The sequence below is a fragment of the Faunimonas sp. B44 genome (assembly GCF_052655945.1).
This window is the reverse complement of the sequence record NZ_JBQYEX010000005.1, coordinates 1-56,969: the sequence shown is the minus strand read 5'-3', so window position 1 is coordinate 56,969 and position 56,969 is coordinate 1. Positions and strand designations below refer to the sequence as shown.

Genomic DNA, 56,969 nt, shown 5'->3' with positions numbered 1-56,969 from the left:
CCTCGCCGCGGACGGGGCCGCCGAACCGGCCGAAGCCGCGCTCGCCGTTGCCCATGAAGAGCACGAAGCCGGCCGCGGCCAGGATCACGAAGGCGGCGATGCGCCAGAAGGACGCCCGGCGCCTCAGCCGACGGCGTTCGAGGATCGTGTCGCTGTCCATGCCACTCTCCCTTCCACCCGCCGGGAGTACAGCCGCCGCGCCCGGCCCGCAAGCCGCCGCCGGCCATACTTTCGTGTGCGCGACGCCCGGGCGTTTCTGGCCCTTGCCGGCCGCCGCTGCTACCGTCGGCCGGATGAACGAGAGGCCCGACCCGACCGCGACGGAGGCCGCCGGCGAAGCCGCCGCGCCCGCGCGGATCACGCCGATGATGGAGCAGTACGTCGAGATCCGGGCCGCCAATCCGGACTGCCTGCTCTTCTACCGGATGGGCGACTTCTACGAACTCTTCTTCGACGATGCGGTGACGGCGTCGCGCGCGCTCGGGATCACGCTGACCAAGCGCGGCAAGCACCTGGGCGACGACATCCCGATGTGCGGCGTGCCGATCCACGCCGCGGACGAGTACCTCCAGAAGCTGATCGCCCTCGGCCATCGCGTCGCGGTCTGCGAGCAGGTCGAGGACCCGGCGGAGGCGCGGAGGCGCGGCGCGAAGTCGGTCGTCCGGCGCGAGGTCACGCGTTTGGTCACCCCGGGCACGCTGACGGAGGACAATCTCCTCGAGTCCGGCCGCAACAACTACCTCGCCGCGCTCGTGCCCGTGCCTTCGAGCACGCCCGACCGCGAGGACCACGCGCTCGCCTGGGTGGACATCTCCACCGGCGAGTTCCGGATCGGCTGCGCCGGCCCGGGCGGGCTCGCCGCCATGCTCGCCCGCATCGAGCCGCGCGAGGTGCTGGCGCCGGACCGGCTCGCTTCGCTCGCCGCGGTCGAGGAGGCGGGCGCCGCGCTGACGCCGCTGTCCGCCTCCTTCTTCGATCCCGCCACCGCCGGGGAGCGCCTCGCCGCCGCCTTCGGGGTGGCGACGATGGAGAGCTTCGGCGCGTTCACGCGGCCGGAGCTCGCAGCCGGCGCGGCTGTCCTGTCCTATGTCGAGAAGACGCAGATCGCCCGCCGCCCGCCGATCGAGCCGCCGCGGCGGGTCGGCGATCGCGAGGCGCTGCGCATCGACGCCGCCACGCGCGCCAATCTCGAGCTGTTCCGCACGCTCTCCGGCAGCCGGGCCGGAAGCCTCCTCGCCGCGATCGATCGGACGCTCACTGCGGGCGGGTCGAGGCTTCTCGCCGACCGCCTCTCCAATCCGCTCTGCGACCCGGCCGCCATCGACCGCCGCCTCTCCGCCGTCGACCACCTGGTCCAGGACGCCGCGCTCCGCACCGATCTGCGCGCGCTCCTCTCCGGTGCGCCCGACATGCTCCGCGCGCTCTCGCGGCTCGCGCTCGACCGCGGCGGCCCGCGCGATCTCGCGGCGATCGGCGCCGGTCTGGCCGCCGCAGGCGAGGCCGCCGCGCGCCTCGGCGGCGGCGCGCTGCCCCTGCCGGACCTCCTCGGCGAGGCGTGCCGCGGGCTCCGCGATGCGCCCGCGGCGCTCGCGACGGCCATCGCCGCAGCACTCGAGGACGCGCTCCCGCTCTCGAAGCGGGACGGCGGCTTCGTGCGGCCGGGCTGGGCCGCCGAGCTCGACGAGGCGCGCGGCCTGCGCGACGAGAGCCGCCGCGTCGTCGCCGCGCTGCAGGCGCGCTACGCCGAGACGACCGGCCTCCGCACGCTGCGCATCCGGCACAACAACGTGCTCGGCTATTTCGTCGAGGTGAACGCGAGCCAGGCGCGGGCGCTGTCGGACTGCGAGGCGATCCGGTTCGTCCACCGCCAGTCGCTCGCCAGCGCGATGCGGTTCTCCACGCTCGAGCTCGGCGAGCTGGAGCAGCGCATCGCGAGCGCCGCCGAGCGGGCGCTCGGCCTCGAGCTCGCCGTGTTCGACGACCTTGCCGCCAGCGTCACCGCCGTGGAGGCGCCGATCCGCCGTGCGGCGCAGGCGCTCGCGGAACTGGACGTCGCCGCCGGCTTCGCCGAGCTCGCGGAGGCCGAGGGCTACGTGCGCCCGCGGGTCGACGACGGCCTCGCCTTCGCCATCAGGGGCGGCCGCCATCCGGTCGTCGAGCAGGTCCTGCGCCGGACGGGCGAGACCTTCGTCGGCAACGACTGCACGCTCGGCTCCGAGAGCGGGAGCGAGGGCAGCATCTGGCTCCTCACCGGCCCGAACATGGCCGGCAAGTCGACTTTCCTGCGCCAGAACGCGCTGATCGCGATCCTCGCGCAGACCGGGTCCTTCGTGCCCGCCGCGGAAGCGCGGATCGGCGTCGTTGACCAGCTCTTCTCCCGGGTCGGCGCGGCCGACGACCTCGCCCGCGGCCGCTCGACCTTCATGGTCGAGATGGTCGAGACGGCGGCGATCCTGAACCAGGCCGGCGAGCGCGCGCTGGTCATCCTCGACGAGATCGGGCGCGGCACGGCCACCTATGACGGGCTGTCGATCGCCTGGGCGGCGATCGAGCACCTGCACGAGACGAACCGCTGCCGCACCCTCTTTGCCACCCATTATCACGAGCTGACGCAGCTCGCCGCCCGCCTGCCGCGGCTCAGGAACGCCACCATGAAGGTGCGCGAATGGAAGGGGGAGGTGGTGTTCCTGCACGAGATCGTGCCCGGCGCCGCCGACCGCTCCTACGGCATCCAGGTCGCCAAGCTCGCCGGCCTGCCCGCCCCGGTGATCGCCCGCGCCCGCGAGGTCCTGCGCGGCCTGGAGCGGAATGCCGGTCGGCGCGGACCGGCGGTCGTGGACGAGCTTCCGCTGTTCGCCGCCCCGCCGGCCGAACCTCCTCCACCCGATCCGGCCCTCATTGCGATCGACACACTCGATCCCGACGCCCTCACGCCGCGCGAGGCGCTGGAACGCCTCTACGACCTGAAGCGCCTGCGCCGCAGCCGGGAGGAATAGGCAGCGGCGAAGCGGGCGTGGTATCGGAGGCGCGTGAAGCGACCAGCGGATCGAGAGACGTGAACCGAATCCGGCAGGCGGAAAGCCCGATCGACCCGCAGGCGCTGAGCGGCGCGCTCGACGAGATCGCCTGGAAGCACGGCGGCGAATCGCCCGATGCGCGGCGCGCCGTGCTCGACCTGCTCAAGGCGACGTTGCTGGAAGGCCGTCAGGCGATCCGCCGCGATCTCGATGCCGACAATGGCGGGCGCGAATGCGCCGAGCGGCTCAGCGCGCTCACCGACGTCGTGATCGGGGCGCTCTACACCTTCGCCACCGGCCGCGTCTTCCGGGTCAGCAACCCGTCCTCGGCGGAGCGCCTGTCGCTGGTGGCGGTCGGCGGCTACGGCCGGGCGACGCTCGCTCCCTTCTCCGACATCGACCTGCTCTTCCTCTTCCCGTACAAGCAGACCGCCTGGTCGGAGAGCGTCACCGAGTACCTGCTCTACATGCTCTGGGACCTCGGGCTGACCGTCGGGCACGCGACCCGCACCGTCTCCGAGACGCTGAAGGCGGCGCGCGACGACATGACGATCCGCACCGCGGTGCTCGAGGCGCGCCACGTCTGCGGCGACCGGGAACTCTTCGACGACCTCGTGAAGCGCTTCGACGCCGAGGTGGTCGCCGGCACCGCCTCCGCGTTCATCGCCGCCAAGCTCGCCGAGCGCGACCAGCGCCACGAGCGCGTCGGCGCCTCGCGCTACCTCGTCGAGCCGAACGTGAAGGACGGCAAGGGCGGCCTGCGCGATCTCCAGACGCTGTTCTGGATCGCCCGCTACACCTACCGGCTGCCCTCGGAGCAGGCGCTGTCGGAAGCCGGACTCCTCAGCCGGTCGGAGCTGCGTCTCTTCCGGAAGTGCGACGACTTCCTGTGGGCCGTCCGCTGCCATCTGCACTTCCTGGCCGGGCGGGCCGAGGAGCGCCTGTCCTTCGACGTCCAGCCCGAGCTCGCGCGCAGGCTCGGCTATCAGCGCCACCCCGGGCTAGAGGCGGTCGAGCGCTTCATGAAGCATTACTTCCTGGTGGCCAAGGACGTCGGCGACCTCACGCGGATCGTGTGCGCCGCGCTCGAGGCGCGCCAGGAGAAGATGGCGCCGCGGCTGAACCGCTTCCTGCGCGGGCTGACAGCCCGCCGGCGGGTGCTGCCGAAGGCGGGCGATTTCGTCATTGAGAACGACCGCATCAACGTCGCGAGCCCGGACGCCTTCGAGCGCGACCCGGTCAACATGATGCGGATCTTCGCGCTCGCCGGCACCCACGATCTTCCGCTCCACCCCGAGGCGACGCGGCTCATCACGCGCTCGCTGCGGCGGATCGGGCGCACGGTCCAGCAGGACCCCGAGGCGAACCGGCTGTTCCTGGAGATCCTGCGGACGCCGGAGCGCAACGAGCTGGTGCTCCGGCAGATGAACGAGGCGGGCGTGTTGGGGCGGTTCGTGCCGGAATTCGGCCGCATCGTCGCGATGATGCAGTTCAACATGTACCACCACTACACGGTGGACGAGCACCTGATCCGCGCCGTCGGCGCGCTGGCCGACCTCCAGCTCGGCCGGATCGCCACCGAGCACCCGCTTTCCAACGAGCTCCTGCCGAAATTCAAGGACCTGACGCTCCTCTACGTGACGCTGTTCCTGCACGACATCGCGAAGGGCCGGCCGGAGGACCATTCGATCGCCGGGGCGCGGGTGGCGCGCCGGGTCTGCCCCCGCCTCGGTCTCTCCGCCGCGCAGACGGAGCTCGTCGCCTGGCTCATCGAGCAGCATCTCACGATGTCGCGGATCGCCCAGTCGCGCGATCTCGCCGACCGGCGCACGATCCTCGACTTCGCGAACATCGTGCAGTCCATGGAGCGGCTGAACCTGCTCCTGGTGCTCACCGTCTGCGACATCCGGGCGGTCGGCCCGGGCGTCTGGAACGGCTGGAAGGGGCAGCTGCTGCGCACGCTCTACTTCGAGACCGAGGCGGTGCTGACCGGCGGCCTCGGCCGCGAGACGCGGGGCGCCAAGGTGGCCGAGGCGCAGGCCGCGCTCTCGGCGCGCCTGTCGCACTGGCCCGACACCGAGCGGGAGCGCCTCCTCGCGCTCCATTATCCGGCCTACTGGATCCGCGTCGACGAGGAGCGCCAGGTCCGGCAGGCCGAGCTCATCCGGTCCGCCGACCGGGACGCGCGGCACTTCTCGGCCGAAATCCGCCCGATGGCGTTCGAGGGCGCGACCGAGATCACCATCCTCACACCGGACCACCCGCGCATCCTGTCGCTGATGGCGGGTGCCTGCGCCGCGGCCGACGCCAACATCGTGGACGCGCAGATCTACACGACCATGGACGGGCGCGCGCTCGATACCATCGTGGTCTCGCGCGCCTTCGACACCGACGCCGACGAGCGGCGGCGGGGCGAGCGGATCGTGGCGACGATGGAGCAGGCCCTGCAGGGCCGGCTGCGGCTCTCCGATGCGCTCGCGCGGAAGCGCCGCAAGAGCCGGCGGCGCGACGCCTTCGTCATCGAGCCGCAGGTCAGGGTGACGAACGAGCTCTCCGACCGCTTCACGGTCATCGAGGTCGAGTGCCTGGACAGGTCCGGGCTGCTCTACGACCTCACCCACGGCATCGCCGAGCTCAACCTCGACATCGCCTCCGCCCACATCGCGACCTTCGGGGAGCGCGTCGTCGACACCTTCTACGTGACCGACCTCGTCGGCCACCAGGTCACCGCCAAGGCGCGCCAGACCCGGATCAGGCGGCGCCTGCTCGAGGCGATCGGAGCCGACGAGACGCCCGCGGCACCGGAGATCAGGGCCTCGTGAGCCTCGCCACGAAGTTCTTGAGCGTCGGCGGGGCGACGCTCGCCAGCCGTCTGCTCGGCTTCGTCCGGGAGATGATGGTGGCGGCCGCGCTCGGCGCCGGCCCGGTCGCCGACGCGTTCTACGCGGCGTTCCGGTTTCCGAACCTCTTCCGGCGGCTGCTCGCCGAGGGCGCGTTCAACGCGGCCTTCATCCCGCTCTTCGCCCGCACGCTCGAAGGCGAAGGCGAGGATGCCGCGCGCCGCTTCGCGGAGGAGGTGCTCGCCGCGCTCGTGCTGGTGCTCGCCGCCCTGACGGCCGTGGTCATGATCGCGACCCCGCTCATCGTGGCCGGGATCGCGCCCGGATTCCGCAGCGACGCGGCGAAGTTCGACCTGACCGTCGAGCTCTTCCGCGTGATGTTCCCCTACCTCGTCTGCATGTCGCTGACCGCCATGGTGAGCGGCGTGCTGAACGCCCATCGCCGCTTCTTCGTGGCCGCGCTCGCGCCGACGCTCCTCAACGTCGTCACCATAGCCGGCCTCGCCTTCGCGATCTGGCGGGGAATGGACGGGGCGGACGTGGGGCGCGTGCTGAGCTGGTCGGTGCTCGTGGCCGGCGTGGCGCAGCTCGTGATGGTGTCGGTCGCCGCCCGCCGCATCGGCTTCAGCGTGCGCCCGCGCCTGCCGCGGCTCACGCCTTCGGTCAAGCGCCTGCTCTGGCTGATGGGGCCGGCCGCGCTCGCCGGCGGCATCACCCAGATCAACCTCTTCATCGGCCAGATCATCGCCTCCACCAAGGACGGCGCGATCGCCGTGCTCCAGTTCGCGGACCGGATCTACCAGCTGCCGCTCGGCGTGATCGGCATCGCGATCGGGGTCGTCCTGCTCCCGGAGCTCGCCCGCACGCTCAAGGCCGGCCACCTGCGCGAGGCGGTGCACACGCAGAACCGGGCGCTCGAGTTCGCGCTGTTCCTGACGCTGCCGGCCGCAACCGCCCTCGTCGTCGTACCGGAGGAGATCATCAGGGTGCTCTTCGAGCGCGGCGCCTTCACGCCCGAGACGACCGCCTCGACTGCCCGCGCGCTCGGCATATACGGGCTCGGGCTGCCCGCCTTCGTGATGATCAAGGTCTTCACGCCGGGGTTCTTCGCGCGGGAGGACACGCGCACGCCGATGTATTTCGCGGCGACCGCCGTGATGGTGAACGTCACCCTCGCCCTCACCCTCTTCCCGCGGATGGCCGAGGCCGGCATCGCCACGGCGGAATCGGTCGCCGGCTGGGTGAATGCCGGGCTCCTGCTCTTCACGCTGCGCCGCCGAGGCCAGTTCGCGGTCGACGAGATGCTCCTGAAGCGCCTGCCGCGGCTCGTCCTGACGCTCGTCGTCTTCGCGGCCGCGATCTATGCGGGGTCGCGCGTCTTCGGCGGGGCGTTCCGACCGGACGCGGGACTGGCGAAGCAGGCGGGCGCGCTGGTCGTCCTGGTCGGCGGCGGCGCGCTCTTCTACTTCGCAGCCGCGCAGCTCACGGGCGCGGCGGACTTTCGCTCCTTCGCGCGAAATCTCCGGCGCCGCTGAGCCTTGCGCCGCCTGCCGGCTTTGGCCATAAGGCGCGCCTGACCAGCCCAGATCGATCCGCCATGACCCAGTTCCCCGAGCGCGTCTTCTCCGGCATGCAGCCGACGCACACGCTGCATCTCGGAAACTATCTCGGCGCGATGGTGAACTGGATCGCCATGCAGGAGACGCATTCCTGCATCTATTGCGTGGTCGACCTGCACGCGATCACCGTGTTCCAGGATCCGGGCGAGCTCGTCGGCAACATCCGCCAGGTGACGGCCGCCTACCTCGCTTGCGGGCTCGACCCGAAGCGGTCCATCATCTTCAACCAGAGCCAGGTGCACGCCCACGCCGAGCTCGCCTGGGTCTTCAACTGCGTGGCCCGCCTCGGCTGGCTGAACCGCATGACGCAGTTCAAGGAGAAGGCCGGCAAGGACCGCGAGAACGCGTCGGTCGGGCTCTACGCCTATCCGAACCTGATGGCGGCCGACATTCTGGCCTACCGCGCCACCCACGTTCCCGTCGGCGAGGACCAGAAGCAGCACCTGGAGCTTGCCCGCGACATCGCGCAGAAGTTCAACAACGATTTCGCGGCGGCGATCGCAGCGCACGGGCACGGCGACGCCTTCTTCCCGCTGCCGGAGCCGATGATCACCGGGCCGGCGACCCGCGTCATGAGCCTGCGCGACGGCTCCAAGAAGATGTCGAAGTCCGACGCCTCGGATCTCTCGCGCATCAACCTCACCGACGACGCCGAGGCGATCGCGCAGAAGTTCCGCAAGGCGCGCACCGACCCCGAGCCGCTGCCATCGGAAACCGCCGGGCTCGCCGGCCGGCCGGAGGCCGACAACCTCGTCGGCATCTATGCCGCGCTCGCGGGGATGACGAAGGAAAGCGTCCTGCGCGAGTTCTCGGGCGCGCAGTTCTCCACCTTCAAGCCGGCCCTCTCGGACCTCGCGGTGGAGAGGCTCGGGCCGATTGCCGCCGAGATGCGCAGGATGATGGACGATCCGGGCTATATCGACGGCGTGCTCGCCGACGGCGCCGAACGGGCATCGGCGATCGCTGTCCCGATCATGGACGAGGTGAAGGACGTGGTGGGCCTGCTCCGCACCGTCCGCGCCGGCTTGCCGGCCGGCTGACCCGATGGCACGATGAGCCCATGATGAAGCCCCGGCGCGCGCTCGAGGAAGGGCACAGGCGCAAGTTCCTCGTGGTCGTCGACGACACGCCGGAATGCGTGCGGGCGCTGGTCTATGCCGCCAAGCGCGCGCAGCGCACCGGCGGCGCGCTGGTCCTCCTCTACGTGATCGAGCCGGAAGGGCCGCAGCATTGGCTGGGCGTCGAGGACATCATGCGCGCCGAAGCGATGGAGAAGGCGCAGACCGTGCTCGGCCGCTTCGCCGCCAAGGGCCGCGACGTCTCCAACATCGAGCCGGAGCTCGTCATCCGCGAGGGCAAGCGCGCCGAGGAGATCGTCAAGCTCATCGAGGACGACGAGGACATCGCCATCCTCGTGCTCGCCGCCGGCGCGGGCACCGAAGGGCCCGGCCCGCTCGTGACCTCCATCGCGGCCAAGGGCTCGGGCACCTTCCCGGTTCCGATGACCATCGTCCCGGCGAGCCTGTCCGACGAGGCGATGGACGCGATCGCGTGAGCGCGGGCGCGCGGCGTCCGGACGCTTCGCCTGCCCGGACATCCTCCACTCTCGCTTGAAGCGGTTTCCCGCGAAGCCCATATTCATGAGCAAGCAGGACCGGATGCCGACAGGGTCCGGGCGGCGAAGTCGCTTAAGTTGAGGACTTTGCGAATGACGCGCATGACGCCCTTCTCGAGCCCGTTCCTCGTCGGGTTCGACGACGTGGAAAGGCTCTTCGACCGCGTGTCGAAGAGCGGATCGGACGGGTACCCGCCGTACAATGTCGAGCGGATCCCCGCCACGGAGGGCGCCTCCGCCCGCCTCGTGATCACGCTCGCCGTGGCCGGGTTCGGAACGGAGGACATCGACATCACGCTGGAGGAGAACGAGCTCGTGATCCGCGGCCGCCAGGCCGAGGAAAGCGAGCGCGACTATCTCCATCGCGGAATCGCGGCGCGCCAGTTCCAGCGTACATTCGTTCTCGCCGACGGGATGGATGTCGTGGGCGCGGACCTGAAGGACGGCCTCCTCGCGATCGAGCTCGTCAGGCCCGATCCGGAGCGCTCGGCCCGCAAGATCCGCATCGCCTCGCGCGACTGAGCACGAACAAGGAGCACCATCAATGGCAGAGAACGTGTCCAAGGTAATGCCGCCCGAGGTGTTCGAGCGGCTCGGCGGCGGCGAGATCGCCTATCTGCGCCCGCTGCGCTCGGAAGACGTGCACCGCATCTTCCCGCAGGCGCCCGAACTGGAGCCCGGCATCAAGCTGTGGGCGCTCATCAGCGCGGAAGGCAAGCCGATCATGCTGACCGACACGCGCGCCGCGGCGCTCGCCAATGCGAGCGAGAACGATCTGGAAACGGTCAGCGTCCACTGAAAGATGAAGGAGCGCGGCGCCCCTCGAGCCGGGCGCCGCCGGCCGCGCCGTCAGGCGGCGTTCGTTTCGAGCGAGGGGTTGATCAGCAGCGCATAGAGCGCCTTCGGATCGGTCGTGCCGCGCAGCTTCTGGGCGAAGGCCGGGTCGCGGAGCACGCGCGCGATGCGTGCGAGCGCCTTCAGATGGTCGGCGCCGGCACTCTCCGGCGCGAGAAGAAGGAAGACGAGATCGACCGGCTGCTCGTCGATCGCGTCGAAATCGACCGGCCGCGCGAGACGCGCGAAGACCCCCGTCAGCCGCTCGATCTGCGCCAGCTTGCCGTGCGGGATGGCCACGCCGTGGCCGACGCCCGTCGATCCGAGACGCTCGCGCTGCAGGATCGTCTCGAATATTTCCCGCTCGGGCAGCCCGGTGACCCGGGACGCCTTCTCGCAGAGATCCTGGATCACCTGCTTCTTGCTCTGCGCCTTGAGCGCAGGAAGCACCGAATCAGGTGACAGAAGATCGCTCAGATCCATGAAGCTACCTTTGTATGAGCGTCGGCGGCTTGCAAGCCCGCTTCGCCGTCAGCGCTCTTCCGCGCCCGGCGCCATGCGCTCGTTGAGGGCCGGATCGATCCAGCCGAAATGCCCGTCGGCGCGCCGATAGACGACGTTGATCCCGCCATGGGTCTGGTTGCGGAACACGATGACCGGAGCATCGACCCGGTCGAGCTCCATGACCGCGGCGCTGACCGAGAGCGTACGGACCGCGGTGCGCATCTCCGCCACGATCGCCGGCGCGTAATCCTCAGCGATCTCCTCTTCCTCGGGCGGCGCGGCAAGGACGAACGAAGCCGCTTCGGCCGCCTCGCCCTGCGGTGCATTCCTCTTGTGGGCCTTCAGGCGGCGCTTGTAGCGGCGCAGGCGCTTCTCCAGGCGCGCGCAGGCCTGATCGAAACTCGCATTCGCGTCCGGGGCCTCGCCCCGCGCCTCGAAGACGATGCCGGTGTCGAGGTGGATCGCGCATTCCGTCTCGAAGATCCGGCCGCTCTTGCCGATCGCCAGGTGACCGGAGAAGCCGCCGTCGAAATACTTGTCCACCGCGTCGTTCAGCTCTGTCTCGATGCGGGTCCTGAGCGCCTGGCCGATATCGAAGTTCTTGCCGGAAATCTTCAGCGCCATGTTGTCCTAGCATCCGTTGCGTCGAGTGTGGCGACCGGACTTGCGCGCTGACGGCCCCCGATGCGGGGCGGACGTGTACGCGCGCGGCAGGGGGGAGTCAATCGGCCGGCGGCCGGACCTCCCCGCGGATCAGGAAGCGAGATTCGCGCGCTTCTCCCGGCGCCGCTGGACCGATGACGGGATCCCCATCATTTCGCGGTACTTCGCAACGGTCCGCCGCGCCAGCTCGATCCCGTCCTTCTCCAGGACGTCCACGATCGCGTCGTCCGACAGCACGGCGTCGGGGCGTTCGCCCGCGATGAGGGCCCGGATTCGGTGCTTCACGGCCTCGGCGGAGTGCGCCTCGCCGCCGCCGCTCGCCGGCAGCGCGGTGGAGAAGAAGAACTTCAGCTCGAAGATGCCGCGCGGGGTCGCCATGGTCTTGCCCGCGATCGCGCGGCTCACGGTCGATTCGTGCACGCCCACCGCATCGGCGACCATGCGCAGATTGAGCGGCCTCAGCGCACATACCCCATGCACGAGAAAGCCGTCCTGCTGGCGGACGATCTCGGTGGCGACCTTGAGGATCGTGCGGGAGCGCTGGTCGAGGCTGCGTACCAGCCAGTTCGCCTTCTGCAGGCAGTCGGTGACGAACCGGCGGCTCTGCTCGTCGCCCTTCCGGGTGAACGCCGCATAGCTCGTCCGGTCGACGAGAACCCGCGGAAGCGTGGCTTCGTTGAGCTCCACCTGCCAGCCGCCGGCGGGGGCGCGGCGGACGAGAACGTCGGGAATGAGGGTCGCGACCGGCTCCGACGAGTAGTCGGCGCCCGGCTTGGGGTGAAGCGCGCGTATCTCGGCGATCATCTCCGCAAGGTCCTCGGCGTCGACCCCGCAGGCGAGCCGGAGCGCCGCCAGGTTGCGGCTCGCGAGCAGGTCGAGGTTGGCGAGGAGCGCCTGCATCGCCGGGTCGAGGCGGTTCTTCTCGACGAGCTGCAGGGCCAGGCATTCGCGCAGCGACCGCGCGAACACGCCGGTCGGCTCGAACGTCTGGCAGCGGCCGAGGACGGCCTCGATCCGCGCCTCGGGGACGGCGAGCTCGACGGCGAGCGCAGCCAGATCGGCGACCAGGTAGCCGGCCTGGTCCAGCCGCCCGACGAGAACGCGTGCGATGAAGCGATCCGTCGGATCGGCGATGGTATTGTCGATCTGGCGCTCGAGCAAAGCCTCCAGGCTCTCCTCCGCCGCGAGCCGGTCCTCGATGCCCGGGAACTCGCCGTGCCCGGCCGGCTGGAGGCGCGCGCTGTCCCAGGACGGGCCGGCGCCCTCCTCATCGTTTCCCTCGTAGGGATCGACCGGCTCGCCGCTCGCCTGCTCGTCGTCGGCGGCGCGTTCCGCAAGCGGATCCTGCTGCTCGAAGCCGTCCATCTCGCCCTCTTCCCGTTCGAGAAGGGGGTTCTGCTCCAGCTCAGCCTCGATGAACCGGTCGAGCTCCAGCCCCGACATCTGCAGGAGCCGGATCGCCTGCATCAGCTGCGGCGTGATGACGAGCGACTGACTCTGCCTGAGCTGCAGCTTCGCCGATAGAGCCATGACGCGAACGCCCCGGTTTACCCGGCCCCGTTAGCCATCCCGGCCGGTTGTTGCAGAGCAGCATAACCGGGCCGCGGAACGAGTCAAAGGCGGAACTGCTCGCCCAGATATACGCGGCGGACGTCGGGGTCCGCGATGATCTCGTCCGGACGACCCTCGGTCAGGACATGGCCGGAATGGATGATGTAGGCCCGGTCGATGAGGCCGAGCGTCTCGCGGACATTGTGGTCGGTGATCAGCACGCCGATGCCGCGCCGGGTGAGGTGGCGCACCAGCGCCTGGATCTCGCCGACGGCGATCGGGTCGATCCCTGCGAACGGCTCGTCGAGCAGGATAAATGCCGGCCGGCTGGCGAGCGCGCGGGCGATCTCGCAGCGCCTGCGCTCGCCCCCGGAGAGCGCGATGGACGGGGATTTCCGGAGGTGCCCGATGTGGAATTCGGCGAGCAGCGCGTCGAGTTCGGCCTCGCGGCGGCGGCGGTTGGGCTCGACGATCTCGAGCACGGCGCGGATGTTGTCCTCCACGGAGAGGCCGCGGAAGATCGAGGCCTCCTGCGGCAGGTACCCGATGCCGAGCCGCGCCCGCTGGTACATCGGCAGGCCGGTGATGTCGTAGCCGTCGAGCTCGATTCGGCCGCCCTCGGCACGGATCAGCCCGGTGATCATGTAGAAGACGGTCGTCTTGCCGGCCCCGTTCGGGCCGAGCAGCCCGACCGCCTCGCCCTGCCGCACGGCAAGCGAGACGTCCTCCACCACGACCCTTCCCTTGAAGCTCCGCCGCAGCCCGCGCGCGACCAGCCAGCCCTGCGCGCCGTCGATCGGAGGCGCCTCGATCACCGCCGAGCCCAGCGCCTCCGGCGAGGCGCGGTGGCGAAGCCGCGCGGCCAGCCGGCGCCAGATCGTCTGGCGCTGCCGGGCGCCCCTCTGGCCGACGCCGGAGCCCGCGCCGGACACCTCGCGGAGCGCCGTCGTCAACGGGGCCGGCCCGGCGCCTGCGACGGGGCGAGGATGGTCTGGACGCGGCCGCCTTCGACCCTCGCCTCCTTGGTCTTCAGGTTGACGACCAGCCGCTCGCCGCGAACGACGTTGTCGTTCTCGGTCAGCACGACGTTCCCGGTGAGCGTGATCATGTCGGTCGCCATCTCGAACACCGCGCGCTCGCCGGTCGCGGTCTGCGTGTCCGACTGGACGACGACGCCGCCGCTCGCCTCGATCCGGTCGATGCTGGACCCCGGCGCCGCGCCGGCCGCGCCGCCGGCTCCGCCCTGTCCGCCGCCCACCGCCTGGCCGGTATAGAAGACCCGCATCTCCGCCGTCTTCAGGACGGTCGCGCCCTGCAGAACGCGCACGTTGCCCTTGTAGATGGCGATCTTCTCGGCATCCCTGACCTCGAGGCGGTCGGCCTCGATCTGGATCGGCTGGTCGGAATCCGTCGACAGGCCGGTGAAGGCCTCGCCGAAGCCCTGCGCCGACGCCGAACCGGCCGCAATGCCGGTGAGCACCGTCACCGCAACGGCGATGAAGGCACGCTGCAACAGGATCATCAGTGCTCCTCCCCCGCGGCCTGCCCTGCAGGCGGCGCTTCCGTTGACGGCCTGGCCCGTTTCGGCGGCATCATCAAGGTTTTGACCTGCTCTTCCAGAACGATGATCTTGCCGCCTTCCGAAACGCTCAGGCGGTTCGCCGTCGTCTCGCTGTCCTGGTACAGGATCCTGACCGCGGAGGGCGAGACGAGGGTGCCCGCCTTCATGTCGATCTCGGCGCCGGCCATCCGCATTGAGTAGCCTTCGGTCGAGGCGACGTCGACACCCCCGTGCAGATTGAGCGTTCCCTCGCCGTTGTTGAACGCGCCGCCGCCCGCTTCGATGTCGGCGCTGCCGCGGCCGGGGAGCTTGAGGTTGGCGGAAATCCGCTCGAGTTGCACCTCGTCCGGCGCCGAGAGGAGCTGCGTCGCCCGGTCGGCCCTCACGGTGTACTCCCGCATGGAGCGGTCGAAGCCCGACAGTCGCGGGTTCTCCATCACCACGGAATTGCGCGTGACGGTGGTGCGCGCCACCGAGAAATCGAAGTCGACCGGGGCGGCCACCCGGCTCGCGACGGCGAGTGCGACGATCGCCAGCACGCCGGCAACGGGCAGGCCGCGGCGAAGCGTGCGCACCAGCCGGGAGTGGCGCCGAGCCGCGCGGAAGACCTGCAGCCTGCGCCGAATCTCCGTCGCGGTTCTGCGTTCCGCTGCGCCGTGCTGGCCGGCGATGGTGGCGTCTGCGTGCAAGTCGTTCGACCTCGCCTCGGCCTTATCGGGTCCGGTGTGGTGATTTGATGGCGCGACCCCGGCGGCGAACCGGCCGAGCCGGCCGCCTTCTCAGCTGTGGGAGAAGATGTCGGTGTCCTCCCAACCGAGCAGGTCGAGCTCCGCGCGCGTGCCGAGGAACGCAAAGCATGCCTGCGCGAGGTGGAGGCGGCGCTCGCGCCGCAGCCGCTCGGTGAGCGCATCCCTCAGCGCATGCAGATGCAGAACGTCCGAGGCGGCGTATTCGAGCTGCGGGCCCGAAAGCGTCGCAGCGCCCCAGTCGGAGGATTGCTGCTGCTTGTTGAGCTCGATGCCCAGCACCTCGCGCGTCAGGTCCTTGAGCCCGTGGCGGTCGGTGTAGGTGCGCACCAGGCGGGACGCGATCTTCGTGCAGAACAGCGGCCCCGTCACCACGCCGAAGGCATGCCTCAGCACCGCCACGTCGAAGCGGGCGTAGTGGAAGATCTTCTCCCGGTCCGGATCGGCGAGCAGGCGGACGAGATTGGGCGCCTCGCGCTGGTCCTGACGGATCTGCACGACGTCGACGGTGCCGTTGCCGGGCGAGAGCTGGACGACGCAGAGCCGGTCGCGCGCCGGGCGCAACCCCATCGTTTCGGTGTCGATCGCGACAGCGCCGGGATAGCGGGCGAGATCGGGCAGGTCGCCGATGTGGAGGCGGATGGTCAAGTCGGATGCTCCGGGGTTGTCGGGCGGCGGTCGGGCGCCGCGACGGGCCGGCACGGCGCCCCGGTTTCCCATCGCCGCCGGCTCCCGTCAACCGACGCCGACCGCCCTGACAGGCAGACCGACGCGCCGAAATCGTGCCGGCACCCGGCAGTGCGCGCGACCGGTCCACGCGCCCGGGCAGCGCGCATACCGCCCGATCCTCGCCATCGGGGCCGTCTGTGGCACTACAAGGCCGGGTCGGAAGAAGCGATTTTCTCGGTTTGACAACAGGTTAGTAGAACCGGCCCGATACACTTCGCATTTTCTTGCTTCTGCTTGACCTTTCGCTCCATTTTGAATCAGCGGCGCTCGTTGACGCGAACGAGCGCTCATCCGCGGCCGGCCTCGAGGCCGATTGCGGTGTGAACGACGCAAGGGAGCGAGCATGGTCGAGCAGAGCGTGAGGACCGCGGACGAGTCCTGGACGGTCACCGCCGATTCGTGGGCGGTTGCCGTTGACGACTCCTGGACGGTCACCGCCGATGCCTGGGGCAGCTACTGGCATTACGGCTATTACTACGGGACGGGCAGCAGCGCCTGGGGCTGGCACTACTGGTACATCGGCTGGGATGTCGGCTGGTACTTCGACTGGGGCTGGGGCTACGGCTGGTACTATGACTGGGGCTACGGCTGGTATCTCGACTGGGGCTGGGGCTACGGCTGGTACGTTGACTGGGGCTACGGCTGGTACCTCGACTGGGGCTGGGGCTACGGCTGGTACTACGACTGGGGCTACGGCTGGTACGTCGACTGGGGCTACGGCTGGTACTTCGACTGGGGCTGGAGCTACGGCTGGTACTACGACTGGGGCTACGGCTGGTACTACGACTGGGGCTACGGCTGGTACGTCGACTGGGGCTGGTTCTACGACTCGTACTGGGGCTGGTACTACAGCTGGGGCTGGGGCTACGGCTGGTACTACGACTGGGGCTACGGCTGGTACGTCGACTGGGGCTACGGCTGGTACTTCGACTGGGGCTGGGGCTACGGCTGGTACTACGACTGGGGCTACGGCTGGTACGTCGACTGGGGCTACGGCTGGTACTTCGACTGGGGCTGGAGCTACGGCTGGTACTACGCCTGGGGCTACGGCTGGTACTTCGACTGGGGCTGGAGCTACGGCTGGTACTACGACTGGGGCTACGGCTGGTATCCGGACTGGGGCTGGAGCTACGGCTGGTACTGGGGCTGGGGCACGGGCTATATCGGCTACGGCGGCTGGGCCTGGAACTACGGCTGGTACCTCATCACCTGGTGAGCGAATGCTCGGGGCGGCGTCACGCCGCCCCCTGCAGGTTTCTTGCGGAAAGGCCGGGGATCGCACGATCCCCGGCCTTTCTCTTTGGCCCCGGCGTCAAGCTCCGCGGCCCGGCCCGCAGCCTTCCGTTTGCGGTCCCGCAACGCGTTCCCGCCGCAGCATAGCGGACCGGGATCGACGGCCACGGCCGGATCCCCTTGTGCAAGGGGAACGAGGATCCTGCCCGGTCGCAGGCGCGGTGAAGCTGCGCCTTCCGCCGCCGCTGCGCCGCTCCGCGTGGCACTACAGCTTCGGAAGCGGCGACGATTCATCGTTGCAATTCAATATGTTAAGAAATCCGGGGGGCGTCCGCTGCCATTTGTTCGCCGCACCGGGTGACCGCTCCATGTGATGAACACGGCCCGCTGTCGAAAGGCACGGGCACCCGGACCTCCCGCCGGCCAGGCGATCCCGCCGGCGGGCGGGGCCGGGATGCGGAACAGCTAGAAAAGCAAGGAGCAGACATGGCCGAACAGAACCCGGTGACCCAGAGCGAGGCCGGTACCATCACCGCCGACGCCTGGGGTGCCGCCTGGATCTATGGCGACTATTTCGGCACCGGCTCGAACACCTACGGCTGGCACACCTGGTACATCGGGTGGGATCTCGGCTGGTACCAGGCCTCGAGCTGGGACTACGGCTGGTACTGGGGCTGGGGCCACGGCTGGTACGTCGACTGGAGCTGGGCCTACGGCTGGTACGCGGACTGGAACTACGGCTGGTACGCCGACTCGTCCTACGGCTGGTCCTGGGGCTGGGAATACGGCTGGTACCAGGACTGGGGTTATGGCTGGTACACCGCCTGGAGCTACGGCTGGGATTACGGCTGGTACTGGTCCGGCGGCTGGAACTACGGCTGGTACGCCGGCTGGAGCTGGGGCTGGGACTACGGCTGGTACTGGAGCTGGGGCTACGGCTGGCACACCGACTGGTCGTGGGGCTGGTCGGCGGACTGGAGCTACGGCTGGTACGCCGATTGGGGCTACGGCTGGCACACCGGCTGGAGCTGGAGCTGGGGCTGGTATCAGGGCTGGGCCTACGGCTGGTATGCGAGCGGCTGGGACTGGTCCTACGGCTGGTACTGGGGCTGGGGCAGCAATTACCTCGGCTGGGGCTGGGGCTGGCACACCGGCTGGTACGTCATCACCTGGTAGGAAGCAGATCGGAGGGTGGCTCCAGGCCACCCTCCCGGCCAATCCGCGGAAGGGCCGGAGATCGAAGCGTTCTTCGGCCCTTCCGCTTCGTGCGCCCGGCGAAGGCCTCCCGGGTCCGATCGTCTCCGCGCGCCGTGATTGGCCCATTGTCGCGGCTTCGTGCTAAGCCGGACCGGGCCGATGCTGGGAGGCGAGGACGGGCTGATGCGGATCGGGATAGTCGGGCTCGGCGCGATGGGCAGCGCCTTCGCGGAGCGGCTGCGGGAATGCGGGCACGAGCTCGTCGTCTGGAACCGCTCGCCGGCGAAGATGCGGCCGGTCGTCGAGGCGGGCGCGACCGGCGCGGCAAGCCCGTCGGCGGTGGCGGCGGACGCGGATGCCGTCATCACGATCCTAACCGACGGCGCCGCCATCGACGCCGTCTGTGACGGCCCCGACGGCCTCCTCTCCGGCGACGTCGCCGGCCGCCTCTTCATCGAGATGAGCACGGTGCCGCCCGCCGTCCAGGAGCGCCTTTCCGAGCGGGTGAGGGCGCGCGGCGCCGCCTTCGTGGAATGCGCCGTCAGCGGCTCGGTCGGGCCGGCGCGGCAGGGCAAGCTGATCGGCCTCGCCGGCGGAACGCCCGAGGACGTCGCACGCGCCCGTCCCGTGCTCGACTGCCTGTGCCGACGCGTGGAGCACATCGGGCCGCCCGGCTCCGGTGCGAGCGTCAAGCTCACCGTCAACCTGCCCCTGATGCTCTAATTCCAGGCGCTGGGGGAGGCCTATGCGCTCTCACGGCATCTCGGCTACGACACGGCTTGGCTGATCGATCTCCTCGCCGACACGACGGCGGGACCGAACCTGCTGCGCGCCCGCGGCCCGGCGGTCGCGAAAGCGCTCGCGGGCGAAGAGCCGCCGCCGGCATTCTCCGTCGAGACGCTGCTCAAGGACCTGAAGACGATGATCGGGGAAGCCGAGCGCCTGGGCCAGGCGCTTCCCCTCGCCGAGCGGGCGCTCGACGTCTACGAGGAGGCGAGCCGGTCCGGCTTCGCCGGCCGCGACGCATCCACGCTCGCCGCATTCCGGTCTTCACGCGGCTCCCGCACACCGTCCTGACCCGCGAGCGCGCGTGCCGGGCGGGCTTCCGTCTCCGCAAGGGCGGCCAGCAGCACCGCCGGCTCCCGACCGGCATTGAGCCCAGCCACCAGCCGGCGGACCAGGCGGCCGGCCCGTGCGGTCGCATGCTTGCGGTCGTGCCCGGCCGGCAGGCGGATCGGGGGGCCGAGCACGATCTCGACATCGAGCGCACCGAGTTGCAGCAGATGGGCGAGGTGCGGCAGGAGCTCCATGTCGCCGTACCAGGCCACCTGGGACCGGTGCTGCCGCCCGAGCGGCAGTCCGAGCATCCGCGTATAGGCGATCGCCACGGGCTGGAGCGTGGCGTCGGCGGACCCGTCCATGAGACGCTGCGCAGAGCCGACCAGCGCGGAACGGAACGGCAGCACGCGGTTGCCGTCGCTGGAGGTGCCTTCCGCGAACAGCACGATGAGGTCGCCCTGCGACAGGCGGTGGCCGACCTCGGCGGCCGACGAGCCCGTCCTGTGCCGCCGCTCGCGGTCGACGAAGACGGACCGTTGCAGCTTGGCGAGCCAGCCGAACACGCCCCAGCCGGCAACCTCGCGTTTGGCGACGAAGGAGATCGGCGCGACGCTCGCGAGCACGGGAATGTCGAGCCAGGAGATGTGGTTGGAGAGGAGCAGGAGCGGCCGGTCGGCGGCGATCCGCCCGGTCACCCTGATCCTGAGGCCGAGCACCTTCACGACGAAACGGTGCCACAGCACGGTGACCGCACTCGCGGCGCGGCCGCCGATCGCGACGCCGGCGAGATGGAAGGGGAGGAGGAGGAGCAGTGCTACCGAGACGAGCAGCGCCGTCCCCCAGAGGCGCACCTGTCCGAGGGTTCCCGTGCCGGTTTCCGGCGCGTCCGTCATGCGCGATCGTCGGGCGCCGCAGACCCGCTCCACGAGGCGGCGGCGATCACCGGAGCCTGCGCCGCATGACGATCGCGCCGCTCGGGCGCGGGCGGCCCTGGACATAGTAGCCCGGCCGCTCCCCGACGGGCTCGAACTCGAAGGCGCGATAGAGCGCGATCGCGGGCCGGTTCTCTTCCTCGACCTCCAGCGTCACGGACGCGACATGCTCGCGGTAGAGGTTCCGGAGCATCTGTTCGATCAGCGCCCGGCCAATCCCGCGCCGCCGGCATTCCGCCACGACGCCGATCGAGATCACCTCCCCCTCGTCGGCCGCGACGCGGTAGAGGGCGAAGCCGCCCAATGTCGTACGGCCGAACGCGCTCCGATATCTGGCGATGAGACCTGCGGCGCCCGGCTGCCTGAGCATCGCCTCGAATTCGCTCTCGCTCCAGCCGCGGCTGAAGACGGCGGCGTGAAGATCGGAGAGGACGGTGCAGTCCTCGATCGCAGCCGGCGCGACGATCGTGCCCACATGAGCGAACGGTGCCCTCACGCGCGTGCGACCGCCTTCCCGGCCTGGGGCTTCGCATCGGGAGCGCGCAGATAGAGCGGTCGCGGCGGGGTGCTGCAGCGCCCGATGGCGGCAAGCGCGGCGACGGCCTCGACGTCCGCATGATCGGCCGCTCCCGCCACCTCCGCCGCGATGCCGCGCGCGGCGAGGCGATCCTGCAGGGCCGGGGCGGCGGAGCCGGTCAACACGATGGGCCTCCCGAGGGCGGCGATTCGATCCGCGATCACCTCATAGTCGGCGACGCATGGCGGCAGGATCAAGCCGTCCGTGCCGGAAATCGCGGCATAGGCCTCGCCGCGTTTGGCATCGAGCGCCGCCGCGACGGCCTTGCCGGCCGCCTCGCCCCGCAGCGGCCAAAGGAGCGCGTCGAGCACGCCCACGCCGCAGGCCCGGATGTCGAGCGCAAGCGCGAGCCCGCGCGCCACCGCGACGCCGACGCGGACCCCGGTGAAGGAACCCGGTCCAATCGTGACGGCGATCAGCGTGAGGTCGGCAAAGCGAAGGGCGGCCTCGGACAAGGCGGCCTCGATCATCGGCATCAGCCGTTCCGCATGGCCGCGCTCGACGCGCGCCTCGTGCCGGACCGCGACCCGGAACGGATTCGCGGAGGCGATCGCAACGGCGCAGTTCGGCCCGGCAGTGTCGATGGCGAGAATCACGGCGCCGTCACCTTACGGCCGAACGGGCCGGGCCGTCGCGCGGGCCGGCCCGCCTCAGACCGGGCGGACCTCGTCCACCTCCGGCACGAAATGGCGCAGCAGGTTCTCGATGCCCTGCTTCAGCGTCGCAGTCGAGGACGGGCAGCCGGAGCAGGCGCCGCGCATGTGGAGATAGACGACGCCGTCGCGGAAGCCCTGGAAGGTGATGTCGCCGCCGTCATTGGCGACCGCCGGGCGGACCCGGGTCTCGATCAGTTCCTTGATGACGGAGACCGCCTCGCTGTCCGCCTCGTCGTAGAACTCCTCGTCCGCCTCGCGCGCCTCGCCGCTCTCCGCGAGCACCGGCGCGCCGGACATGTAGTGCTCCATGATCGCGCCGAGCACGGCCGGCTTGATGTGCGGCCACTCGGCGCGGCCCTTCGTGACCGTGATGAAGTCGTGGCCGAGGAACACGCCGTTCACGCCGTCGACCGAGAAGATCCGCGCGGCGAGCGGCGATTCCACGGCCTCGTCCGGCGAGCGGAACTCGCGCGTGTCGCCGGGCAGGACGGCACGCCCCGGAATGAACTTGAGCGTGGCCGGATTCGGCGTCTCTTCCGTCTGTATGAACATCGGAACTGTCCCTGGCTCCCGTTCCGACTGTCAGCAAACTTTGGAACGGTTCTAAGGACAGAGAAATGGTCGGGAATCGACGCCGCGTCAAGACGCGGCGCCGGCGACCCCCGTTTCCCAGCCGAGCATGGCGCGCTTGCGCGTCAGGCCCCAGTGATAGCCGGTCAGGCTGCCCGTGCCGCCGACCACGCGATGACAGGGCACCACGAAGGAGAGCGGATTCCGGCCGATCGCCGCACCGACCGCGCGCGCCGCCTTGGGCGCCGCGATGTGGTGGGCGATATCGCCGTAGGTGGTCAGCCGCCCGAGCGGTACCGCCAGCAGCGTCTCCCACACGCGGACCTCGAAATCGCTGCCGATGAGCACGACCTTGAGCGGCCGGTCCGGGCGCCATTCCGCGCGGTCGAAGATGCGCCTCGCGTAAGGCGCCGTGGCGACCGGATCCTCGACATAGCCCGCCTGCGGCCAACGCTTCGCCATGTCCTCAAAGGCGGCCTCCTCCTGGCCCGGGTCGGCGAAGGCGAGCCCGGCGAGGCCGAGGTCGGTCGCCATCACCAGCGCCAGGCCGAAGGGCGAGGGATGGAAGCCCCAGCGGATGAGCATGCCGGCGCCGCGCGCCCTATAGGCGCCGGGCGTCAGCGCCTCGTGCGTGATGAAGAGGTCGTGCAGCCGCGCCGGGCCGGACAGGCCGACCTCGTAGGCGGTGTCGAGCACCGTCGCCGATTCGCGCAGGAGCTCCCGCGCATGCTTCAGCGTGAGCGCCTGCACGAAGGCCTTGGGCGACAGGCCCGCCCAGCGCGTGAAGAGCTTCTGCAGCCGGATCGGCTCCATGCCGACCGCCTCGGCGATCCGCTCGAGCGAGGGCTGGTCGCGCCAGTTGTGCGACACGAACTCGATGACGCGGCGCACCACGTCGTAATCCGACTCGGGGCAGTCGGCCTGGGTGAAGAGGGGTGCGGGCGCCGGCGCAAAGCCGGCCATCGTCTCTGCGAATGCCATGGTCGCCTCCTGTGACGCACCATGCGCCCGCGACGGGAGGCCCGCCACCCGATTCTTGCCGCCTAGCGCCTCGCTTCCGCGAGCGCCGCGCCGAAGGCTGTGGCGAAGCTGGTGCGGTCGTCGGGGTTCAGGAATGCGGCGACGGGGACCCGCTCGTTGCGCGACAGCACCTCGATGCGGGTCACGCCCTCGTCCTCGAGCCGGCGCACGTCGAGGCGGACCCAGGAGGGGTTGAAGCGGATCTCCCGGGCGCGCCCGCGCGGCGAGACCTTGCGGATGAGGAGCTCGCTGCGCGAGACGACGATCTCCTCATAGGCGCGGGCGGCGCGGTAGTTGAGGGTGAAGGCGAGCCAGACGAGCAGCACGTCGAGGCCCATGAAGCCCATGATGGGCCAGGCCCCGATCGACCAGAACAGGAGCCCGGCGCCGAAGCAGGTCGCCCCGACGAAGACCATCAGCGCGCCGAACCCCGCCGGCGAGAGCGAGCGGTAGGGCGTGAGCGTCGCCGAGAAGATCGGCGCGTCATGGTCGTTGCGCGCGGTCATTGCGGGAAAATATAGAGTGTGCCATGCCGAAGCGCACCTCCCCATCCGGAGCACGTCCCGCACCGGCGGCCGCAGCGCCGAATGCGCGCGCCGCGCCGCGCCCGCGCCTGCCGCGCAGCAGGCTCGCCAAGGCGGAGATCGAGACGCTCTTCGAGCGCTTCGAGGCCCGGCTGCCGGTGCCGAAGGGGGAGCTCGAATACGTCAATCCCTACACCCTCCTGGTCGCGGTGGTCCTCTCCGCGCAGGCGACGGATGCCGGCGTCAACAAGGCCACCCGCGCGCTCTTCGCCCTGGCCGACACGCCGGAGAAGATGCTCGCGCTTGGCGAAGCGCGCGTGACGGACCTGATCAGGACGATCGGGCTCTTCCGCAACAAGGCGAAGAACGTGATCGCGCTCTCGCGCATCCTCGTCGAGGAGCATGGCGGCGAGGTCCCCCGCGACCGCGCCGCGCTGGAGGAGCTGCCGGGCGTCGGGCGGAAGACCGCGAACGTCGTGCTCAACACGGCCTTCGGCGAGCCGGTCATCGCCGTCGACACGCACCTCTTCCGCGTCTCCAACCGCACCGGGCTCGCCCCCGGCAAGGACCCGCCGGAAGTCGAGCTGGTGCTCGAGCGCGTCGTGCCCGCCCGCTTCAAGCTCCACGCCCATCACTGGCTGATCCTGCACGGCCGCTACGTCTGCAAGGCGCGCAAGCCCGACTGCCCCGTCTGCCCCATCGCCGACATCTGCCGCTACCAGCCGAAGACCGAGCCCGCCGGCGCCTTCGCCGCCGCAGCGCCCGTGCCGGCCGCGGAGCCGGAACACTGAGCCTTCGCGCCGCCGGGCTGCGCAGCGGAGCGCTTCTCACCGTCGCCTCCCCCACTGTCGCCATCGCCGGACTTGATCCGGCGATCCACCGGGCGCGTGCCGTGCGGCGGGGGCTGTGCTGGATGCCCGGGTCGAGCCCGGACATGACGACAGAGAGTGGGGTGGGCGGCGGAGCGGGACGACGGAGAGTGGTGGGCCGGGCGCGGGAGCGGCTCTCTGCCTCGCCTCCCCACTGTCGTCATCGCCGGACTTGATCCGGCGATCCACGCGGCGAGTGCCGTGCGGCGGGGGCTGTACTGGATGCCCGGGTCGAGCCCGGGCATGACGACAGAGAGAGGGACGGGGCGGGCAGGACGACGGAGAGAGGGGCAGGGGCCGGAGCGGCTCTCGGCGTCGCCTCCCCCACTGTCGTCATCGCCGGACTTGATCCGGCGATCCAGCGCGGCGCCTCCGAGGGGCGAGGCTGTACTGGATGCCCGGGTCAAGCCCGGGCATGACGACAGAGAGTGGGGTGGGGACGGGGGAGGACGACGGCGAGCGGGGGCGGGGGCGCGCCCGAGCGGCGAAATCGCCGTCCCGCGACGGGTGGGATTCGCGGCGGTTTTGCGGCAAAGTGGGCGGAGCCAACGACAGACAGGGAGACCTCAATGACATTCATGAAGCCGTTCCGCATCGCCGTGGCGGTGGCGGGCGCCCTGGCCGTCGGCATCGCCGGCGCGCAGGAGATGAAGTTCTTCCGCATCGCGACCGGCGGCACCGCCGGCACCTATTTCCCGATCGGCGGGCTTCTCGCCAACGCCATCTCCAACCCGCCCGGCTCGCGCACCTGCGAGGAAGGCGGCAGCTGCGGCGTGCCGGGCCTGGTCGCGACGGCCGTCGCCTCCAACGGTTCGGTCGCCAACATCAACGGCATCGCCGGCGGGACGGTCGAATCCGGCTTCTCGCAGTCGGACGTCGCCTATTGGGCGCATTCCGGCACGGGCGTGTTCGAGGGCAAGGGCGCCGTCGAGAAGGTGCGCGCGATCGCCAACCTCTACCCGGAATCGATCCACCTCGTCGCCTCGAAGGCCTCCGGCATCCAGACACCGGCCGACCTGCGCGGCAAGAAGGTCTCGCTCGACGAGCCCGGCTCCGGCACGCTCGTCGATGCCCGCATCATCCTCGAGGCCTACGGCATCACCGAGAACGACATCGAGGCGGAGTACCTGAAGCCGAACCAGGCCGGCGACCTCATGCGCGACGGCAACATGGACGCCTTCTTCTTCGTCGGCGGCTTCCCGGCCGGCGCGATCGCCGAGCTCGCCACCTCGCAGGACATCGTCGTCGTGCCGATCGCCGGCGAGCAGGCCGAGGCGGTGCTCGCCGAATACGGCTTCTTCGCCGAGCACACCATCCCGGGCGGCACCTATCGCGGCGTCGACCAGGACGTGCACACCCTCGCCGTCGGCGCGCAATGGGTGACGAGCGCGGACCAGGACGAGGAGCTGGTCTACGGCATCACCAAGGCGCTGTGGAACGAGAACACCCGCAAGCTGCTCGATTCCGGCCATGCCAAGGGCAAGGAGATCAAGCTCGAGACCGCGCTGGACGGCGTCGGCATCCCGCTTCACCCGGGCGCCGAGCGCTTCTACAAGGAAGCGGGTGTGCTGAACGAGGGCAAGACCGCCGGCGAGGCGGGTGCGGCCGCCCCGGCCGAAGCGCCGAAGCAGTAACGACCCGATCCGGCCGGCATGGGACCGCCATGCCGGCCGGCTCCCCCGACGTTTCATCCCTTGCAGACCCGGAGGCAGCGCTTGGCCAGGCAGTTCCCGACCATCGAGCCGGCGTTGCGCGACTTCCTGCTCAACCAGCACGTCTTCTTCGTCGCCTCCGCGGCGCCCGGATCGCGCGTGAACGTCTCGCCGCGCGAGATCGGCGCCCTGCGCGTGCTGGGCCCCAACCGCGTCGCCTATCTCGACCAGACCGGCAGCGGCAACGAAACCGCCGCGCACATCCTGGCCGGCGGCGGGATCACGATCATGGCCTGCGCCTTCTCCGGCGCCCCCCGCATCCTCCGCCTCTACGGCAAGGGCCGCGTGCTGCCGCGCGGCGGCGCCGCCTATGCCGCCATGCTCGATGAGCATTTCGGCGGTGACGAGCCGCTCGGAGCCCGCCAGATCGTCGTCGTCGACGTGGATCTCGTCCAGACCTCGTGCGGCTACGGCGTGCCGCTCTTCGACCATCGCGGCGAGCGCCCGAACCTCGCCCGCTGGGCGGAGGCGAAGGGCGAGGCCGGCCTCGAAGCGTACCGGCGCGAGAAGAACGCCGCGAGCCTGGACGGGCTGCCGACCGGCCTCACGGGCACCGCCGAAACGGCCGAGATCGCCTGATGCCGCCCTCGCACGACGGACGGGATGCCATGACGAACGGACCGACGGCAGAATTCGACGAGGCGAAGGCGAAGGAGCTCGAGGAGCGGTTCGACCCGGAAGTGCAGTTCCGGCCGCTCGGCCGCGCCGCCGGCTGGATCGCGGCGATCCTGCTCTTCTCGCTCTCCGTCTTCCACTATTACACGGCCGGTTTCGGCCTCCTGCGCGAGGTCACGCATCGCGGCGTGCACATGGCCTTCGTGCTCGCGCTCATCTTCATCGTCTTCGCGGCGACGAAGAGCGGCCGCAAGGTGCTGCGCACGAGCACCTGGTACCGGCCGGCCGGCATCTCGCTGCTCGACTGGGCGCTCGCGATCCTGGCGGTGATCGCCACGCTATACGTGCCCTGGACCTTCCAGGACCTCGCCTTCCGGGTCGGCAACCCGCTGCCGATCGACGTCGCCATGGGCACCATCCTGATCGTGGTGCTCCTGGAGGCGACGCGCCGCTCGATGGGCTGGCCGCTGCCGATCATCGCGCTGATCTTCATGGCCTACGCCGTCTTCGGGCGTCACGCGCCGGGCGTCCTGGTCCATCCCGGCGCGAGCTGGTCGACGGTGGTCAACCACCTCTATTTGACCAGCCAGGGCATATACGGCCTGCCGGTGGGCGTAGTGGCGACCTACGTCTTCCACTTCGTGCTGTTCGGGGTGCTCGCCACCCGGATCGGGCTCGGCGAGCTCTTCATCAACCTCGCCTCCGCCGCGGCCGGCCGCTTCGCCGGCGGCCCGGCCAAGGTCTCGGTGCTGTCCTCGGCATTGCTCGGCTCGATCTCGGGCTCCTCGATCGCCAACACGGTCACGACCGGCTCGCTGACCATCCCGGCGATGGTCAGGATCGGCTATCCCCGCCACTTCGCGGCCGCCGTGGAGGCCGCCTCGTCGACCGGCGGCCAGATCACCCCGCCTGTCATGGGCGCGGCCGCCTTCCTGATGATCGAGTTCCTCGGCATCCCCTATACCGACATCCTGCTCGCCGCGATGGTGCCGGCCTCCATGCACTTCCTCGGCGTGCTGATGCAGGTCCATTTCGAGGCCAAGCGCCAGGGCCTGCGCGGCCTCACTTCCGAGGAGCTGCCGAAGGTGAAGGTCGTGCTCGCGCGCGACTGGCCGACGCTGCTGCCGCTCTTCATCCTGATCGCCGTGCTGATGAACGGCAGGACGCCCTATCTCGCGGCGTTCTGGGGCATCACCGCCTGCATGGTGGTCGGCCTCCTCAACCCGCGCCGCCGCATCACCCCGGCCGACATCTTCGAGGGCTTCGTCACCGGCGCGAAATACGCGCTCGCCGTCGGCGCGGCCGCCGCCACGGTCGGCATCATCATCGGCGTCGTGACGCTCACCGGCGTCAGCTTCAAGGTCGCCTACATCGTCACCTCGACCGCCGCCGGCTGGGCGGAGGCGATCCAGGCGCTCCTCCCCTTCGAACTGATGACGACGGCGGCGATGACGCTCCTCATCACGCTGTTCCTGACCGGCGCGGTCTGCATCGTCATGGGCTGCGGCATCCCGACCACCGCGAACTACCTGATCATGGTGAGCGTGGCGGCGCCGATCCTCGGCCTGCTCGGGGTGCAGCCGATCGTCGCCCATTTCTTCGTGTTCTATTACGGGGTGCTGGCGGACATCACGCCGCCGGTCGCGCTCGCCGCCTACGCCGCCGCCGGCATCGCCAACGCCAACCCGTTCAAGGCCGGCAACACCGCCTTCCGGCTCGGCATGGGCAAGGTGCTCGTGCCGTTCGTCTTCGCCTTCTCGCCGTCGCTCCTCCTCGTCGTCGACGGCTTCACGTGGGAGAGCTTCTTCCTGGCGCTCGGCGGCATGGTCGTGGGCATCATCGCGCTGTCGGCGGCGTTCTCAGGCTGGCTGACGGGGCCGCTCTACTGGTTCGAGCGGCTCCTGCTCGCCTTCGCGGCGATCCTGCTGGTCGCACCCGAACTCACGACGACCATCATCGGCCTGCTGCTCTTCGTGCCGATCCTCGCGCGCCCGCTCCTCGCGCGGGGGCCGGCCGTCGCGGCCCGCGCCGACGAATAGGCCCGGCCTCCCCCACTGTCGTCATCGCCGGACTTGATCCGGCGATCCACAAGGCGCGTGCCGTGTCGCGGGGCTGTCCTGGATGCCCGGGTCGAGCCCGGGCATGACGACGGAGAAAGGGGCAGGGGTGGCGGGAGCGGCTTTAGGCGGCCTATTTCGGCGCGAGGCGGATGGCGCCGTCGAGGCGGATCGCCTCGCCGTTGACGTAGGCGTTCTCGCACAGGAAGCGGACGAGGTCGGCATATTCCTCCGGCCGTCCCAGCCGCTTCGGATAGGGCACGCTGTCGGCGAGCGCCTTGGCGTATTCCGGCGCGATCTCGCTGAACATCGGCGTCCAGAAGATGCCCGGCTGGATGGTCAGCACGCGGATGCCCGACGTCATCAGGTCGCGCGCGAGGGGGAGCGTCAGCGCCAGGATGCCGCCCTTCGACGCCGAATAGGCGGCCTGCCCGATTTGGCCGTCTGTGGCGGCGACCGAACTCGTCATGACGATCACGCCGCGCTCGCCGTCCTCGGTGAGCGGCGCCTCCGCCGACATGGCCGCCGCCGATTTCGCGGCCACGTTGAAGGTCCCGAGGAGGTTCACCTCGATCACCTTGCGGAACGAGCCGAGGTCGTGCGGGCGCATCGCGCCCGTCTCCCGGTCCTTGGTCACGGTGCGGCGGCCCATGACGATGCCGGCGCAGTTGACGAGGACGCGCTCCGTGCCGTGCGCGGCCCGGGCCTTGTCGAGGCCCGCCTCGACGCTCGCCTCGTCGGTGACGTCGACGCGGGCGAAGACGCCGCCGATCTCGGCCGCGACCGCCTCGCCGCGCTCGGCATTGAGGTCGAACAGCGCGACCTTGACGCCGTGGGAGGCGAGCATGCGCGCGGTCGCCTCGCCGAGGCCGGACGCCCCGCCGGTCACGACCGCCGCAATCGAGGACTCGAGCTTCATCGCGTTCTCCCGGTGATGCTCGCGCCGTCATAGCCGAGCGGGGATGCTTGTGAAAGCGGCGCCCGATCGCCACCTTTGCCGGCGACAGGAGGAGCGATGAAACGCATCACCCCCGACATCGAGATCCTCGGGCCCGAAGACGCCGAGGCGAAGGAGAAGACGATCCGCGACCGCTTCTGGCCGACGGTCCGGAAGGCGCTCCGCGCGATCCCCTTCATGGAGGACGTGGTCGCCGGCTACTACGCCATGCTCGATTCCCGGACGCCGTCGCGCGCCCGCTTCACGCTGATCGCCGCGCTCGCCTATTTCGTCGCGCCGGTCGACGTGGTGCCCGACTTCCTGATGGGGCTCGGCTTCCTGGACGACGCCTCCGTGCTCGCCGCCGCGCTCGCCGCCGTCGGCAGCTCCATCCGCGACGAGCACCGGGAGGCGGCGAAACGCGTCCTCGCCGGCATGCCGGAGGAGCCGGCCGGGCGGCGCTGAAGGCGGGCAGTCAAAAAGTCGCCTTGTTTCAATCGAAAAGAGCGGCCCGGGGGCTCGACGGCGACCGCGCACGACGGCGTTCGGGCGCGTCGTTCACCCTTTTGTAACCCTGTTGGCCGATCACATGATGACTGTGTCGTCGTTGCTTCGAGAGCCGATCGGAGCCGCGTTTCAATCGAACCAGACGGAACGACCCCCCAAGATGAACCATCGGATCCTTCTGACCCTGGCTGCCGGTCTTCTCACGACCTCCGCCGCTTTCGCGCAGACGCCGACATCGATCGGCAAGTTCAACGACTGGTCCGCCTGGACCTATGCCGGCTCGAAGGGCAAGGTCTGCTACATCCATTCCACCCCGAAGACGATGCGGCCGCAGAACCTGAACCACGGCGACATCTCGTTCTTCATCCGCCGCAGCCCCGCCGAGGGTATCCAGAGCGAGGCGAACTTCGTCGCCGGCTATCCCTTCCGGGAGAGCTCGACCGCCACCGTCGACATCGACGGGCAGAAGTTCACGCTCTTCACCCAGGGCGACAGCGCGTGGCTGCTCAACGCCTCCGACGAGGCGAAGCTGCTCGCCGCCATGAAGGCCGGCCGCAGCATGACCGTCACCGCCACCTCCGGCCGCGGCAACGAGACGAGCTACAGCTATTCGCTGTCCGGCGTGACGGCGGCGAGCGACAAGATCGTGGCGGAGTGCCGGTAGCGCGCGCCGCCCTCCCTTCCTATCTTCCGTCGGAGCGGCCGCCGCGGGCGGCCGTTTTCCTGTTCCGACGCCCGTGATAGAAGACCGGCCATGACCGCCACGCTCATCGACATGCGCCCGGCGCCGCTTGCGGCGCCCGCGGCCGACAGGCCGTCGCTGATCGGCCTCGACCGCGACGGCCTCGCCGCCGCGCTCGCCGATGCCGGCGTGCCGGAGCGGCAGGTCCGCATGCGCGTCGCCCAGCTCTGGCACTGGCTCTACGTGCGCGGCGCCAGCGACTTCGGCGCGATGACGAACGTCTCGCGGGCGCTGCGCGACGCGCTCGCCGCCCGCTTCACGCTGGCGCGCCCCGAGATTGCCGCCGAGCAGGTCTCCGCCGACGGCACGCGCAAGTGGCTGCTGCGCTTCCCTGCGCGCGGCGCCGGCCGCCCCGTCGAGATCGAGACCGTCTACATTCCCGAGGAGGGCCGCGGCACGCTGTGCGTCTCCAGCCAGGTCGGCTGCACGCTCACGTGCTCCTTCTGCCACACCGGCACGCAGAAGCTCGTGCGCAACCTGACGCCCGAGGAGATCGTCGCCCAGGTGCTCGTCGCCCGCGACCGGCTCGGCGACTTCCCGGACGCCGCGACGCCCGCCGGCGCGATCGTGCCCGCCGAGGGAAGGCTCGTCTCCAATGTCGTCATGATGGGCATGGGCGAGCCGCTCTACAATTTCGACAATGTCCGCCAGGGCCTCTCGGTCGTGGCCGACGGCGAGGGCCTCGCGCTGTCGCGGCGGCGCATCACGCTCTCCACCTCCGGCGTCGTGCCGATGATCCCGAAGGCGGGCGCCGAGATCGGCACCATGCTCGCGATCTCGCTCCATGCCGTGCGCGACGATCTGCGCGACGAGCTGGTGCCGATCAACAGGAAGTGGCCGATCGCCGAGCTGCTCGACGCCTGCCGCGCCTATCCGGGCCTCTCCAACGCCAAGCGCATCACCTTCGAATACGTGATGCTGAAGGACGTGAACGACGGCCTGGCGGACGCGCGCGAGCTCGTTCGGCTCCTGAAGGGCATCCCGGCCAAGATCAACCTCATCCCGTTCAATCCCTGGCCGGGCAGCCCCTACGAATGCTCCGACTGGGAGCGCATCGAAACCTTCGCCGACGTGGTGAACCGCGCCGGCTACGCCTCGCCGATCCGCACGCCGCGCGGCCGCGACATCCTCGCCGCCTGCGGCCAGCTGAAGAGCGCCAGCGAGCGCATGCGGAAGGCCGACCGGGAGGCCGTCGCCGGCGCCTGACGATGCGGGTCGTGCTCCGCCTCTTCCTCCTCCTGCCGCTCCGCGGGCTAGAACGAATGCTCAGTCCGGAGGTCGCCGCGGCAATACATGAACACACTTCTGATCACCGCTTTACAGAGGCATCGCACTCCTGCGACTATGGACCATAGATACACCCTAGCACGGACACCGCGAGCGGTGCCTCGTTCTCAATGTACGCACTACTGCGGTCTTCAATCCGTGGCGCTGGAGCTCCTTCATACCATTCCTTTATCTTTCCGCTACCGTCTTTTCTTTTCTGCTTCTCGAAAATGTCACGATATCTTCGAGGCGATATACCGATAAACGGTTGAAATAACACTTTTTTGGTTTCACTCGGGGCAAACGTTATAGCGTCCTCATGCAGCTTCATCGCCCAACTCTTTGGATACGGCTCAAGAAAGACGACCCTATCCACTCCTGATGCCACGATGTGTTTGGCGCACAAATGGCATGGAAAGGTAGTACAGAACAATGTTGCACCCATCACGGATCGCCCCAGGCGGGCTGCATCTGACAGTGCGGACATTTCGGCATGAATCATCCGGCCGAATTCAATAATATCCATGATCTGGGCGTCTTTTATACGTGTGCTAGAGGTGAGCCTTGTCACATACGTCTGAACATCGTCGAAGGTCCTCAGCGAATGAGACAATAATCTTTCGTCGGACATGCGCCTAACGAGATCGTAAAGGATTTCTGTTTTTCTCTCCTGGTTCGCGTCGCTCCCCTTGTCTGCGTCACGAAACGTCTTCTCTGCATCATCTTCCCAGTATGTTCCCCCACCCGCTTTTGGCACTTCGTTGCACCCTAGGGCGATTATTTCAGCATTCTTACTGAAAATGGCAGCGCCGACTTGACGTGATAGGTCTATAGACCTAAGGGATGCTGCGGCAGCTGTATATAGCCCGTATTCATCCTTACTAGGTGAGACCCGGTTATCACCGAAGAACGCTCGAACAAATCTATTTATTGTATCACTGGTGTCTTCTTGATTTGTGCCATTCACAAAGACGTCCCCGAGGTGAAATACGTCGGACACCCGCTGCCCATTCTCATCATCAACCTGATTATTGTCAATTTCAATCAGTTTTATGGCAAGACGCTCGCATTCTGAGTCCGTCTTTGGAGAGCGCTCATAACCTCGAATTTTTTCTATTAACGTCCGGCGTCTCTCTATTTCACTGCCATAGACAGACACTTGTACAAACTTGCGGCCGTAGACGCGTCGCATCAATTCAATTTCCTCGGGACGCTTAAACTGCCGCACAATATAGGCTGCCCCAAGTTTGGGTTCAGCTCGGGAGCCCGACAACTCCCCACGTTCCTTTCGTATCTCAAGTACGGCTAACCCTGCGAGGGCCGCCTTGTTCCTTGCTATTCGTCTGTACGCGTTGGCATACTTGATTAATGACACAATATTTATTATAATATGAGCTCTCGTCGATTTTTGTTCGCACTCGTTCAGTTCGCATGCGTTCCGAAAGATGTATTTGGACGGGTGAGTAGTCGACGCTCGAAAACGCAACTTCCAAGGACCGGATGACAGATTCTAGATCAACCCCGATCGGACCAACTATCCCAATCACTATTTCGGGGTTTATTATATTTATAGTCACACTTTTTTTGCGACTCTGGATCGGCTTTGGTGAGGCATTTTTTACCATTTTTTGCAACCACTCAGTAGCGCACACATCGTCCGTTGCGTATGATCCGATTCGAACCGGTGGGGGGGGGCAACCGTGGGAAAGCACTCGGAGGCGACGAGGCCAGCTTGCGAACCGGACCAAATGGAGTCGGCTGCCCGCGAGTTTCAGCGGCTTTGTGAAGACTTGCTGGAGCGCCCCCTTCTCCGCCGCGGTCCATTGCTGATCCATGACAACATGATTCAAGCGATGCTAACCGGAGGTAGCGCCGCCGGGAAGTCTCGTCGCGATTCGGTTGTCAAATAAAGCAGCCGGTAGTCCGTACGTCCGAGCCGGATTGCCGCCATGGAGGCAATCTCTCGAACGTTGGGAACGCGTCGATGCGCTTTCGTAGTCACATCCCAGCGCGGTCAGTTCTATTGTAGGTAGCCCCAATCCGACCCTGGTGCAGAGCGGTTGCCTATAACTTCGGTTCTACTTTAACTGCGTCCTCGAGCCGCCCGTGTGGAGGGCCACTATGCCGCTGTGCGCGCTTACGTTTGGAGTTTGCACGGCATCAACGCTGAACGCCATCTACCGGGAGGCCGTCGCCGGCGCCTGACGATGCGGGTCGTGCTCCGCCTCTTCCTCCTCCTGCCGCTCGCCTATGTCGGCGCGTGCCTCGCCGGCGGCTTCTTCCTGGTCTTCGCCGTGATCGGGCTCGGGCCGGACGGCGCCTATCTCGGCGCGCACCGGGCCGAGACGGTCCTGCTCGTCCTCGGCGTCGCCGCCACCGCGGGCGCGGTCGCCGCGGTGCCGGCGCTCGCCGCGATCCTCGCGGCCGAGGCCTTCGGCATCCGCTCGATGCTCTACTATCTTCTCGTCGGCGCCGCGATCGGGTTCGGCGCCGGGCTCTTCATGCAAGGGGAAGGCGCGCTCGCGGCCGCCGACGCGCGGCTTTTCGCCGCCACCGGCACCGTCGCCGGCCTCGCCTTCTGGCTGATCGCCGGCCGCGGCGCCGGGATGCGGCAACCGGTGGACTCGCCGGTCGTTTAGCCCCACTGCAGAAGCAGCTTTGAAGCACCTGCCGGCCGTGGGCCCGGCCGTACGGAGGGTCAGATGAGAGTTCTCCCCCGCCTTCTCGCGATCGTCGCGCTCGTCTCGGTCCTCGCCGGCTGCGGCGTCAACAACATCCCGACCTACGAGGAGGAGGCGAAGGCCGCCTGGAGCCAGGTGCTCAACCAGTACCAGCGCCGCGCCGACCTCATCCCGAACCTCGTGGAGACCGTAAAGGGCTACGCCGCGCAGGAGCGCGAGGTGCTGACCGAGGTCACGGAAGCGCGCGCCCGCGCCACCCAGATGACCGTGCCGCCCGACATCCTCACCAACCCGGAAGCCTTCCAGCGCTTCCAGGAGGCGCAGGGCCAGGTCGGCTCCGCGCTGTCGCGGCTGCTCGCCATCGTCGAGAACTATCCGGACCTGAAATCGAACCAGAACTTCCTGGCGCTGCAGTCCCAGCTCGAGGGCACCGAGAACCGCATCGCGGTCGCCCGGCGCGACTACATCGAGGCCGTGCGGCGCTACAACACCGAGCTCCGCACCTTCCCCGGCCGGCTCTGGGCGATGACGCTCTACGCCGGCAACGAGCCGATGGCGAACTTCACCGTCGCCGACGAGACGATGCAGAATCCGCAGGTGCGGTTCTGAGCCGGTCCATGCAGGCCCGCGCGCCCGCCGCCCTCCTCGCGATCCTCGTCACGCTCGCGTTCCTCCTCGCCGGCGCGGCGGCCCATGCCCAGACCTTTCCCGAGCTCTCCGGGCGGGTGGTCGATGCGGCGGGGTTCCTCTCGCCCGAGGACGAGCGCGCGCTCGACGCGCTGCTTGCCGACCACGAGGCGAAGTCGCGCAACCAGGTCGTGGTCGCGACGGTCCCCTCGCTCGAGGGCTACCCGATCGAGGATTACGGCGTCGCGCTCGGGCGGCACTGGGGCATCGGCCAGAAGGAGGCCGACAACGGCGTGATCCTGCTCGTGGCGCCGAACGAGCGCGCCGTCCGGATCGAGGTCGGCTACGGGCTCGAGCCGCTGCTCACGGATGCGGTTTCGCGGCTCATCATCGAGGGCAGCATCCTGCCGCGCTTCCGCGCCGGCGACTATGCCGGCGGCATAAGGCGGGGCGTGGAGGACATCCTCGCCGTCCTCGGCGGCGATGCCGAGGCCTACAAGGCGCGCGCGGAGGAGACGGCGAAGACGGCCCAGCCGGAAGCCGGCGACACCGTCACCACCATCCTCGTGATCGCCATGATCGTGTTCTGGATCGTGATCTCGAACCGGACGGGTCGGCGCGGCCGCAGGCGCGGCATGGTCGTCCCGCCGATGATCGGCGGCTGGGGCGGCGGGCGCCGCGGCGGCGGCTTTGGCGGAGGCGGCGGCTGGTCGGGCGGCGGCGGCTCGTTCGGCGGCGGCGGCGCGTCGGGGCGCTGGTGATGGCCGTCCTCAGCCCCGCCGAGCACGACAGGATCGCCGCCGCCATTCGCGCCGCCGAGGCCGCGACGGACGGCGAGATCTTCGCCGTGCTCGCCCGCGAGAGCGACAGCTACGCCTTCATCGCGATCATGTGGGCCGCCCTTGCCGCCCTTCTCGGCGGCATCGCGACGGCCGTGATCCTCCGCGACGTCGCCGCGCTCTCGCTCGTGCTCGGCCAGGCGGCCGCCTTCCTCGCGCTCGGCGCGGCGGCCTTCGTGCCGTCCGTTCGCATGTGGATCGTGCCGCGCAGCGTGCAGGAGGCGCGCGCCGGCCGGCACGCCACGGAGCAGTTCCTCGCCCACAACCTCCATGCCACGGCCGACCGCACCGGCGTGCTCGTCTTCGTCTCGCTCGCCGAGCATTACGCCGCGATCGTCGCGGATCGGAACATCGACGAGAAGGTCCCGCAGGCGGTCTGGGACGGCATCGTCGGCGAGCTCACCCAAGCGATCGCGGCAGGCCGGCTCGCCGACGGTCTCGTCGCCGCGATCGGCGCGGCCGGCGCGGTGCTCAGCGAGCATTTCCCCCGCACGGACGCCGCCCGGAACGAGCTGCCCGACCGGCTGGTGGAGATCTGAACGGAACGCGGCGGCGCCACGGACCAGCCGCTTCAGGCGCGCAGGTGCCCTTCGGCGAAGCGGGCGATGCCCTGGCGGTTGGTCGCGCCGCTCTGGCGCGCGATTTCCCGGCCGCCGCGGAAGAGGATCATGGTCGGGATGCCGCGGATTCCGAGCTTGGCGGCGACGCCCTGCGCCCGCTCCGTGTCGACCTTGGCCAGCCGGACCCGCGGCTCGAGCTCCGCCGCCGCCGCCTCGAACTCCGGCGCCATCATCCGGCACGGGCCGCACCACTCGGCCCAGAAATCGACGAGGACCGGGAGGTCGCTCCGCTCCAGGTGCCGCCGGAACCGATCCTCCTCGTCGAGCGCGACCGGATGGCCCGCGAAGAGCGGCTTCCGGCATTTGCCGCAGACCGGCCGCTCGCCCTCGGCGAGGCGCATTCTCGGCACGCGGTTCACCGCGTCGCAGGTCGGGCAGACGACGTTCACGGTCTCGTGCATCGCGGCACCTCTTCGTCGGCTATCATCTGGTGCATGCCGCGCGGCGGTGCCAGTGCCGCCGCGTCAGAAGTCGGTCGCACGCCCCTTCTGCTCCCAGTCGCCGTAGCGCACCGGCTCCGGCCCCTTCGGGCCGTCGAGCTCGCGCGGCGCCGGGCCGGCCGCGCGTTCGGCAGCTTCCCGTTCGCGCCGGCGTTCGGCCGCCTCGGCCAGCGCCCGCTCCGCTTCCGGGGTGAGCGGGCGCCCATCCTCGCGGGCCTTGCCCGCCGTCCGCTCGTCCATGCTCCGTTCCATTGAAGAAGACCCTTTGCCGACCCATCATATAGGCAACCTTTCCCCGCGCTTCAGCGGGATTAGCCCTTGCGAGGTCACGACCGATGAACCTGATGAAGACGGCTATGCTGCTCGCGACGCTGACCGCGATCTTCATGGGCGTCGGCTATCTCGTCGGCGGGGCGAACGGCGCCTTCATCGCCTTCCTCGTCGCCGCCGCGATGAACCTCTTCAGCTACTGGAACGCGGACAAGATCGTCCTGCGCATGCACAATGCGCACGAGGTCGACGCGCGGAGCGCTCCGGAATATTACCGGATCGTGGAGCGGCTCGCGGCCAATGCCGGCCTGCCGATGCCGCGCGTCTACGTCATCGAGGACGCGCAGCCGAACGCCTTCGCCACCGGCCGCAACCCGCAGAACGCGGCGGTGGCCGCGACCACCGGGCTCCTGCAGCGGCTGACGGCCGAGGAGGTCGCCGCCGTGATGGCGCACGAGCTCGCCCACGTGCAGAACCGCGACACGCTCATCATGACCGTGACGGCCACGATCGCCGGCGCGATCTCCATGCTCGCCAACTTCGCCTTCTTCTTCGGCGGCAACCGCGACAACAACAGCCCGTTCGGCTTCATCGCGGTCATCCTCGCCGCGATCACGGCGCCGTTCGCGGCCATGCTCGTGCAGATGGCGATCAGCCGGACGCGCGAATACGCGGCCGACCGGCGCGGCGCGGAGATCTGCGGCCAGCCGATGTGGCTCGCCTCCGCCCTCGCCAAGATCGCGAATGCTGCGCACCTCATCCCGATGGATTCCGCGGAGCGCAATCCCTCCACCGCGCCGCTCTTCATCATCAACCCGCTCTCCGGCGAGCGCATGGACAACCTCTTCTCCACGCATCCGGCGACCGAGAACCGGATCGCCGCCTTGCAGCAGCTCGCCGGCACGACGGGCGGCGGCGGGTTCGCGTCCGAGGCCGCGCCTGCCGCGCCGGCCGGACGCCCGAGCGGCCCGTGGGGCGGTGCGGGCCGGCGGGCCCCGCGCGGCGGTCCCTGGGGGTGAGCGGCCAGCCCCGCCGGCGCGAGCGCACGCAGACGCGAGAGAGGCAGGCCGGGGGCATGCCCGGCCTCGCCGTGCGCACGACCGCCGCCTCCGTGCTCGACAAGGTGCTGACGCGCGGCGTGGCGCTCGATGCGCTCGTCGACGACGAAGGCGGCATCGCCGGCTTCCGCGCCCTGCCGCCGCGCGACCGCGCGCTCGTCCGCCAGATCGTCTCGACAGCGCTGCGCCGCCGCGGCGAGATCGACGCGGCCCTCGCACGCTGCCTCGAGCGGCCGCTCGAGCGGGATGCCAACCGGCTCTATGCGCTGCTCGCCGTCGGCGCGGCCCAGATCCTCTTCCTCGACGTGCCCGATCACGCCGCGGTCAGCCTCGCCGTCAGCCAGGCGGGATTCGACCGCAGCACCCGCGCCGCGAAGGGCCTCGTCAACAGCGTGCTCCGGCGCATCGCGCGCGAACGCAGGGAGCTCGCCGGCCGGCCCGACGCGGCACGGCTCGACACGCCCGGCTGGCTGTTCGAGCGCTGGGCTGCCGCCTATGGCGAGGCGGAAGCGGAGCGCATCGCCGAGGCACATCTCGGCCGCCCGCCGCTCGACCTCACGCCGCGGGCGGACGCGGGGCGCCTCGCCGAACGCGTCGGCGGCACCGCGCTGCCGACCGGCACCGTGCGGCTGGAGACGATGCCGCGCGTGTCGGGGCTGCCCGGCTATCCGGAGGGGGAGTGGTGGGTGCAGGACGCCGCGGCGGCCCTGCCGGCCCGCCTCCTCGGGGACGTCGCGGGGAAGCGCGTCCTCGACCTCTGCGCGGCGCCCGGCGGCAAGACGGCGCAGCTCGCCGCGGCCGGCGGCAGGGTGACCGCGCTCGACCTGTCGGCGAGCCGGCTGCGGCGGCTCGCGGCCAACATGGCGCGCCTGCGCCTTTCGGTCGGGACGGTCGCCGCCGACCTCCTCGCCTGGGAGCCCGACGAGGATTTCGAGGGGGTCCTGCTCGACGCCCCCTGCACGGCGACCGGCACCATCCGCCGCCATCCCGACATCGCCTGGCTGAAGAGCCCGGACGACATCGCAACGCTTGCTGCACTCCAGGCCCGGATGCTCGCACGCGCGAGCCGGTGGGTGAAGCCGGGCGGAACGCTCGTCTATTGCACCTGCTCGCTGGAGCCGGAGGAGGGCGAAGCGCAGGTCGGCCCCTTCCTCGAGACGCACCCGGATTTCCGGCTCGACCCGATCCGCCCGGAGGAGGTCGGGGGCCTTCCGCATTTCCTCACCGCGGACGGTACGCTTCGCACGCTCCCTTCGATGGATTTCGGGCCGGACTGCCCGGTGCGCGGGCTCGACGGTTTCTTCGCTGCCCGTTTCGTGCGCCACCGCGATTCGGCTATGCTCGCCGGAAATGAAGAACGCGAATAGCCGCATATGATTGCGATCGCGCCGGGCGACCGGTTCCGCCTGGCCCTGCACCGCGCCGGCCGCGTCGGACGCAAGCTCCGCCAGGGCGCCGCCGCCGGCCCGATCGGCCGCTGGAGGGCGCGGCGCGGCGGCGCCTCTGAGCTCGTGATCGCACCCCCGGACATCCGCACGGCGGATCCGACGGTGGCGCTCGACATCTATGCCGGCCGCTACGTCTTCGCCGGCCAGGTGCTCGAGAGCGAGGGCGGCTCGCCGTTCCATGCGGTGCCGCCGTCGCAGGACTGGCTGCGCGAGCTCCACGGCTTCGGCTGGCTCCGGCACCTGCGCGCCGCGGACACGCCGCTCGCGCGCTCCAACGCCCGCGCCGTCGTGAGCGACTGGCAGAAGCTCTTCGGCAAGCCGGCCGGCGGCCCGGCCTGGGAGACCGAGGTCGCCGCGCAGCGGGCGCTCTCGCTGCTCGCCCAGTCGCCGCTCATCCTGGCGGATGCCGACCACGGCGGCTACCGCCGGTTCGTGCGCTGCCTGCTCGGCCACGCCGCCTATCTGAAGAACGGCATCGGCGCGTGCGAACCCGGACTGCCCCGGCTCAAGGCCGCGATCGCGATGGCCGCCATCGGCCTCTCCCTCACCCGCCAGGAGCGGCTCGCCCGCGCCGGCCTCGAGCGGCTCGACCACGAGCTCGAGATCCAGATCCTGCCGGACGGCGGCCACGTCTCGCGCAATCCGACCGCGCTCGTCGACGCCCTCGTCGATCTCCTGCCGCTCCGCCAGGCGCTCGTCGCGCGCGGGCAGAGCCCGTCCCCGCTCCTCATCGGCTCGATCGACCGCATGCTGCCGATGCTGCGCTTCTTCCGGCACGCCGACGGCAGCTTCGCGCATTTCAATGGCACCGCCGCCTCGGCCTCCAGCCTGGTGCCGGCGCTCCTCGCCTATGACGAAGCGCTCGGCGCTCCGATCTCCAGCGCCGTCTATTCCGGCTACGAGCGGGTCGCGGCCGGCGGCATGCTGATGCTGATCGACGCCGGACGGCCACCGCCGATCGCGCTCTCCAGTCAGGCTCATGCCGGCGCGCTGGCCTTCGAGCTCTCGTCGGGCGCGCACCGCATCGTCATCAATTGCGGCGCGCCGGCCGCGCGCCACCGCGAACTCCGCCGCGCCGCGCGGCTCACCGCCGCGCATTCGACCGCCGTGCTCGAGGACTATTCCTCCTGCCGCTTCGACGGGCCGGAATCCGATGCCCACATCGTCGCCGGCCCCCGCAACGCCACCGTGCGGCGCGAGCGGCTGTCCGACGGTCGGGTCATCCTGGAACTCGCCCAGGACGGCTACCAGCGCCGCCTCGGCCTCGTCCACCAGCGCCGCCTCGTGATCGCCGCCGACGGCTCCGGCGTGCACGGCAGCGACCTCTTTCCCGGTGACGCGCTCCAGCCCGTGACCCACTTCGCCGTTCGCTTCCACCTTCATCCGACGGTGAAGGCGGTGCCGGCGGACCTGCCGAACAACGTCGACCTCACGCTTCCGAACGGCGAGGTGTGGCGCTTCGAGGCGAGCGCGCCGACGACCATCGAGGACAGCGTCATGCTGTCCGACGTGGTCGGCACCCGGCGCACGCACCAGATCGTGCTGCGCGACGTCGTGCAGAAGAACCCCGCCATCGGCTGGCGCTTCGAGCGCATCCGCTGAGCCTTTGCGCTGCCGCGCCGCCGCGTGCTACGCGCTGCCCGAACTCACATCGCCAGGAAGATCAGATGGCTGCGTCCGCCCGCCTCGCGCCCGACGGCCCCGACATCGCGCCGGTCGGCCGCGCCCTCCTCTCCGTCTCCGACAAGGCCGGCCTCCTCGACCTCGCCCGCGCGCTCGCGGCCCGGGGCGTCGAGCTCGTCTCCACCGGCGGCACGGCGCGCATGCTCGCCGAGGCGGGCCTCGCCGTCACCGAGGTCGCCGCCGTCACCGGCATGGCCGAGCTGATGGACGGCCGCGTGAAGACGCTGCACCCGAAGATCCACGGCGGACTGCTCGCGCTCCGCGACGATCCCGGCCACGCGCGCGCCATGGCGGAGCACGGCATCGCCGGCATCGACCTCCTCGCCGTCAACCTCTATCCGTTCGAGGAGACCGTCGCCGCCGGCGCCGAGTTCGGCGCCGCGATCGAGAACATCGACATCGGCGGGCCGGCGATGATCCGCGCCGCCGCCAAGAACGCCGCTCATGTCACCGTTCTGACCGATCCCTCCGACTATGGCGCCGTGCTGGAGGCGCTCGATGCGCACCAGGGCGTGCCGCGCGCGCTCCGCCGGCGCCTCGCCGCCAAGGCCTTCGCCCGCACCGCCGCCTACGACGCCGCGATCGCGCGCTGGTACGAGGCCGTCCTCGGCGAGACCCTGCCCGAGCGCCTGACGATCGCCGGCCGGCTGTCGGAGCGGCTGCGCTACGGCGAGAACCCGCACCAGGAGGCCGGCCTCTATCTGACCGGCGAGGCGCGGCCCGGCGTCGCCACCGCCCGCCAGGTTCAGGGCAAGGCGCTCTCCTACAACAACATCAACGATGCCGACGCCGCCTTCGAGGCGGTCGCCGAGTTCGCGCCGGAGGCGCATGCCGCCGTCGCGATCATCAAGCACGCAAACCCTTGCGGCGTCGCGCTGGCCGACGATCTCGTGGAAGCGTACGAAAAGGCGCTCCGCTGCGATCCCGTCTCCGCCTATGGCGGCATCGTCGCCGTGAACCGCCCCCTCGACGAGGCGGCCGCGCGTGCCATCACCGCGATCTTCACCGAGGTCGTCGTCGCGCCCGACGCCGACGAGGCGGCGCGGGCCGTCTTCGCGGAAAAGCTGAACCTCCGCCTGCTCCTCACCGGCGGCCTGCCCGACCCGCGCGCCGCCGGGCTGCTCGTGCGGAGCGTCGCCGGCGGCCTCCTCGTCCAGGGCCGCGACGCCGGGGCCGTGACGGCGGAAGCGCTCCAGGTCGTCACCCGCCGCGCCCCGACGGAGGCCGAGCGCGCCGACCTCCTCTTCGCCTTCCGGGTCGCCAAACACGTGAAGTCGAATGCCATCGTCTATGCCCGCGACGGCGCCACGGTCGGCATCGGCGCCGGCCAGATGAGCCGGCTCGATTCGGCCCGCATCGCCGCCATCAAGGCGGAGGAGGCGGCGAAGGCCGCCGGCCTCTCCGGCAGCCTGGCGCAGGGCTCGGTCGTCGCCTCCGACGCCTTCTTTCCGTTCGCGGACGGGCTGCTCGCCGCGGTCGAGGCGGGCGCCACCGCGGCCATCCAGCCCGGCGGCTCGCTCCGCGATGAGGCGGTGATCGCGGCCGCTGACGAGGCCGGCATCGCCATGGTCTTCACCGGCATGCGCCACTTCCGGCACTGAGGCGCAAGCGGGCCGCCCGACGCCGGAGCCGCCTCCGGCTCAGCACCAGCCCCCGCGCGCGCGGCCTTCGTAGCGCCGCGCGACGTTGCGCTCGAGGAGCGCGTGCCCGATGTCGGTGCCGTCCGGCGCGGTGACGTCGGCGATGACGCGACCCCAGTACTTGTCGCCGGTGATCCCGGTCAGCACCACGTCGGCCCCATCGACGAGGTCGGCGAGCGCCGCGGCCGCCGCCTCCGCGCCGGCCTTCTCGTCCGCGCAGCGCGCCCGCCGCTCCGGCGCGTCCACGCCGCGGATGCGCACCAGCACCCGGATCTCCTGCCCGATCCAGATCGGCACCCGGACCGCGATCGTATCGCCGTCCACGACCCGCTCCACCGCGGCGCGGTACGGCCCGGCAACGGTCTCGGCGGCAAGGCTCGGCCCCGAGGCGAGTTTCAGGAGCGCCAGCGCGGCGAGCACGGTCCGGGCGATTCGAAATAGGAACATATTCCTGTATACCCCGAGTCGGCGTGTCGGGGCAAGGCTCGGGCGAGTCGGGAGAGGGCGGGCGGCGGAGCGGGTCGGGAAGGCGGGCGGCGGAGCGGTTCTCGCCATGGCCTCCCCTCTGTCGTCGGCATGGCCTCACCCCACTGTCGTCATCGCCGGACCTGATCCGGCGATCCACGGGGCGCGAGCCGTGCGGCGGGGGCTGTTCTGGATGCCCGGGTCGAGCCCGGGCATGACGACAGAGAAAGGGCGCTGGCGGAGGAGCGGTCTTCGCCCCGGCCTGCCCCCCCTGTCGTCGGCCTCGCCTCCCCACTGTCGTCATCGCCGGACTTGATCCGGCGATCCACGGGGCGCGTGCCGTGGGGCGGGGGCTGTGCTGGATGCCCGGGTCGAGCCCGGGCATGACGACAGAGAGAGGGGTGGGCCCGGGCGTGACGACGGAGAGGGGACCAGCGGCGGAGCGGTTCTCCGCGTCGCCTCCCCCACTGTCGTCATCGCCGGACTCGATCCGGCGATCCAGGCGCGGCGCGAGCAGTGCGGCGGGGGCTGTTCTGGATGCCCGGGTCAGGCCCGGGCATGACGACAGAGAAAGGGGCCGGGGCGCGGGCGGTTCGGTGCGGGCTGCTGACTGCTCCCGGCGCCGCCTCCGCCAGTGCCGCCCACGCCGTCCGATCGGGCGTTTGCGCGCGCCCCCGGTGTCACCTCAGCCGATACCGCATGTCCTCCATCTCGCGCTTCCGCCGCTCCTCCTCCAGCATCTTCGGGACATAGGAGGCGACCCCCGCGCCGAGGCCGAGGGCGACGAGGGCGAGCGCCCAGGGGTTCGGCCCGGCGCCGTCCGCGAAGCCCGGATCGCGATAGGCGGCGCCGCTCCGATAGGCGTTCGGCGGCGTCCGCCGCTCGCGCCAGGCCTCCATCAGCCCCTCGCCCGTCTCCGCCACGCTTTCCGCCGCTTCCCGGGCGCCCGCGCGCAGGCTCGCGGCGGCGCCGCCAACCGCCTCGGCCGCCCCCGAGGCCGCATGGCGGACGCCCGAGGCGGCCTCCGAATAGGCCTCCGCGATCGTCTCGCGCGCATGCGCGCCGCGTTCCAGCGCCGACTCCGCGGCGTCCTCCATGCGGTGCTGCATGCGCATGGTCGCCCGGCCGGCCCTCCGCCCGGCGAGCGGCGGCGAGCCGTCGAGCGGGCGCATCAGCGCGACGCCCGCACCGATCATGTAGACCGGCAGCGGGATCTTCGCGGCCATCTTCAGGAACGGCCAGGACGCTGCCGCCCCGAGCGCGACCGCCGCCGCCGGATGGCGGGCGACGGCCCCGCCGAGGCTCGAGCCGACATTGGCCGCCATCTCGTGCGCCCGTTCCCGCGCATAGTCCTTTGCCTGCCGCTTCAGCGTTTCGGGATCGAGCCGCGCCTTCACCTCGTCGACGCGCGCGTTCACCTCGGCGTGCAGCGCGTCGAGCGTGTCCGCGATATGCGCCCGCGTCTCCTCGACCTCGCGCTCCAGCCGGTCGGCCTCTGCGTTCCTGCTCATCGCCATCCTCGCTCCCCGCCAGACCTCGGCCCGCTCTCGGCGCCGGTCGCCGGTCGCCGCGGGCATACTTAGCCAAGCACATAACAGGCGTCGCGACGCCGCGGTTCCACGCCGGTACGCGCCGGACGAGCCGATCCGGCAGGCGGCGCACCGGTCGAGAGCACGACCTGGCGATCGGCCCGGGGCGAATTGGAGAGGATTGGCGGACCAAAGCGAAGCGGCGCGTTCCGCCCCGCACGCCTCTGCATAGAGGGGAAGGGCGTTGCGCCCGCGAGCGGCCGAAGCAGGCGGCCTTTACGGCCGAATTCGGCGTGATGTCGTCCGGAAAACTGGAGCGGGCGATGGGATTCGAACCCACGACCCCAACCTTGGCAAGGTTCTCGCTCCAGCCCCGTGCCAGACCCACGGCGCGTAGCACCACCTGGCCATGGCTCTGAAGATCCTTAAGAAATCGTCCTTAAACTCGAAGCTGTTTCCCGGCTCATTTAGGGGCGGAAGTTCCCGCTGCAAGCCCCCTGAAGGCGAAGCCGTTGGTGTGGGTGTGACAGGATTGTGACGCACGGACTCTTCAGCCCTTATCCGACCTCGAATCGCCAGCGAGGTCTAACCCGGTGCGGCACGCCACCCCAACATGATGCGACTGGTTGTCTGGGTCCGGCAGCACAGCAGGAAGGAGCCCCGACGGCGGTCCGGGCAAGCTATAACGCGCGGCGCAGTGCAGCAACCGGTCGTGACGATCGTTGATACTCCGGCGGTGAGAAGGGGCCAGAAGGTCGCCGGAGGTGGGCGACCGTTGTTCCTGCGGGCGCGCCCGGACGGTGCTGCCGCGCATGCTTGGCTCACGGACCGACTGGATCTCGTAAGCTTGTCTGATCCTCATCGACGAAAGGGGTGTCCGCGCGTTCCAGCTGACTTTCCTGATTCACAGCACTAGGGAATTGAGGTACAAAGCCATATACATACCAATGCGCCGGGAGATGCACTTCGATGGTCTTTAAGGCTGGTGGCGGGTATGTCGTCCATATAACTGAGTACGCACTTCTCGATATGTTGATTCCCGCTGTTGAGATGACTATTGCACCGTCAATAGAACAAGACGATGCGTCAGGAGGCGGCACAGGAGTTGAGATTTATGGAAGCTTGTTCGGAAACGTGAAATCGGGAGACGTACCTACCATAATAGTTAGGAAAGCGAGCGTTGTCAGCACCAGCCAAGGCAATGGCAACGAAGTTATGCCAAACGACCGTGGGATAGATCTGATAAACGGATTCGTAGGTGATATATCAGTAGATCTCGAATTCTTGGGATCTTTCCATACCCATCCTTATATGGACTTGAACTCGAAAGATGTTCATGAAGAGCGACTTTTTCGGCTAAGTCGTGCAGATCGCGAGCTTTTCTCAACCTCACCGTCAACAGTTGACCTTATCGTCACCGTTACAAACCGTAGTACACCTGACGAACATCGTGGATATGTCGAGATCGGAAAAAAGGTTGATTTCTCGTGCATACGATTTGATATCCGGGACATATCAGTTTGGCTCCAGGCATACGTCTCGCATAGTTCCGACTTGCGACACACCACATCCTCACTTGCCAAATCGTCGACGGTAATGCTTCACTGCCCAACAATTGTAGGCATTCTGCCGGACCTGCATAGCAGATTTCTGTAACCGAGCTGCATACATTGACGGCCGTCGGTTACCGGGTCAGTGGTCGCGGGACTGTATCCTTAGCCTCTCTAAGAGCTCGCCCAAAAAAATGGCGGGTGGCCTTGTCGCGCGCTACGGCATCACTCAACACGATGCTTCGCATTTCGTTGTCGCGCCGAAACATCCGGATCGCGCCCTGGAAGAAGGCATCCCGGAAGGCGGCGTAGACTACGTCCGGCGGATTGTTGCGGAGCATCTCGGTCATGTCCTCGGTGAGGACCTCGCGATTGACCTGCTCGAAGCGGATCATGTCGGCTTCGGTGAATTCGGTACCGTGACGGTCATTGAAGGCCTTCACGATCTCGGAAAGCTCGCGCTTCTCGTCTTCGGTGTAAGGATTGGCGCCAAAGCCGCTGATCGCCTGCAGCGGATCGCTCTCCCCCGGCGACAGGGCAGCGCTGCCCTCTTCGTTCTGCACGACCTTGAAGGCCTGAAGGCGAAGCATGTCGTCTGTAATCTCTATCTCGGGCGGCAGCTGCCGGTTCGGCAGCAGGCGGGAAAGCCAAGACGCATAGGAATAGAGTTTCTCGAGCCCGGTATCCTCGAGCCGGATGACCTGCGCGACGAAGCTGTAGAAGCGCATATAGCTGCGGAGCAGCTGCCGGAATTCCTCTTGCTGCCCCTCATCCTCCTCGGCCTCGAACCGCGCCAGCGCGTGACGGACGAGACCTTCGAGCCTTGCCCTGTCGCTGCTGTCGAGCGGGCCTTTGTAGTAGGTTTCGGCGAACCGCTCGATCTCCGCTTTATCGAGATAACCGAACTGCAGCAGCCGCCCTTCAAGCTCATAGACCTGGTTCGGGTCTGACATCGCCTCGAGGCTCGTCGCCTCGAAGTACGGCCGGAACGCCGCCTGGATGTCCTCCATGGTGTTTTGAAAATCGAGGATATAGGTCCGCTCCTTGCCGGCCTTCGTCCGGTTGAGGCGCGAGAGCGTCTGCACGGCCTGCAGGCCGGCGAGCCTCCGGTCGATATACATCGCGCAGAGCTTCGGCTGGTCGAAGCCGGTCTGGTACTTTTCGGCGACGATCAGGACTTGGTAGGTTTCGGCGTACGGCGTGCCGTCGGGCTTGAAGCCGTCAAAGCGCCCCGGCAGCTCGGTCTCCGCAAAGCCGTTCACCCCGGGTTCGGTGTAGGTCTCCCCGTCCACCTTGAGGTCGCCAGAGAACGCGACCAGCGCCTTCAGGTCCGCGTAGCTTCTCGATTTGATGTAGTCTCCGACGCCGAAATAATAGCGCAGCGCATGCTCGCGGCTCTGCGTCACGATCATCGCCTTCCCCTGCCCGCCGAGCTCGCCCATGACATGCCGGCGGAAGTGTTCGACGATCACCTCGACCTTCTGCCCTATGGCCGTGGGATGCAGCGAAGCGAACCGCGCAACGCTACGCTGGCCGCGCCTTCCGCTCAGCTCCGGGTCATCCTCGATCGCTTTCTCGAGCTGATAGTACGCCTTGTAGGTCATGTAGTTCTGGAGCACGTCCAGAATGAACCCTTCCTCGATCGCCTGCCGCATCGAGTAGAGATGGAACGGGTGCGGCAGGCCGTCCGGCCCTTTCACGCCAAACCGCTCCAGCGTTACATTACGCGGCGTCGCGGTGAATGCGAAGAAGCTGATATTCGCCTGCGGTCCGCGCTGCTTCTGGTACACGGCGATCATGTCCTCGATATCATCGCTCGAGGTCGCCTCGCGGGTCAGCGCTTCCGTCATTGCCTGAGCAGACTTGCCGGACTGGCTGCCATGCGCCTCGTCCACGATGACCGCAAAACGCCGTCTCCCCTGCCCGGAAATCTCCTTCAGGTGCTCTGTCGAGAATTTCTGAATCGTCGTGACGATGATGCGGGCGCCCATGGCGATCGCATCTTTAAGCTGGCGCGATGTGCCATCGATCTTCTTGACCACACCAAGCGTCTGCTCGAACTGCGTAACCGTGTTCTGGAGCTGCCGGTCAAGCACGATCCGGTCCGTTACGATGATCGCGGTGTTGAATACCTGCTGGTCATTCTCATCGTGCAGATTGACGGCGTGGTGAGCGGCCCAGCCAATCGTGTTCGATTTGCCCGATCCTGCGGAGTGCTGGATCAGGTAGTTGTGCCCCGACCCGAATGTCCGCGCATGCGCCATGATCCGGCGGACGGCATCGAGTTGCTGAAACCGCGGGAAGGTCATGGCCTCATGCCGCTCGCTGCTCTCAAGGTGCATGAAGCGGCCGATCACATCGAGCAACACCTCGCGCGAGAAGATCGCCTTTCCCCACGAGCCGTCCCGATAGAGATATGCAACACGAAACTCGTCATCGGTGTCAGGATCGGGATTGCCAGCACCCCCATCCCGGCCACGGTTGAATGGCAAAAACCGGGTCTTGCCATTCGCAAGCCGCGTCGTCATGGACACGTTGTCCTCGTCGAGCGCGAAATGCACCAGCGCCCCGCGCTTGAAGGTGAGCAGCGGTTCACCCGCCGGCGACCTGTCGGTGCGGTATTGCCGCTCCGCGTGCTTGAATGTGGAGCCGGTCAGGAGATTCTTTATTTCGAGCGTTGCAACAGGAATGCCGTTGACGAAGAGAACCACGTCGATAGCGTTTTCAGACCTTAGGCTGTAGCGGACCTGGCGGATCGCGGACAGGATGTTGGCTTCGTACTCCTGGACGCGCTTCGGTTCGAGAGCGCTTGCAGGCTTGAAGAAGCAGGTGGTGAACTTGATGCCGGGAATCATCTTGAAGCCGCTCCGGAGCACGTCGAGCGTGGAGCGTGACTTCAGCGCCTTCTCGAGATTCTTGAAGAACTGCGACTCTGCCGATGCCGTATAATGAGCTTCCAGTTTCGCCCATTCCTCCGGCTGCGTAGCCTTCACGAACCGAAGAACGAGTTCCCGATCGAGGGCGCTCGCTCGGTCGTAGCTGTCAAGTGTTCGCAACTCGTAGCCTTGTCCGGAAACAAGCTGCGCGAGCAGGTGGTCCTCTAGGACGAGTTCCTTATGGATCGTATGGCCGAAATGGGTGGTCATGATGTTGCCCTCCCATATGCCTGTAGCTCAATGGGGCCAGGTGCCGATTCGATCGCTTGCTGCGGTGCCGGAGCCGGCACTGCCGCAATTTGAGCCTTAAGGCTGATGAGGTTGCGAACGACCGCACACACGTTGCGGGCCTGCTCGGGGACTGCCGCGTAGTCGTTGGCGTGAGCGAGGCTATTTCTGAGTTCCTGAATTGCCTCCAGCTGCTCGCGAGCCTGGCTCCTGCTGAGCGGCAGCATGGACGACTTCACAACGATGTCGGCTTTGTCGCAGAACTGGGTAAAGAGCAGAGAGTCGACGAAGCCGTCATCCTTACGCGAGGCGGCAATCTGGCGCTTGACCTTCGCTATTCGTCCTTCGCTCAGGAAAGGCATCCAGCCCTGGTCCGCCGCGTGCACGCGCCTGATGGTCTCGGCCATCGTGATCTCGAGCCCGGTAATCAGGGCGAACAGCGCTGCGCGGACGGGCAGCTTCTGAAGATCGGAAAGGCTGACCAGCCCGACGACCCGGGCTCCTGAAATGACAAGCCGGCAGGGTTTCTCATCGGCATCCCAGACGAAGTCGAGGATGCTTCCGTCGGCGCCGATCACATACTCCTCGGACAACGGGAGGAAGTGCTCTGCGATTGTACATGCGTCGTCAGACTCAAACGACGTGGTAGCGTGGAAAAGACCCACGATGCGCTCCGCCTGCCCAGGAGGCTGCTCCACGACCGGCAGGAAATCGTAGCCCTCCACGTTGCGCGCGATGACAGAGGCAACTGTCTCCTCAGGCCGGCAGGTCATCAGCTCGGCGCGGGGAGTCGCGATCAGCTCGACTGTCAGCCCCGAATGCAAACTTTCGAAGCTGTGGCTGGAGCTAACGTCCTCTCTGTTCACCCATTGTCGCACTAGGCACCGCCTTCCCTGGAATGTGGAACAGGTGTCCAGGCGACTTCTGCGGTTAGCCTCCGCCAAGGCCATCGTCCACTCTTGGGCATGTGAGAGTCGTTCATGCCGGCACCTCACGCAACAAAGCTTTTGGTTCCCAAACCCGCTCCGCTAACAAACGGTAGAGATGGCTGCGCTCCTCGATATCGGTCTTCCTGAACTCCGAATGCGCCCGGAACGGCAGCTTCGTCTCGTTCACGAACCGCACGAAGCCCGGATTATGGGTGTAGCAATCCGGGTGGAGCGAATGCGCGAGCAGGTTCTGCGTTCGGTAGTGCTTCAGCTTCTCTCCGTAGCGAAGATCGCCGTAGCTGGCATTGAAGGATTTTGGCAGCAGCAGCAGCCCGCCGATCCGGTTGCGGTGCTCCGCGAAGTCCGAAGGATGCGAGAACTCGTCCGTGTGCCGCTCAGGATGGTCGGCCCAGATATGCTCAACCTCATACCGGCCCGGCCCGTCCGCGATGTACTCCTGATAGCGGGAAGTCTGCCCCGACTGGGTTTCGACGTAGTCGGTTAGGCGCGCCAAGAGCCGGTGGATCGCGTAGCGGTTCTGCTGGTGGACGCGCAGCCGCTCGTTGCTCGCGAACTTTTCCGTCTCGTCCTGCAGCTGTTTGACCAGCCGCTCTGCGAGCGGTCGCGCCTCAAGTCCGCGAATGTCCCGCATGACCAGGAACATTGCGTACTGCATCGTCGAGTAGGCGATGCTGCGAAAGTTCCAGAGGCGCCAGGCGAGCAGCACATCGACGAAGCGCGCAACGATCCTGATCTTGGCGTCGACGATCGCCGGGTCGTCATCCGGCTTCAGCGGCGCAAGGATCAGCATGTACTGCAGGGTGAAGCCGTGCTGCGCGTTGTACTGGACGTGCTCCAGCCCCTTCACGCGCTGCCGGGAGGCTTCCATCAACCGCAGATACTGCTTCGCATAAAAATCAAAATCCCGGTCGATAAACCGGAAAAAATCCTCAGAGCCCTTTAGCCCGACGGACCCGCTGGCATCCCGCAGCCAGCGATGAAACTCCGTGCCGATGCGGTCGAAATCCTCGGGCTTTGCGCCCTTCTTGCGCTCACGTATCTTGGTCGCGTACTGGCTGCGGAGCCACGCCTTGAAGCAGTCCGCCTCGACTTCCTTCCCGGCCTCATTCAGCTCCAATAACCGGTCGCGCCAGCGCTGGTTGGCCGAAATGCGCTTCTTCTCGTCGATGTTTGCTAACAGGTAGCCTTTGAGCATGTCCGTCGGGCTCAGCGAGAGCCCGCGGTCATTCATCGTCTCGAAGATGGTGTAGGCGTCATCATCCGAGTAGGCGGTGATCTCGACGAGATGCACATTCTCGAGCAGCCAGTCAATAAAGTACGGCAGCGCCTCTTCCCGCAGCTCCTCCGGCCACGCCGCCTCCATATCCTGATACCGGGCAAAGAGGTTCTGGACCGATTCCGACCGATCTGAAGGATCGAAGGGCGACCCTTCATAGAGGGCTTCCATGCACGGATTGCGCTCATCGACATCAAGGTTGAAGGACTTATCGCCGAATTTCTCGGAGACGATCAGCTCTTCGATATTGACCTGATCGGGCCGACCGCGCTGCAGGTTGATCAGGAGGATCAAAAGCAGGCTGAGGCTGGTCAGACGCTGTTGCCCATCGACGATGTAGCTTGCGCTGTCCTTCTTGCTGATAATGATCGAGCCGAGAAAATAGTTCGGGTACTCCGCCACCTTCTTGCGCAAATGTCCCGGTTGGTACTCCTCCAGGAACTTCCCGGTCAGATCATCAATCAGCTCCGACGCCTGCTTCTCACCCCATTTGTACTCGCGCTGATAATAATCGATCGAGTATTTTACGCCCTTCAGGAGCTCGCGAACTGTCTTCGCCTTACCAAGTATTTCCCTCATGCGCACATAGTCTCCTGAATCTGATCAAGTCGGCGATCGGTCTCCCCACGCTTGCCCCAACTCTTAACGTCGATTTTCCCGGTTACGGCGGCGGTGATGAGGGCGGCGCGAAACTCGCGCAGGCGTTCGGTATGCAACTCCACCATTTCCCGCAGCTGCGATAGTTTGGCCTCTTGCCGCTTCAGATCTCGAGCGATCTTAGCTTGGAGGGGATGCGGGGGTTCAGGAACAAAAACTCGCTTCAGATCGAAAATGTTGATCCCGCGGACGGCTGCGCCAAGTGAGCGCGCCTCGAGCGGATGAAAGACTGCCGAGGATAAAAGTGCAAAACGCAGCCATTCGCGGTCTACGCCGTTCCTCGGTGCAATACGTGCCGCGTCCTGGGTCAGATTGGCGCCATCAATTTCTGGCGGAACAATTTCGATATCTCCTATTCCACCACGTATAGAGATAACAAGATCGCCTGATTTTAGCCGCGACCGAGCGTAGCCAGTCTCAATTTCGTATGTCGTTCGGCAAAGGCGGTCCGGGTGAAGCCGCCCTGGCTTCACGTCTCCCCCCTTTACGATCATCGGGCCATTTTCCATATTCGGACCGGGCAGAACGATGCCGTACATGATCGGTCGCCTCGGATCGGTCAGATGTTTCAGGCACACCTTGCGCCAGCCGGAGGGTAAGCGTGTCCAATCCGGACTACTTGGAAATATGATATGGTTGAGAGTTGCGAGCCAACGTTCGCCAGCAATACCGAGAAATCGCTGCTTCTTCTCGATCAACTGATCAATGCAGGCGATTTCGCGGTCGAGGAAATCCGCAATAGCCTTCTGGGTAGTGAGATCTGTAACTCGAGGCCGGTAGTTTAAGACCGCGGCTTCGGAGACGCGGCGTAGGCCGCCGGCACCGGTCATGCTGGCCATGCCCCCCGCACGAAACTCTTCCGAACTCAAGAGGTAGAGCAAGAACTTAGTATCGATGCGACGAGTGTCGGGCCGTATGACGTGGACTTCGGATGTGGCAAAGCCGATGCCATTCAAGAGGCGGTTAGCCAATGCCTTCTTCCCGTTCTCGAAACAGGGTGTGACCTTAGCGAGAAGCAGGTCGCCATCGGCAAAATAATTGTAGCTACCTGCCGCCACCTCATTGAGCGGCCGGGTCAGAGAGGTATCCAAGCCGCCCAATCCGTCGGCTAGCGCGTTCATGGGTGCGAAAGTGACCTCCGCATCCGCCGAAAGATCGCAACTGAACGTCGGCCGTGGACCAACCTTGACCAGATGGCGGAGCCGGATTCCAGTCACGCCGCCACCTGTTTCAACATGTTCGCGATCTCGGCTTCAAGCGCCTTCAGCTCGGCATCGATCTCCTCCAGCGGGCGCGGCGGCACGTAGCGGTAAAAATACCGGTTGAAGTTGATCTCGTAGCCGACGCGCCCCACCTCGGCGTCACGGGCGTCGCGGTGGCTCTCATCGACCCAGGCATCCGGCACGAAGGGCTTGACCTCTCGCGCCACATAGTCCCGCCAGTCCTCCTTCAGCGGCACCAGTTCGTGGTCGCGCAGCTCGGCATCCGGCTCCGGATTCCCGTCTTTGTCGGTGCAGATGTCCGCCTCCTCATCCCGCTCGGAAAGTGCGGACAAAATCGTCTTACGTACCGGCGCGCCGATCTTGACGCCTTCGGCCTTGAGCGCCTTGTCCAAAGCCTTTTCGAACGCGTTCCGGTTTCTGAACAGGGTCTCTCCCATCCCGAGCAAGAGAACCTCGATTTCCTCACGCTCGTCATCGGAGAGCTTTTGAAAGACCTTCTCATCGCGCAGCCGGCCAATGCGCTCCTGGCTTGCCTGGAAATTCAGCCGCAATGGCCGCTCGACCCGTATTTCGCGGTAGCCGAAGTCGGCGGTGTCGAAGATTTTCGAGAACTCGCCGTTGCCGTTGAGCATGCCGGCGTAAATCCGGACAATCTCGGCCCTTGCCTCGTCAGGGATTTCACGGCGCTTGGAGCCGAGCGACTTTCGCATCGAGTTCCAGAATCGCTCGCTCGACGCGTCAATCAGCTGGACCTTGCCGCGGCGGTTCTCCGGCTTGCGGTTCGTCAGAAGCCACACATAGGTCTGAATGCCTGTGTTGTAGAAGAGGTCGGTCGGGAGAGCGACGATCGCCTCGACCCAGTCCTTCTCCAGCATCCAGCGGCGGATTTCGCTCTCGCCGGACCCGGCGCCGCCAGTGAAGAGCGGCGAGCCATTCATGACGATCCCAATGCGCGAGCCGGCTTCGTCATCGCGCATCTTCGAAATCATGTGCTGAAGGAAAAGCAGCTGCCCATCTGAGATGCGCGGCGTACCCGCCCCAAAGCGGCCGTCGAAGCCGAGCGTCTCGGCTTCAGCCTTGATCGGGTCCTGATACTTCTTCCAATCCACGCCGTAAGGGGGATTGGAAAGCATGTAGTGAAAGCGCTTGTCCTTGTGCGCGTCCTGGGTGAGCGTGTTGCCGAAGGCAATCTGCTCGGGGTCATGACCCGTCACGAGCATATCGGACTTGCAGATGCCAAATGACTCGCCATTGAGCTCCTGACCAAACAGTTCGACCCGGATTGACGGGTTGAAGTCTTTCAGCGCCTCTTCGGTCAAGGTCAGCATGCCGCCGGTGCCGCATGCCGGGTCATAGACCTGCCGGATAATGCCGCGACCGGTCAGCTTGGTATCATCGTTGGCGATCAGGAGGTCGACGATCAGGCGGATGACTTCACGGGGGGTGAAGTGCTCACCCGCCGTCTCGTTCGAGATTTCGGAGAAGCGGCGGATGAGCTCCTCGAACAGGTAACCCATCTCGACGTTCGAGACCTTGTCAGGGTGCAGGTCAATCTCGCAAAAGCGCTCGAACACCGGCCACAATATGCCGCCATCCTTGAGGCGCTTGAGCTGGTCGGTGAACAGGAACTTGTCGAGGAAGATGTCGCGCACGTTCGCGGAGAACTTGGTGAGGTAGTCGACGAGATTCGAATGCAGCTGCGCCGGTTCCTGACCTTTCAGCTTGTCGAAGGTGAAGCGCGAAAGATTGTAGACCTTAATGTTGTTGCCGACGGCACCAAACAGAATCATGTCGCGCGTTGCGTCGTCGATGCCGTCGGGGAGCGTCTCGGTAGCTGCGAGGACGCTGTCCTTGGAGGCCTCGAGCAGACAGTCAAGGCGGCGCATCACGACGAATGGCAGGATGACCTTGCCGTACTCCGACTGCTTGAAGTCACCCCGGAGAATCTCGGCTATGGACCAGATGAACGAGCCGAGCGCCTGGTTATCAGGTTTCGGTCGAGACCCGGTCCTGCTTGACCCATCGGTGGGTACCGGGCGGCCGAGTTGGCGGTGCGGAACTGCTCCGCGCACATCATTCCGCAGCCCTGGCGCCCTGGAGTTCCTCTTCAGCGGACCCTCGGCCTCATCAGCACTTCGGTACGCTTGAGCAGAGTTGAGATCATGAGAAATGACGACGCCCTCCCCTGGCTGAAGCTTTGGCGCCTGTGTCACCGGTTGCGCGGGTTGAGTGCGGTGCTGCTGATCCGTGCGCCGCCGCCGTTCGGGGTTATCGGACGGCTTCGAGGCGAGCGACACCGATCCGCCGCGCCCCCGGCCGGGAGCGATCAGCCGCTCCCGAAGCAGCGCCGCCTTTACGCCGTCATAAGTCGCTTCATCCCAACCGAGTGCCTTCCGAAGCCTGCCATTCCCGGCAGTCCCCCCAAGCTGCTCAAGTACCGCGAGGAACCGGTTCTGTGCTGGGCCTGTCACGATTTTTCTCAATCCACGATAGCGGATCGTCGGTGCAGAACCCGCTTGGTAGTGTTATCCAAAGGCTGAGCGTGTCCCGCAAGGGCCGAGATGATCTAAGCCCGGTTTCCTTGCGCCGCCACCCGCTCCGTTCGCGCGCGCGCATCCTTCTGGTCATCGTAACGATCTTCAGAGCCATGGCCAGGTGGTGCTACGCGCCGTGGGTCTGGCACGGGGCTGGAGCGAG

At 67.9% G+C, this 56,969-nt stretch carries 51 protein-coding genes (1 of these 51 running past the window's edge); 26 read left to right on the top strand and 25 right to left on the bottom strand.

What is annotated here, in order from left to right; genetic code table 11:
- A protein-coding gene (sppA, locus tag ACUN0C_RS11880) for a signal peptide peptidase SppA (RefSeq protein ID WP_445466582.1) crosses the window boundary here: on the bottom strand, nt 1-160 show its 5' end (the start). Its footprint begins 833 nt before the window's first position; the window shows 160 of its 993 coding nt (coding positions 1-160); its start codon is at nt 158-160; its stop codon lies off the left edge, out of view.
- Between the two features lie 133 nt (nt 161-293).
- Here sppA and mutS point away from each other — a divergent pair, with 133 nt between their 5' ends.
- From mutS to ACUN0C_RS11845, 7 genes are all read left to right on the top strand, one after another.
- Nucleotides 294-2,996, top strand: coding sequence for a DNA mismatch repair protein MutS (mutS, locus tag ACUN0C_RS11875; protein WP_445466581.1), 2,703 nt, complete (start codon nt 294-296; stop codon nt 2,994-2,996).
- A 59-nt stretch (nt 2,997-3,055) separates the two neighbouring features.
- Nucleotides 3,056-5,839 (top strand): [protein-PII] uridylyltransferase, encoded by a 2,784-nt coding sequence (locus ACUN0C_RS11870; protein WP_445466580.1) that lies wholly within the window; start codon nt 3,056-3,058, stop codon nt 5,837-5,839.
- Nucleotides 5,836-7,392 carry a murein biosynthesis integral membrane protein MurJ gene (gene murJ, locus ACUN0C_RS11865; RefSeq protein WP_445466579.1) on the top strand — a complete coding sequence of 519 codons (1,557 nt, stop codon included), beginning with the start codon at nt 5,836-5,838 and terminating at the stop codon, nt 7,390-7,392. The genes ACUN0C_RS11870 and murJ overlap by 4 nt, the downstream gene beginning before the upstream one ends.
- Nucleotides 7,393-7,454: 62 nt before the next feature.
- Nucleotides 7,455-8,516, top strand: coding sequence for a tryptophan--tRNA ligase (gene trpS, locus ACUN0C_RS11860; RefSeq protein WP_445466578.1), 1,062 nt, complete (start codon nt 7,455-7,457; stop codon nt 8,514-8,516).
- Nucleotides 8,517-8,536: 20 nt separating this feature from the next.
- Nucleotides 8,537-9,031, top strand: coding sequence for a universal stress protein (locus ACUN0C_RS11855; protein WP_445466577.1), 495 nt, complete (start codon nt 8,537-8,539; stop codon nt 9,029-9,031).
- A gap of 153 nt (nt 9,032-9,184) precedes the next feature.
- Nucleotides 9,185-9,613, top strand: coding sequence for an Hsp20 family protein (locus ACUN0C_RS11850; RefSeq protein WP_445466576.1), 429 nt, complete (start codon nt 9,185-9,187; stop codon nt 9,611-9,613).
- A 22-nt stretch (nt 9,614-9,635) separates the two neighbouring features.
- Entirely contained in the window at nt 9,636-9,890 is a 255-nt protein-coding gene (locus ACUN0C_RS11845; protein ID WP_445466575.1) for a DUF1150 family protein, read from the top strand.
- A 50-nt stretch (nt 9,891-9,940) separates the two neighbouring features.
- Here ACUN0C_RS11845 and ptsN read toward each other — a convergent pair whose 3' ends face one another.
- From ptsN to ACUN0C_RS11810, 7 genes are all read right to left on the bottom strand, one after another.
- Nucleotides 9,941-10,408 (bottom strand): PTS IIA-like nitrogen regulatory protein PtsN, encoded by a 468-nt coding sequence (gene ptsN, locus ACUN0C_RS11840; protein WP_445466574.1) that lies wholly within the window; start codon nt 10,406-10,408, stop codon nt 9,941-9,943.
- Between the two features lie 48 nt (nt 10,409-10,456).
- Complete coding sequence (hpf, locus tag ACUN0C_RS11835) at nt 10,457-11,053, bottom strand: ribosome hibernation-promoting factor, HPF/YfiA family (RefSeq protein ID WP_445466573.1); 597 nt, start codon at nt 11,051-11,053, stop codon at nt 10,457-10,459.
- A 129-nt stretch (nt 11,054-11,182) separates the two neighbouring features.
- Nucleotides 11,183-12,622, bottom strand: a complete 1,440-nt coding sequence (gene rpoN / locus ACUN0C_RS11830; RefSeq protein ID WP_445466572.1) for an RNA polymerase factor sigma-54 — start codon at nt 12,620-12,622, stop codon at nt 11,183-11,185.
- A gap of 83 nt (nt 12,623-12,705) precedes the next feature.
- Nucleotides 12,706-13,470: an LPS export ABC transporter ATP-binding protein gene (gene lptB / locus ACUN0C_RS11825; protein WP_445466708.1), complete on the bottom strand. Its 765-nt coding sequence runs from the start codon at nt 13,468-13,470 to the stop codon at nt 12,706-12,708.
- A 122-nt stretch (nt 13,471-13,592) separates the two neighbouring features.
- Nucleotides 13,593-14,165 carry an LptA/OstA family protein gene (locus ACUN0C_RS11820; protein ID WP_445466571.1) on the bottom strand — a complete coding sequence of 191 codons (573 nt, stop codon included), beginning with the start codon at nt 14,163-14,165 and terminating at the stop codon, nt 13,593-13,595.
- Entirely contained in the window at nt 14,165-14,893 is a 729-nt protein-coding gene (gene lptC, locus ACUN0C_RS11815; protein WP_445466570.1) for an LPS export ABC transporter periplasmic protein LptC, read from the bottom strand. The genes ACUN0C_RS11820 and lptC overlap by 1 nt, the downstream gene beginning before the upstream one ends.
- Nucleotides 14,894-14,983: 90 nt before the next feature.
- Nucleotides 14,984-15,598 carry a ribonuclease D gene (locus ACUN0C_RS11810; protein ID WP_445466569.1) on the bottom strand — a complete coding sequence of 205 codons (615 nt, stop codon included), beginning with the start codon at nt 15,596-15,598 and terminating at the stop codon, nt 14,984-14,986.
- Between the two features lie 424 nt (nt 15,599-16,022).
- On the opposite strand from ACUN0C_RS11810, the gene ACUN0C_RS11805 reads away from it, so the two are divergent.
- The 4 genes from ACUN0C_RS11805 (at nt 16,023) to ACUN0C_RS11790 (ending at nt 19,186) form a co-directional block, all read left to right on the top strand.
- Nucleotides 16,023-16,895, top strand: a complete 873-nt coding sequence (locus ACUN0C_RS11805; RefSeq protein ID WP_445466568.1) for a hypothetical protein — start codon at nt 16,023-16,025, stop codon at nt 16,893-16,895.
- A gap of 503 nt (nt 16,896-17,398) precedes the next feature.
- Complete coding sequence (locus ACUN0C_RS11800) at nt 17,399-18,088, top strand: hypothetical protein (RefSeq protein ID WP_445466567.1); 690 nt, start codon at nt 17,399-17,401, stop codon at nt 18,086-18,088.
- 180 nt (nt 18,089-18,268) lie between these two features.
- Entirely contained in the window at nt 18,269-18,832 is a 564-nt protein-coding gene (locus ACUN0C_RS11795; protein ID WP_445466566.1) for an NAD(P)-dependent oxidoreductase, read from the top strand.
- Nucleotides 18,833-18,841: 9 nt separating this feature from the next.
- Entirely contained in the window at nt 18,842-19,186 is a 345-nt protein-coding gene (locus ACUN0C_RS11790; RefSeq protein ID WP_445466707.1) for an NAD-binding protein, read from the top strand.
- On the opposite strand, the gene ACUN0C_RS11785 is transcribed toward ACUN0C_RS11790, so the two are convergent.
- From ACUN0C_RS11785 to ACUN0C_RS11760, 6 genes are all read right to left on the bottom strand, one after another.
- On the bottom strand, nt 19,093-20,061 hold the full coding sequence (locus ACUN0C_RS11785; RefSeq protein WP_445466565.1) for a lysophospholipid acyltransferase family protein: 969 nt from the start codon (nt 20,059-20,061) through the stop codon (nt 19,093-19,095). The two genes, ACUN0C_RS11790 and ACUN0C_RS11785, sit on opposite strands and share 94 nt — an antisense overlap.
- 46 nt (nt 20,062-20,107) lie before the next feature.
- Complete coding sequence (locus ACUN0C_RS11780) at nt 20,108-20,596, bottom strand: GNAT family N-acetyltransferase (RefSeq protein ID WP_445466564.1); 489 nt, start codon at nt 20,594-20,596, stop codon at nt 20,108-20,110.
- Nucleotides 20,593-21,273 carry a tRNA (adenosine(37)-N6)-threonylcarbamoyltransferase complex dimerization subunit type 1 TsaB gene (gene tsaB, locus ACUN0C_RS11775; protein ID WP_445466563.1) on the bottom strand — a complete coding sequence of 227 codons (681 nt, stop codon included), beginning with the start codon at nt 21,271-21,273 and terminating at the stop codon, nt 20,593-20,595. Before tsaB ends, ACUN0C_RS11780 begins: the two co-directional genes overlap by 4 nt.
- 54 nt (nt 21,274-21,327) lie before the next feature.
- Entirely contained in the window at nt 21,328-21,885 is a 558-nt protein-coding gene (locus ACUN0C_RS11770; protein ID WP_445466562.1) for a NifU family protein, read from the bottom strand.
- Between the two features lie 87 nt (nt 21,886-21,972).
- Nucleotides 21,973-22,866, bottom strand: a complete 894-nt coding sequence (locus ACUN0C_RS11765) for a methylated-DNA--[protein]-cysteine S-methyltransferase (RefSeq protein ID WP_445466706.1) — start codon at nt 22,864-22,866, stop codon at nt 21,973-21,975.
- Nucleotides 22,867-22,946: 80 nt separating this feature from the next.
- Nucleotides 22,947-23,429: a DUF2244 domain-containing protein gene (locus ACUN0C_RS11760; RefSeq protein WP_445466561.1), complete on the bottom strand. Its 483-nt coding sequence runs from the start codon at nt 23,427-23,429 to the stop codon at nt 22,947-22,949.
- 23 nt (nt 23,430-23,452) lie between these two features.
- Here ACUN0C_RS11760 and nth point away from each other — a divergent pair, with 23 nt between their 5' ends.
- The 4 genes from nth (at nt 23,453) to ACUN0C_RS11740 (ending at nt 28,682) form a co-directional block, all read left to right on the top strand.
- Nucleotides 23,453-24,238 carry an endonuclease III gene (nth, locus tag ACUN0C_RS11755; RefSeq protein WP_445466560.1) on the top strand — a complete coding sequence of 262 codons (786 nt, stop codon included), beginning with the start codon at nt 23,453-23,455 and terminating at the stop codon, nt 24,236-24,238.
- A 647-nt stretch (nt 24,239-24,885) separates the two neighbouring features.
- Nucleotides 24,886-25,950, top strand: coding sequence for a TAXI family TRAP transporter solute-binding subunit (locus tag ACUN0C_RS11750; RefSeq protein ID WP_445466559.1), 1,065 nt, complete (start codon nt 24,886-24,888; stop codon nt 25,948-25,950).
- Nucleotides 25,951-26,031: 81 nt separating this feature from the next.
- Nucleotides 26,032-26,607, top strand: a complete 576-nt coding sequence (locus ACUN0C_RS11745) for a pyridoxamine 5'-phosphate oxidase family protein (protein WP_445466558.1) — start codon at nt 26,032-26,034, stop codon at nt 26,605-26,607.
- 29 nt (nt 26,608-26,636) lie between these two features.
- A complete protein-coding gene (locus tag ACUN0C_RS11740; protein ID WP_445466557.1) occupies nt 26,637-28,682 on the top strand; it encodes a TRAP transporter permease in 2,046 nt (681 codons plus the stop codon).
- A gap of 151 nt (nt 28,683-28,833) precedes the next feature.
- Here the strand turns inward: ACUN0C_RS11740 and ACUN0C_RS11735 are convergent, their stop codons facing one another.
- Nucleotides 28,834-29,619, bottom strand: a complete 786-nt coding sequence (locus ACUN0C_RS11735) for an SDR family NAD(P)-dependent oxidoreductase (RefSeq protein ID WP_445466556.1) — start codon at nt 29,617-29,619, stop codon at nt 28,834-28,836.
- Between the two features lie 96 nt (nt 29,620-29,715).
- On the opposite strand from ACUN0C_RS11735, the gene ACUN0C_RS11730 reads away from it, so the two are divergent.
- The 3 genes from ACUN0C_RS11730 to rlmN all read left to right on the top strand — a co-directional run bounded on the left by ACUN0C_RS11730 (nt 29,716) and on the right by rlmN (nt 32,092).
- Nucleotides 29,716-30,102, top strand: coding sequence for a YkvA family protein (locus tag ACUN0C_RS11730; RefSeq protein WP_445466555.1), 387 nt, complete (start codon nt 29,716-29,718; stop codon nt 30,100-30,102).
- A gap of 202 nt (nt 30,103-30,304) precedes the next feature.
- Nucleotides 30,305-30,808, top strand: a complete 504-nt coding sequence (locus ACUN0C_RS11725) for an invasion associated locus B family protein (protein ID WP_445466554.1) — start codon at nt 30,305-30,307, stop codon at nt 30,806-30,808.
- 90 nt (nt 30,809-30,898) lie between these two features.
- Entirely contained in the window at nt 30,899-32,092 is a 1,194-nt protein-coding gene (gene rlmN, locus ACUN0C_RS11720) for a 23S rRNA (adenine(2503)-C(2))-methyltransferase RlmN (RefSeq protein ID WP_445466553.1), read from the top strand.
- A 136-nt stretch (nt 32,093-32,228) separates the two neighbouring features.
- Here the strand turns inward: rlmN and ACUN0C_RS11715 are convergent, their stop codons facing one another.
- A complete protein-coding gene (locus ACUN0C_RS11715) occupies nt 32,229-33,527 on the bottom strand; it encodes an anti-phage dCTP deaminase (protein WP_445466552.1) in 1,299 nt (432 codons plus the stop codon).
- A gap of 832 nt (nt 33,528-34,359) precedes the next feature.
- On the opposite strand from ACUN0C_RS11715, the gene ACUN0C_RS11710 reads away from it, so the two are divergent.
- From ACUN0C_RS11710 to ACUN0C_RS11695, 4 genes are all read left to right on the top strand, one after another.
- A complete protein-coding gene (locus ACUN0C_RS11710; RefSeq protein WP_445466551.1) occupies nt 34,360-34,791 on the top strand; it encodes a hypothetical protein in 432 nt (143 codons plus the stop codon).
- Nucleotides 34,792-34,854: 63 nt separating this feature from the next.
- Nucleotides 34,855-35,442: a LemA family protein gene (locus ACUN0C_RS11705; RefSeq protein WP_445466550.1), complete on the top strand. Its 588-nt coding sequence runs from the start codon at nt 34,855-34,857 to the stop codon at nt 35,440-35,442.
- An 8-nt stretch (nt 35,443-35,450) separates the two neighbouring features.
- A complete protein-coding gene (locus ACUN0C_RS11700; protein WP_445466549.1) occupies nt 35,451-36,221 on the top strand; it encodes a TPM domain-containing protein in 771 nt (256 codons plus the stop codon).
- Nucleotides 36,221-36,838, top strand: a complete 618-nt coding sequence (locus tag ACUN0C_RS11695; protein WP_445466548.1) for a TPM domain-containing protein — start codon at nt 36,221-36,223, stop codon at nt 36,836-36,838. The genes ACUN0C_RS11700 and ACUN0C_RS11695 overlap by 1 nt, the downstream gene beginning before the upstream one ends.
- 32 nt (nt 36,839-36,870) lie before the next feature.
- On the opposite strand, the gene trxC is transcribed toward ACUN0C_RS11695, so the two are convergent.
- A complete protein-coding gene (gene trxC / locus ACUN0C_RS11690; RefSeq protein WP_445466547.1) occupies nt 36,871-37,320 on the bottom strand; it encodes a thioredoxin TrxC in 450 nt (149 codons plus the stop codon).
- 63 nt (nt 37,321-37,383) lie between these two features.
- The gene (locus ACUN0C_RS11685; RefSeq protein ID WP_445466546.1) at nt 37,384-37,599 is read right to left on the bottom strand and encodes a DUF1674 domain-containing protein; all 216 of its coding nucleotides are present in this window, start codon (nt 37,597-37,599) and stop codon (nt 37,384-37,386) included.
- Between the two features lie 95 nt (nt 37,600-37,694).
- On the opposite strand from ACUN0C_RS11685, the gene htpX reads away from it, so the two are divergent.
- From htpX to purH, 4 genes are all read left to right on the top strand, one after another.
- On the top strand, nt 37,695-38,648 hold the full coding sequence (htpX, locus tag ACUN0C_RS11680; protein ID WP_445466545.1) for a zinc metalloprotease HtpX: 954 nt from the start codon (nt 37,695-37,697) through the stop codon (nt 38,646-38,648).
- A 56-nt stretch (nt 38,649-38,704) separates the two neighbouring features.
- Nucleotides 38,705-40,054: an RsmB/NOP family class I SAM-dependent RNA methyltransferase gene (locus ACUN0C_RS11675; RefSeq protein WP_445466544.1), complete on the top strand. Its 1,350-nt coding sequence runs from the start codon at nt 38,705-38,707 to the stop codon at nt 40,052-40,054.
- Between the two features lie 6 nt (nt 40,055-40,060).
- A complete protein-coding gene (locus ACUN0C_RS11670; RefSeq protein ID WP_445466543.1) occupies nt 40,061-41,737 on the top strand; it encodes a heparinase II/III family protein in 1,677 nt (558 codons plus the stop codon).
- A 65-nt stretch (nt 41,738-41,802) separates the two neighbouring features.
- Complete coding sequence (gene purH / locus ACUN0C_RS11665; RefSeq protein ID WP_445466542.1) at nt 41,803-43,419, top strand: bifunctional phosphoribosylaminoimidazolecarboxamide formyltransferase/IMP cyclohydrolase; 1,617 nt, start codon at nt 41,803-41,805, stop codon at nt 43,417-43,419.
- Between the two features lie 39 nt (nt 43,420-43,458).
- On the opposite strand, the gene ACUN0C_RS11660 is transcribed toward purH, so the two are convergent.
- The 7 genes from ACUN0C_RS11660 to ACUN0C_RS11630 all read right to left on the bottom strand — a co-directional run bounded on the left by ACUN0C_RS11660 (nt 43,459) and on the right by ACUN0C_RS11630 (nt 56,755).
- The gene (locus ACUN0C_RS11660) at nt 43,459-43,905 is read right to left on the bottom strand and encodes a thermonuclease family protein (RefSeq protein WP_445466541.1); all 447 of its coding nucleotides are present in this window, start codon (nt 43,903-43,905) and stop codon (nt 43,459-43,461) included.
- A 698-nt stretch (nt 43,906-44,603) separates the two neighbouring features.
- A complete protein-coding gene (locus tag ACUN0C_RS11655) occupies nt 44,604-45,434 on the bottom strand; it encodes a DUF3618 domain-containing protein (RefSeq protein WP_445466540.1) in 831 nt (276 codons plus the stop codon).
- 1,702 nt (nt 45,435-47,136) lie between these two features.
- Complete coding sequence (locus tag ACUN0C_RS11650) at nt 47,137-50,148, bottom strand: type I restriction endonuclease subunit R (protein ID WP_445466539.1); 3,012 nt, start codon at nt 50,146-50,148, stop codon at nt 47,137-47,139.
- Nucleotides 50,145-50,990 carry a hypothetical protein gene (locus tag ACUN0C_RS11645; RefSeq protein WP_445466538.1) on the bottom strand — a complete coding sequence of 282 codons (846 nt, stop codon included), beginning with the start codon at nt 50,988-50,990 and terminating at the stop codon, nt 50,145-50,147. The genes ACUN0C_RS11650 and ACUN0C_RS11645 overlap by 4 nt, the downstream gene beginning before the upstream one ends.
- A 154-nt stretch (nt 50,991-51,144) precedes the next feature.
- The gene (locus ACUN0C_RS11640) at nt 51,145-52,971 is read right to left on the bottom strand and encodes a DUF262 domain-containing protein (RefSeq protein ID WP_445466537.1); all 1,827 of its coding nucleotides are present in this window, start codon (nt 52,969-52,971) and stop codon (nt 51,145-51,147) included.
- Entirely contained in the window at nt 52,968-54,170 is a 1,203-nt protein-coding gene (locus ACUN0C_RS11635) for a hypothetical protein (protein ID WP_445466536.1), read from the bottom strand. The genes ACUN0C_RS11640 and ACUN0C_RS11635 overlap by 4 nt, the downstream gene beginning before the upstream one ends.
- Nucleotides 54,171-54,262: 92 nt before the next feature.
- The gene (locus ACUN0C_RS11630; protein ID WP_445466535.1) at nt 54,263-56,755 is read right to left on the bottom strand and encodes a type I restriction-modification system subunit M; all 2,493 of its coding nucleotides are present in this window, start codon (nt 56,753-56,755) and stop codon (nt 54,263-54,265) included.
- Nucleotides 56,756-56,969: the final 214 nt, after the last annotated feature.

Bases quoted from the DNA above. Each gene is read 5' to 3' on its own strand.
- ACUN0C_RS11725 (WP_445466554.1), top strand. From the start codon at position 30,305: ATGAACCATCGGATCCTTCTGACCCTGGCTGCCGGTCTTCTCACGACC.
- ACUN0C_RS11855 (WP_445466577.1), top strand. From the start codon at position 8,537: ATGATGAAGCCCCGGCGCGCGCTCGAGGAAGGGCACAGGCGCAAGTTC.
- trxC (WP_445466547.1), bottom strand. From the start codon at position 37,320: ATGCACGAGACCGTGAACGTCGTCTGCCCGACCTGCGACGCGGTGAAC.
- ACUN0C_RS11730 (WP_445466555.1), top strand. From the start codon at position 29,716: ATGAAACGCATCACCCCCGACATCGAGATCCTCGGGCCCGAAGACGCC.
- rpoN (WP_445466572.1), bottom strand. From the start codon at position 12,622: ATGGCTCTATCGGCGAAGCTGCAGCTCAGGCAGAGTCAGTCGCTCGTC.
- mutS (WP_445466581.1), top strand. From the start codon at position 294: ATGAACGAGAGGCCCGACCCGACCGCGACGGAGGCCGCCGGCGAAGCC.
- ACUN0C_RS11770 (WP_445466562.1), bottom strand. From the start codon at position 21,885: ATGTTCATACAGACGGAAGAGACGCCGAATCCGGCCACGCTCAAGTTC.
- hpf (WP_445466573.1), bottom strand. From the start codon at position 11,053: ATGGCGCTGAAGATTTCCGGCAAGAACTTCGATATCGGCCAGGCGCTC.
- ACUN0C_RS11685 (WP_445466546.1), bottom strand. From the start codon at position 37,599: ATGGACGAGCGGACGGCGGGCAAGGCCCGCGAGGATGGGCGCCCGCTC.
- ACUN0C_RS11750 (WP_445466559.1), top strand. From the start codon at position 24,886: ATGACATTCATGAAGCCGTTCCGCATCGCCGTGGCGGTGGCGGGCGCC.
- ACUN0C_RS11635 (WP_445466536.1), bottom strand. From the start codon at position 54,170: ATGAACGCGCTAGCCGACGGATTGGGCGGCTTGGATACCTCTCTGACC.
- ACUN0C_RS11795 (WP_445466566.1), top strand. From the start codon at position 18,269: ATGCTGGGAGGCGAGGACGGGCTGATGCGGATCGGGATAGTCGGGCTC.
- ACUN0C_RS11805 (WP_445466568.1), top strand. From the start codon at position 16,023: ATGGTCGAGCAGAGCGTGAGGACCGCGGACGAGTCCTGGACGGTCACC.
- ACUN0C_RS11655 (WP_445466540.1), bottom strand. From the start codon at position 45,434: ATGAGCAGGAACGCAGAGGCCGACCGGCTGGAGCGCGAGGTCGAGGAG.
- ACUN0C_RS11785 (WP_445466565.1), bottom strand. From the start codon at position 20,061: ATGACGGACGCGCCGGAAACCGGCACGGGAACCCTCGGACAGGTGCGC.
- purH (WP_445466542.1), top strand. From the start codon at position 41,803: ATGGCTGCGTCCGCCCGCCTCGCGCCCGACGGCCCCGACATCGCGCCG.
- ACUN0C_RS11710 (WP_445466551.1), top strand. From the start codon at position 34,360: ATGCGGGTCGTGCTCCGCCTCTTCCTCCTCCTGCCGCTCGCCTATGTC.
- ptsN (WP_445466574.1), bottom strand. From the start codon at position 10,408: ATGGATCTGAGCGATCTTCTGTCACCTGATTCGGTGCTTCCTGCGCTC.
- ACUN0C_RS11760 (WP_445466561.1), bottom strand. From the start codon at position 23,429: ATGACCGCGCGCAACGACCATGACGCGCCGATCTTCTCGGCGACGCTC.
- ACUN0C_RS11800 (WP_445466567.1), top strand. From the start codon at position 17,399: ATGGCCGAACAGAACCCGGTGACCCAGAGCGAGGCCGGTACCATCACC.
- ACUN0C_RS11700 (WP_445466549.1), top strand. From the start codon at position 35,451: ATGCAGGCCCGCGCGCCCGCCGCCCTCCTCGCGATCCTCGTCACGCTC.
- ACUN0C_RS11660 (WP_445466541.1), bottom strand. From the start codon at position 43,905: ATGTTCCTATTTCGAATCGCCCGGACCGTGCTCGCCGCGCTGGCGCTC.
- trpS (WP_445466578.1), top strand. From the start codon at position 7,455: ATGACCCAGTTCCCCGAGCGCGTCTTCTCCGGCATGCAGCCGACGCAC.
- ACUN0C_RS11640 (WP_445466537.1), bottom strand. From the start codon at position 52,971: ATGAGGGAAATACTTGGTAAGGCGAAGACAGTTCGCGAGCTCCTGAAG.
- ACUN0C_RS11820 (WP_445466571.1), bottom strand. From the start codon at position 14,165: ATGATCCTGTTGCAGCGTGCCTTCATCGCCGTTGCGGTGACGGTGCTC.
- ACUN0C_RS11670 (WP_445466543.1), top strand. From the start codon at position 40,061: ATGATTGCGATCGCGCCGGGCGACCGGTTCCGCCTGGCCCTGCACCGC.
- ACUN0C_RS11650 (WP_445466539.1), bottom strand. From the start codon at position 50,148: ATGACCACCCATTTCGGCCATACGATCCATAAGGAACTCGTCCTAGAG.
- ACUN0C_RS11850 (WP_445466576.1), top strand. From the start codon at position 9,185: ATGACGCGCATGACGCCCTTCTCGAGCCCGTTCCTCGTCGGGTTCGAC.
- ACUN0C_RS11695 (WP_445466548.1), top strand. From the start codon at position 36,221: ATGGCCGTCCTCAGCCCCGCCGAGCACGACAGGATCGCCGCCGCCATT.
- ACUN0C_RS11675 (WP_445466544.1), top strand. From the start codon at position 38,705: ATGCCCGGCCTCGCCGTGCGCACGACCGCCGCCTCCGTGCTCGACAAG.
- ACUN0C_RS11765 (WP_445466706.1), bottom strand. From the start codon at position 22,866: ATGGCCGGCTTTGCGCCGGCGCCCGCACCCCTCTTCACCCAGGCCGAC.
- ACUN0C_RS11740 (WP_445466557.1), top strand. From the start codon at position 26,637: ATGACGAACGGACCGACGGCAGAATTCGACGAGGCGAAGGCGAAGGAG.
- ACUN0C_RS11705 (WP_445466550.1), top strand. From the start codon at position 34,855: ATGAGAGTTCTCCCCCGCCTTCTCGCGATCGTCGCGCTCGTCTCGGTC.
- rlmN (WP_445466553.1), top strand. From the start codon at position 30,899: ATGACCGCCACGCTCATCGACATGCGCCCGGCGCCGCTTGCGGCGCCC.
- htpX (WP_445466545.1), top strand. From the start codon at position 37,695: ATGAACCTGATGAAGACGGCTATGCTGCTCGCGACGCTGACCGCGATC.
- nth (WP_445466560.1), top strand. From the start codon at position 23,453: ATGCCGAAGCGCACCTCCCCATCCGGAGCACGTCCCGCACCGGCGGCC.
- ACUN0C_RS11735 (WP_445466556.1), bottom strand. From the start codon at position 29,619: ATGAAGCTCGAGTCCTCGATTGCGGCGGTCGTGACCGGCGGGGCGTCC.
- ACUN0C_RS11845 (WP_445466575.1), top strand. From the start codon at position 9,636: ATGGCAGAGAACGTGTCCAAGGTAATGCCGCCCGAGGTGTTCGAGCGG.